The following is a 56,453-nucleotide window of genomic DNA, read 5'->3' as shown; positions in this document are numbered from 1 at the left end:
TCAGTGTGGGAGACCTCTACCGGGAGATGGCGCAGCAGCGGCAGATGACCGCTCTGCAGCTCAATCTGCACGCCGAGCTCGACCAGGCCGTCGACGGCTACGTCGACCAGCTCCAGCGGGACATCGCCGCCTCCGGTGAGCGTCTCATCATGGATTCCCGGCTGGCCTGGCACTTCTTCACCGACGCGCTCAAGGTTCACATGATCACCGAGCCGGGTGAGGCGGCCCGCCGGGTGCTCGCCCGGCCGTCCGGGCCGGCGGAGAGCTACGCCTCCCTGGAGGAGGCCAAGGCCAAGCTCCGGGAGCGCAGCGCGAGCGAGCGCAGCCGGTTCATCGTCCGTTACGGGGTGGACAAGGCCCGACTGCGCAACTACGACCTGATCTGCGACACCACCCGTGCCTCGGCGGCCGACGTGATCGAGCACATCATCGCCGCGTACGAGGGGACGCTCGGCGCTGAGGTGCTGCGCGACGGGCCGCCGCTGCTGCTGCTGGACCCGGCCCGCGTCTACCCGACCGAGGACATCGCCACCCTGCGGGGTCTGTGGGACACCGACTTCGTCGGCGACGTGGCCGAGGCCGGTGACGAGGCGCTCGAACCGCTGAAGATCGGGTTCACCGGCGAGTACTTCTTCGTCGTCGACGGTCACCGCCGGCTCAGCGCCGCCCTGCAGAACGGGTTCTCCCTGGTCCCCGCCCAACTGGTCGCCGAGGTCGACGAGCCGGTCGTGGGTGGGATGACGGCGATCGACTACTTCGCCGCCCAGGTGCGCCCCGGCCTGGTCTACGACTGGGAGGCGGCTCACAAGATCCAGCTTCCGCTGCCCGAGCCCGCGCTGCTGCGCGGTGACGCGGTGCTCGCCGGGGACCCGGCCGCCGGCGCCTGAGCCCAGCGTTGGGCCGGGCCGGCACGCGGGGTGCGCGCCGGCCCGGCCACCTGTGCGATGGGTGTGTCGAGGGGATGCCTCAGCCGAGGACCACGCCGGAGGCGCCGACGCCGGCCATGCCCGAGAAGATGTCCTCGTAGTAGAACCGCCAGGCGCAGACCCGGCCGGTGGGGACGTAGCCGGTGCAGGGCACCGAGGTGTTGGTGTCGTCGATGGCGGTGTTGGTCCCGGTCGCCCAGACCTGGAGGGTGTTCGCCGCGTTCACGATCTCCACCGGGCCGCCGCTGTCACCCTGACCGACGGCGTTGGTGCCGGTGGTGTTCTCGGCCTGGACCTGGCCGCAGACCGTGCCGAAGTTGCGCACGTTGATGCACAGGTTACGGGCCCTCACCTGGATCGAGCAGCGGGTGCCGGAGTACGCGCCGGAGGTGCACACCCAGTTGCCGACCTGGCTGGCCGACGCGCCGATCACCTGGTTGTTGAACTCACTGACCACCTGTCCGGCCGCGTCGGTGCTGTTGTTGAAGACCCGGCCGCCCCCGCTACCGTTGAGCAGCAGGGTGTCGCTGCTGACGTTACGGGCGCTGACGGTGCCGATCGTCTGCCCGGTCGGGTCGGTCGCGAGGACGTTGAGGTTGGCGCAGTGCGCGGCGGAGAGCACCCGCGTCACCCCGCCCTGCCACACGCCGAAGCCGGTCGAGCAGCCACCGCCGGTGGCGGTGTTGCGCCACGCGGCGCCACCCCACCACGGCGGGCTGTCGTCCCACCGGGTGGCCGGCGCCGCGGCGACCCCGGTCTGCACGGTCACCGGGACGCCGGCCAGAGCCGTCGCGCCGAGCAGCCCGTCCTGGGTGCCGACGAGCAGGCCGGCGCCGTCGGCGCGCGGCCCGACCGTGGTGATCTGGTTGCCGGCCTTGGCCCGCAGCCGGTCGGCCGCGGCGAAGAGTTCCCGCTGCGAGTACGGGGCGGACAGCACCTTGGTCGCGACGGTGGCCCGGGCGGTGGCCACCAGGTTGGCCGGCGGCTCTCCCTTCCAGTAGACCTGGAGCGCTCGGGTGGTGGGGTCGGCGATGACACCGGCGAAGCCGGAGTTCGCGCTGCGCTCGGCGGCGTTCGTGATCCGCGCGGCGGCGGTGTTCATGCGCTGCTGCAGCCGGAGCAGCTCCGACCAGGAGGCGAAGCCGCCGGGCACCGGTGTGCTGTCGACGAACGAACCGGTGGTGGCGGCCTTGCCTCCGGGTGCGGCGGTGGCCGGTGCGGCGGTCACGCCCGCGGCGAGCAGCGTGAGGCCGAACGCGGCGACGGCGGCGCGACGCAGCAGCGACGGGGACCGCCGGACGGTCAGATGTGGACGGATCATCAGTACCTCTTCCCCCAGGGTTTGTGGAGCGGGTCGAACCCGCACCAGGACGGTGGCACGGGACGTCGGCTCCGCGCGGCGCATCCTGGACGGCGCTGGACACCGCCGGACAGCGCCGGACGGTCCACCGTCCGGGATGGAACTGTCAGACATCGGCGCTCACCTATCGAATGGCGCTGGGGCGGAATTAGCCTGCCCGTGCGCATCCGGGGGGGCCGGGTGACCGGGGGGTGGGGGCCGGATGTCCGACCAACGGGTACCTCTCGTGCGACCGGCGGCACCGGGATCGTTCGAGGTGGCCCGCGGCGCCGCTGAGGCGCAGACGCTGCAGGAGCTGGCCGGGTTGCTACGCCAGCTACGCCGCCGCGAATCCCGTCAGCAGGGCGAGACGCCGCTGACGTACCGGCAGTTGGCCGCGAAGACCGGCTGGTCGCGCGGGATCATCGGGGAGTACTTCGCCGGCAACATCCTGCCTCCGCCGGAGCGGTTCGACGCGCTCATCAGACTGCTCGGTGCGACCCCCACCGAGCAGGGGGTGCTGGCCACGGCACGGGACCGAATCGAGGAGCGCCGTCGAAGCCCGAACCGGGACCACGCGACCACCGGACGGGTGAGCGCCGGGGCCGGCCGGGCCAGGGCCGGCGGCCCGCGCCCCGGTACGCCGTCGGCCCGGTTCCCGGTGCCCCGCCAGCTACCCCCGGCGCTTCCGGGTTTCGTCGGGCGTGCCGCCCAGCTCGCCGAGCTCGACGCCGCCTGCGCCAGCCCCGGCGGGTCGGGGGACGGCGGCATGGCGCCGGTCACCACCATGACGTTGTCCGGCACGGCCGGGGTCGGCAAGACGACGCTCGCGGTGTACTGGGCGCACCGGGTGGCCGACCGTTTCCCGGACGGCCAGCTCTACGTCGACCTGCGCGGGTTCGACTCCTCTGGAACGGTGGTGACCGCCGTCGAGGCGGTCCGGGGCTTCCTGGAGGCCCTTGAGGTGCCGCCCGAACGAATCCCCACCCACCTGCCCGCGCAGGTGGGCCTCTATCGCAGCCTGCTCGCCGGCCGCCGGATGCTGGTGCTGCTCGACAACGCCCGCGACGTCGACCAGGTCCGACCCCTGCTGGTCGGCAACCCGAGCTGCCTGGTCCTGGTCACCAGCCGCAACCGGCTCGCCGGTCTGATCGCCGCCGACGGCGCCCGGCCGATCGGTGTCGGCCTGCTCAGCACCGTCGAGGCCTGGCAACTGTTGGCCCGGCGGCTCGGCGAGGACCGGTTGGCGGCCGAACCGCAGGCGGTGGACGAGATCATCGAGCGGTGTGCGCGGCTGCCGCTGGCGCTTGCGGTGCTCGCCGCCAGAGGCGCGGCGAATCCCGCCTTCGGCCTGTCCACCCTCGCCCACGAGCTGCGCGAGGCGCCGCACCCGCTGGACTCGTTCGACGGTGGCGACGCCGGCACCGACGTGCAGGCGGTCTTCTCCTGGTCGTACCGGAGCCTGACACCCGCGGCGGCGCGCCTGTTCCGGCTGTTCGGCTGCCATCCGGGGCCGGAGATCGGGGTCGCCGCGGCGGCCAGCCTGGCCGGGCTGCCCCGCGACCAGGTGCCTCGACTGCTGGCGGAGCTCGCCCACGCCCACCTGGTCACCGAGCAGGCCCCCGGCCGGTTCGGCGCGCACGACCTCCTCCGGGCGTACGCGGCGGAGCTGGCCGAACGTCTCGAGCCGGCGGAAGCCCGGCGGGCCGCGATCCGGCGTGGGCTGGACCACTACCTGCACACCGCCCACGCGGCCGCGCTGCTGCTGCAACCGGGCCGGGACCCGGTCACCCTGGCCGCCGCCCCACCGGGCGTGCTACCCGAGGAGATCACCAACCACGGTCAGGCGCTGGCCTGGTTCACCATCGAGTACCCGGTGCTGCTGGCGGCGGTCGCACACGCCAGACGTGCCGGGTTCGACGGCCACGCCTGGCAGTTGGCCTGGACACTCGTGGACTTCCTGCAACGTCGGGGGCGGTGGACGGACCTGGCCGTCGCCCAGCGGGCCGCCCTGGCCGGGGCGCGGCGGGCGGGCGACCGGCTCGGGCAGGCGAACGCCCACCGCGACCTGGCCCGGGTGCTCTCCCGGCTGGGGCAGGTGGACGAGGCAGCCCGGAACTACCGCCAGGCCCTGGTGCTCTTCGAGGCGATGGGTGACCACACCGGGCAGGCGCGTACCCACCGGGCGTTCGGCGCGATGCTCGACGGGCTCGGCCGTTACGCCGAGGCGCTGGACCACGGACAGCGGGCGCTGGTGCTGTACCGGGCCGCCCGCCATTCGGCCGGGGAGGCCAGCGCCCGCAACGCGGTGGGGTGGGCACACGCCCAGCTCGGCCAGTACGGGCCCGCGCTCGCGCACTGCGAGCAGGCGCTGACGCTGCTGCGCCCGACCGGCGACCGGCACGGTGAGGCGAACACCTGGGACAGCCTCGGCTTCATCCACGCCCGGCTGGGTGACCACCGCGCGGCGATCCGCTGTTACCAGCGGGCGCTCGGGTTGTACCGGCGGATCAGCGACCGCTACGACGAGGCGGACACCCTGTCCCGGCTCGGCGAGAGCCGACACGCGGCGGGTGACACGGCCGGTGCCGTACGCACCTGGCGGCGGGCCCTGGGCATCCTCGACGACCTCGGCCACCCCGACGTCGAGCGGGTACGTGACCTGCTGGCCCGCGCGACGGCCAGGCGCTCGGCGCCGGGCTGACCCTCGCCCACGAGCTGGTCGGACGTCGGCGAGGTGCCGCCGCCGGGCGCGCTCGGCCGGCACCCGGCCGCCGGCCGGTGACGCTCGGCACACCGGCGGTGGCCGATCGAGGTACGCCGGCCGGTGTGCGGCCGGGCACTCCGTAGACTGGTACGGCACCGCCCGTCCACCTGTCGAAGGAGCCATCCCGCGTGACCGTTCAGCCCATCCGTCTTTTTGGGGATCCGGTGCTGCGCACGCCGGCCGATCCGGTGGTCGACTTCGACGCCGAGCTGCGTCGGCTGGTCGCCGACCTGACCGACACCATGCGTGAGCAGAACGGCGCCGGTCTGGCCGCGCCGCAGCTCGGCGTGAGTCTGCGGGTGTTCACCTTCGACGTCGACGACGTGCTCGGGCACCTGATCAATCCGGTGCTCGAGTTTCCCGACGAGGAGGAGCAGGACGGCCCGGAGGGCTGCCTGTCGATCCCCGGGCTCTACTTCGACACCAAGCGTCGGCAGAATGTCGTCGCCAAGGGCTTCAGCTCCTTCGGAGACCCGGTGCAGATCGTCGGCACCGGCCTGATGGCGCGTTGCGTCCAGCACGAGACCGACCACCTCGACGGGGTGCTCTTCCTGGACCGACTGGACCAGGAGGGGCGCAAGGAAGCCATGAAGGCGATCCGTCAGGCCGACTGGTACGACGCGGCGGCCCCACCCACGGTCAAGCTGAGCCCGCACCTCAGCGACCCGTTCGGTCTGGGCCGGTGACCCCGATGCGTGTGATCTTCGCCGGTACGCCGGCCGTCGCCGTGCCCGCCCTGGCCGCCGTCGCCGCCTCCCGGCACGACCTGCTCGCCGTGGTCACCCGGCCGGACGCGCCCGCCGGGCGTGGGCGTGGCCTGTCCCGTTCCCCGGTGGGTGAGTGGGCCGACGCGCAGGGCGTCGAGGTGCTCACGCCGGCCCGCCCCCGCGACCCCGAGTTCCTCGACCGGCTGCGCGAGCTCGCACCGGACTGCGTGCCGGTGGTCGCCTACGGCGCGCTGGTGCCGCCGGCCGCCCTGGAGATCCCCCGGCACGGCTGGATCAACCTGCACTTCTCGTTGCTGCCCGCGTGGCGTGGCGCCGCTCCCGTGCAGCACGCCGTGCTGCACGGTGACGAGCTGACCGGGGCCAGCGTCTTCCAACTGGAGGAGGGCCTGGACACCGGCCCGGTCTACGGCACCCTGACCGACGAGATCCGGGCCGCCGACACCTCCGGTGACCTGCTGGAACGGCTCGCCGACTCCGGTGCCGGGCTGCTGGTGGCGGTGCTCGACGCGATCGCCGACGGCACCGCCCGCGCCGAGCCGCAGCCGGCCGACGGGGTGTCGCTGGCACCGAAGTTGACAGTGGACGACGCCCGGGTGCGCTGGGGTGACCCGGCGTTCGCCGTGGACCGCCGGATCCGGGCCTGCACCCCGGCCCCGGGCGGCTGGACCACGTTCCGCGGCGAGCGGGTGAAGCTCGGCCCGGTCGTGCCGGTGCCCGACGGCCCCGACCTGAAGCCGGGGGAGCTGCTTGTGGAGAAGGCCCGGGTGCTGGCCGGCACGGCTACCGTGCCGGTGCGCCTCGGTGAGGTCCGCGCCGCGGGCAAGCGGGCCATGGGCGCGACCGACTGGGCGCGCGGCGTCCGGGTCGGCGCAGGAGAGGACTTCGCGTGACAGCCCCGGAGGGCACCCGACCCACCCGCTCCGGCCCGCCCCCGGGTCGCGGCGGGGACCGCCGGCCGGTCCGGCCACCGATGGACCGCCCGCGCCGCGCGGCGTACGAGGCGGTGGCCGCGGTGCACCGCGACGACGCGTTCGCCAACCTGGTGCTGCCCATCATCCTGCGGGAGGAGGGGCTGTTCGGCCGGGACGCGGCCTTCGCCACCGAGCTGACCTACGGCACCCTGCGCAACCTGGGCACGTTGGACGCGATCCTGACCGACGCCGCCGGCCGGGACGTGGCCCGGATCGACCCACCGGTCCGCGACGCGCTGCGGCTCGGGGCGTACCAACTCCTGCACACCCGGGTGCCCGCGCACGCCGCGGTCTCGTCGACGGTGGACCTGGTCCGTTCGGTCGCGCCGGGCGCGACGGGCTTCGCCAACGCGGTGCTGCGCGAGGTGTCCAGCCGGGACGCGGACGCCTGGGTGGCGAAACTCGCCCCACCGATGGAGACCGACCCGGTCGGGCACCTGGCGTTGGCGTACAGCCACCCGCAGTGGATCGTGCGGGCCTTCTCCGAGGCGCTCGGCGGCGATCTCGGTGAGACGGCCCGGCTCCTGATCGAGGACAATGAGCGCCCCCCGGTGCACCTGTGTGCCCGGCCCGGCCTGATCGACCCGATCGAGCTGGCCGACCAGGTCGGCGGGGCGCCCGGCGCCTTCTCGCCGTACACCGTCTATCTGCCCGGCGGCGCGCCGGGCGACATCCCGGCGGTGGTCGACGGCCGTGCCCACATCCAGGACGAGGGCTCCCAGCTCGTCGCGGCGGCACTCGCCGACGCGCCGCTGGACGGCCCGGACGGGCGGTGGCTGGACCTGTGCGCCGGCCCGGGCGGCAAGGCCGGCCTGCTCGGCGCGCTGGCCGCGCAGCGGGGCGCGCGGGTGACAGCGGTGGAGGTGGCCGAGCACCGCGCCCGGCTGGTCTCCCTGGCGACCCGCGACCTGCCGGTGACCGTCCTGGCTATGGACGGCCGTGACGTCGGCGGCGACCCGAAGCTGCCGGAGCAGCACTTCGACCGGGTGCTGGTGGACGCCCCCTGCACGGGGCTGGGCTCGCTGCGGCGTCGGCCGGAGTCGCGGTGGCGTCGCCAACCGTCCGACCTGCCGCCGCTGACCCGGCTGCAACGGGAGTTGCTGGGTGCGGCGTTGCGGGCGGTCCGCCCGGGTGGTCTGGTCGCCTACGTGACCTGTTCGCCGCACACGGTCGAGACGCACGTGACGGTGACCGAGGCGGCCCGCCGCAGTGGCGTCGCTGTGGACTTCGTCGACGCCCGCCCGCTGCTGCCGGCAGGCATGCCCGGTCTGGGGGACGGGCCGACGGTGCAACTCTGGCCGCACCGGCACGGTACCGACGCGATGTTCCTCGCCGTCCTGCGCCGAGGCTGACGGGTCCACGTCCGGCCGGTCACCCGATCGGCCGGACCTGGGACGCTCAGGTGACCGGGAGTCCCTTGGTGCCGGCGTTGCGCATCGAGCGGGTCAGGTTCCGGTCGGAGATCCAGAGGAAGCACTGCACGCCGCGGTTGCCGTTCTTCCACTCCTCCTCGTACGGCTGGTAGTAGATCGTGCCGGCGCGGAAGTCGAGCTGGGAGTTGTCCGGCACCTTGGCGTACCTGGCGATCATCGTCTGGCAGGCCCGGTGGGTCTTCTTCACGGTGCGGGAAAACTCGGCGTAGCTGATCTCCGGGGCCTGCCAGACCCCGACGAACTCGGCGTGGTGCTTGGCGGTGCAGGAGACCGGCAGCATCTCGTCGATGTCGTCCTTGACCACCTTCGGGTTGAAACAGCGGTACGCCAGGGGTGCCGCGCCGGACAGGGCACCACGGAGGCTGCCGGTGCGCGGGCCGACAGTGGTGTCGTCGATGCTGGCGATCTCGCTGACGTCGCAGCGGTACCAGCGGGCACCACCCGCCCAGGCCTGCGGCGACGGCAGCACCACGGTCAGGCCGAGCCGCCCGGAACGCCAGTCGGCGCCCACCGCCTTGTTGACCGCCGTGTCGCACCCGGCCTGCGCGGCCCGCATGCCCACCGACCCGGGCTGCGGGGGTGTGCCCGGTTCGGCGTTCGGGCCGGTGAGCGTGCCGACGTGCATGGTCTCGACGAGGTGCGACTCGGTGCACGCCGTCGGGTTGTAGCCGGTCAGGAAGCCGACCTGCTGCGAGGTCAGGTGGCAGACGTCGGCGGCGGGCACGAACTGCTGCGCCGCGACGGGCGCTGGCCAGTCGTCGACGAGGTCACGGTCGACCCCGGCGGGTGCGCTGCACCCGGCCAGCATCAGGGCCAGGGCCGCACCCCCGGCGTACGCCGCCCACCACCGTCGCATCCCTGACCTCCCGCCACTGTGGCCTCCAGCCGGACCCAGCCCGTCGGTAGCGCCACGGCGCAGCAGCATACGGCACCGGTGCTCAGCTGGCGGGCAGTCCCTCGGGGCCGGCGCCGCGCATCGAACGGGTGAGTTTGCGGTCGTCGCTCCACAGGAAACAGCGCACCCCACGGTCGCCCTCCTCCCACTCCCGTTGCGAGGGCGGGTAGTAGATGGACCCGGCCCGGTACGGCAGGTCCTTGTTGTTCGGCACGGCCGCGTACTCGGCGATCAATCCCATGCAGCGTTGGTGTGACTGCGCGGCGGAGCGGGTGAACTCCGCCCAACTGGCGTCGCGTTCCTGGTAGACGCCCACGAACTCGGCGCGGTGCGGCTCGGTGCAGAGCACCGGTGCCATGTAGTTGAGGTTGTCGCCGATCAGCTTGGGGTCGAAGCAGCGGTGGGTCAGCGGGCTGTCGCCGATCAACGCGCCGCGCAGGCTCCCGGTGCGGTTCACCGGGCGGGTGTTGTCGATGCTGCCGGTCTCGCTGAGGTCGCAGCGGAACCAGCGTGCGCCGCCGGCCCAGGCCGGTGCCGAGGGCAGCGCCAGGGACAGCGTCAGCCGGGCCGTGTGCCAGTCGCCGCCGAGCACCTCCCGGGCCCGCTGGTCGCACTCGGCGCGGGCCGTGCGCAGCGCCGACGATCCGGGCGCCGGCCGGGTCTCGGTAAGCGCCTCGGGCCCGACGAAGGTGCCGACGTGGATGGCCTCGGCCAGGTGGTTGCGCGCGCAGTCCACGGTCTCGTAGGTGCTGGCCTGCACCACAGCGGTGATCCGGGGCAGGCAGGTGTCGGTGGCGGGGGTGAACGGCGTCGGGTCCCGCAGCGCCGGCCAGTCGTCGGTGAGATCACCGTCCGCGCCCCGCGCCGGCGTGCAGCCGGCCAGCAGCATCGTCGTGACGCCGGCCAGCACCAGCGCTGGGAGCCACCGTCGCATCGTCCGCCCTTCCGGGAGCTGGCGGCCGGTCATCGCGCCCCGCGGCGAAACCCCGGCGGGTGGGCGCCCTTCGGCACCGTCCCGATTGGAGTGTCGTCGCGTTTCCGTCGATCGGCCAGCCACTCATGTCTGTTCGTCCGGATTCGGCAGTCCGGAGCGCCTAATTCTGCACCACTGGTCACTGTCGCATCACAACGCGTCGGAGTTGGTGCCGCGATGCGGGTGACGGGTGACCGCGTTCGTACACTGGCCCCGTGACCGTACCGCCGCCGATCGTCGCGCCGAGCATCCTGGCCGCCGATTTTGCCCGCCTCGCCGAAGAGGTCCGTGCCGTCGAGGACGCCGCGGACTGGTTGCACGTCGACGTGATGGACAACCATTTCGTGCCGAACCTGACCATCGGGTTGCCGGTGGTGCAGAGCCTGCGGGCGGTCACCGCGATGCCGTTCGACGTGCACCTGATGATCGAGGATCCGCGCCGGTGGGCCCCCGGTTACGCCGACGCGGGGGCGTACAACGTCACCTTCCACGCGGAGGCGGCCGACGACCCGGTGGCGCTGGCCAAGGACCTGCGCTCGGCGGGCGCGAAGGCCGGCCTGGCCATCGACCGGGACACCCCGATCGAGCCGTACCTGGATCTGCTGCCCAGCTTCGACACCCTGCTGATCATGACGATCAAGGCGGGCTTCGGCGGGCAGCGGTTCATCCCGCAACTGCTGGACAAGGTCCGCACCGCCCGCCGACACGTCGACGCCGGCCACCTGGAGCTGCGCATCGAGGTGGACGGGGGGATCGCCGCCGACACCATCGAGCAGGCGGCCGCCGCCGGGGCCGACGCGTTCGTGGCCGGCACCGCCGTGTACGGCGCCGCCGACCCGGCGGAGGCGGTGCGGCACCTGCGGGCACTCGCGGAACGCGCGGCTCCCGGGGCCTGAGGTGGAGCCCGAGGTCGACCGCAAGGACATCATCCTCGTCGTCGACGACGACGAGGACATCGCTCGTTTCGTCGAGTTCAACCTGCGGTTGCACGGCTTCGAGGTGATCCACGCCAGCGACGGCCAGGAGGCACTGGAGGTCATCGAGCGCCAACGACCGGACCTGGCGGTGGTCGACCTCATGATGCCCCGCATCGACGGGCTGGAGCTGACCCGGCGGCTGCGCGCCGACCCGATGACCTCCGCCCTGCCGGTGATCATGCTGACGGCCAAGGGAATGACAGTCGACAAGGTGCACGGGCTCAGCGCCGGCGCCGACGACTACCTGGTCAAGCCGTTCGACACCGCCGAGCTGGTGGCCCGGGTCTCGTCCACCCTGCGCCGCAACAAGGAGTTCCGGGAGGTGTCCCCGCTGACCGGGCTGCCCGGCAACAGCCGGATCCGCCGGGAGATCAGCGACCGGGTCCGGCACGGCGTGGACTACGCGGTCGGCTACATCGACATCGACCGCTTCAAGAGCGTCAACGACAGGTACGGCTTCGTCCGCGGCGACGATTTCATCTCCGCGCTGGCCCGCAGCCTGCACCGGGCCGTGGTGGCGGTGGGGCTGCCACCGGCCTTCCTCGGTCACGTGGGCGGCGACGACTTCGTCATCGTCTGCGCCCCGGACCAGGTCCGGCCACTGACGTCCCGTGCGGTCGTCGACTTCGAGAAGTCGGCCGACACGCTCTACGACGCCACCGACCGCGAGCGCGGTTTCGTCGAGCTGAAGGACCGGCGCGGCACCATCCGCCGCGCCGCCCTGGTCACGCTCTCCATCGGGGTGTCCCTCTCCGACGCCGGCAAGCGGTTCACCGACCCCCTCGAAGCGATCGCGGTGGCCTCGGAGATGAAGACGGTCGCCAAGAGCCAACCGGGGTCGTACGTCGCGGTGGACCGGCGCCGTGGTGTCACGTGAGCATGACGCCCCTGTGAAGTAGCTCGCGTGGGTGGCGACGCACCCCCGTCGGCGTGTAAGACTGCCCTGTACCCACCACGCGCTGGCGGGACTCGGTGAAATTCCGAACCGGCGGTGATCCACGGCTTCAACCGTGGTCAGCCCGCGACCCGGACGGCTCTGCCGCCCGGTGGACCTGGTGAAAATCCGGGGCCGACGGTTGGGAGCGGTTCGTCCGCTCCCAGAAAGTCCGGATGGGAGACAGCGCGCGGGACGGACGGGTCCGAGCCGGCCGCTGGCTTCAGCGTGCCGTGCCGACCCTCCGGGGGCGGCTGTGCCGTTCCCGGAATCCGCCACCGCCTGCCCGCGGCCCCATGGCCGCAGCCTCCCTGACCGCCAGCGCGCGGACCGGCGAGTGAGAAGGCAGGGCAGGGCGATGGCCAGCGTCTCCGTCGACGAGGCGATGCGGCGTGCGATCGAGTTGGCGGCACGCGGGCTCGGCACCACCAGTCCCAACCCGGTGGTCGGCTGCGTGCTGCTCGACGAGGACGGCCAGGTCGTGGGCGAGGGCTTCCACGCGTACGCCGGCGGACCGCACGCCGAGATCGTCGCGCTGGCCCAGGCCGGGCGACGCGCCAAGGGCGGCACCGCGGTCGTCACTCTGGAACCGTGCGACCACACCGGCCGCACCGGCCCCTGCAGTTCCGCGCTCGTCCAGGCCGGGGTCTCCCGGGTGGTCATCGCCGTGCCCGACCCCAACCCGGTCGCGTCCGGGGGCGCCGCCACCCTGCGCGCCGCCGGGGTCCGGGTCGATCTCGGGGTACGCGGCGAGGAGGCCGAGGCCGGCAACGTCGCCTGGCTGACCTCGATGCGCCGCGGCTGGCCGTACGTCATCTGGAAGTACGCCGCCACGCTCGACGGGCGCTCCGCCGCGGCGGACGGCACCAGCATGTGGATCACCTCGGAGGCGGCCCGGATCGACGTGCACGCGCTGCGCGGCACCGTCGACGCGGTGCTCGCCGGGGTGGGCACCGTGCTCGCCGACGACCCCCGGTTGACCGCCCGCAACCTGCGCGACGGCAGCCTGGCCATCCGGCAGCCGCTGCGGGTGGTGGTGGACAGCTCGGGGCGTACCCCGGTTGACGCCCGGGTCCGCGACGGCGCCGCGCGGACGTGGATCGCGACCGCCGACGAGGTCGGGGCCGGCCCGGACGGCCGGGTCGACCTGTCGGCGCTGCTCGCGGCGCTGCACCAGCGCGGGATCCGCGCGGTGCTGCTGGAGGGCGGCCCCCGACTGGCCGGCGCGTTCCTGCGGGCCGGCCTGGTCGACAAGATCGTCTCCTACGTCGCGCCCCGGCTGCTCGGCGCCGGCCCGACCGCCCTTGTCGACGCGGGAGTGACCACCATCGCCGAGGCCATCGATCTGGAGTTCGTCGACGTTACGCAGATCGGTCCGGATCTCCGGATCACCGCTTTGCCCCGCAAAAGGGAGGGCTGACATGTTCACCGGCATTATCGAGGAGTTGGGCGAGATCGTCCGGGTCACGGCGACGGCGGGCGATTCGGCGCTTGTCGCCGTACGCGGTCCGCTCGTCACGTCCGACGCCCGCCACGGCGACTCCATCGCGGTCAACGGCGTCTGCCTGACCGTCGTGGACGTCACCGACGGGGTCTTCACCGCCGACGTGATGGGGGAGACGCTGCGCCGCTCCGCGCTGGGCGCGCTGAGCGTCGGCGACCCGGTCAACCTGGAGCGGGCCGCCGCCCTCGGCAGCCGACTCGGCGGGCACCTCGTGCAGGGCCACGTCGACGGCGTCGGTGAGCTGATCTCCCGGGAGCCGGCCGAGCAGTGGGAGACCGTCCGGTTCCGGCTGCCCGCCGCGCTGTCCCGGTACGTGGTGGAGAAGGGCTCGATCACCATCGACGGCGTCTCGCTGACCGTGGCCGCCGTCGGCGCGGACGAGTTCGCCGTCGGGTTGATCCCGACCACGCTCAAGCTGACCACGCTCGGCGCCAAGGGTGTCGGCGACCCGGTCAACCTGGAGGTCGACGTGCTGGCCAAGTACGTCGAGCGGCTGCTCGGCAACCGGCTCACCGACGCCCCCGGGGCGGCCGTGGACCCGAGCGAGGTGGCCTGATGGGTCCGCTCGGTTGGTTGCTGGACGCCCAGGTGGAGGTGGCCGGCTCGCCGGTGCTGGCCCGGGAGATCGTCGGCAACGCCTTCGGACTGGTCTCCGCGCTGCTCGGGCTGCGCCGGCTGGTCTGGGCGTGGCCGGTCGGGATGGTCGGCAACGCGCTGCTGCTCACCGTCTTCCTCGGCGGGGTGTTCGCCACCCCGCAGGAGCACGACCTGTACGGGCAGGCCGGCCGGCAGGTGTTCTTCTTCGCGGTGAGCGTCTACGGCTGGTGGCGCTGGCAGCGCAACCGTCGCGCCGACGCCGGTCAGGCGGCGGTCGTCCCGCGCTGGGCCACCGGGCGGGAGCGGCTGATGCTGCTGCTGACCGCGGTGGTCGGCACCGCCGCGGCGTACCCGGTGCTCAAGGCGCTGGGCTCGTGGGGTCCGCTGCCCGACGCCTGGATCCTCACCGGCAGCCTGCTGGCCACCTACGGCATGGCCCGTGGCTGGGTGGAGTTCTGGCTGCTCTGGATCGCGGTGGACGCGGTCGGCGTGCCGCTGCTGCTGCGCGGCGGCTTCTATCCGTCGGCGGCCATGTACCTGGTCTACGGCGCCATCTGCGCCTGGGGCTTCGCCGCCTGGTGGCGCACCTCGCGCGCCACCCGGCCGACGCCCGTCCGCACGCCCATCTACACGGAGGCAGTAGCGTGACCAGCTTCGGGGATATCGAGCAGGCGATCGCGGAGATCGCCGCCGGCCGGCCGGTCGTCGTGGTCGACGACGCCGATCGGGAGAACGAGGGCGACCTGATCTTCGCGGCCGAGCTGGCCACGCCGGAGCTGATGGCGTTCATGGTGCGCTACACGTCCGGGTACGTCTGCGTGGCGTTGACCGAGCGCGAGGCCGACCGCCTCGACCTGCCGCCGATGCACCACACCAACCAGGACCGGCGCGGCACCGCGTACACGGTGACCGTGGACGCCCGGGAGGGGATCAGCACCGGCATCTCGGCGGCCGACCGCGCGCACACCAGCCGGCTGCTCGCCGGCGCGGCGACCGACCCGACCGACCTGGCCCGGCCCGGTCACGTGGTGCCGCTGCGCGCCCGCGAGGGCGGGGTGTTGCGCCGACCCGGGCACACCGAGGCGGGGATCGACCTGACCCGGCTGGCCGGGCTGCGCCCGGCGGGCGTGCTCTGCGAGCTGATCAACGACGACGGCACCATGATGCGGGTGCCGGACCTGGAGAAGTTCTGCGCCGAGCACGGCCTCACGCTGATCACCATCGCCGACCTGATCGCCTACCGGCGGCGTACCGAGAAGCAGGTCGAACTGGTCGCGGACGCCCGGATGCCCACCCGGCACGGGGTGTTCCGGGCGCTGGGCTACCGCGCCGCGCACGACCCGGCCGAACACGTCGCCATGGTGCTGGGTGACCTCGGCGACGGCCAGGACGTGCTGGTCCGGGTGCACTCGGAGTGCCTGACCGGGGACGTGTTCGGCTCGCTGCGCTGCGACTGCGGGCCGCAGTTGGACGCCGCGCTGGCCCGCGTCGCCCGCGAGGGCCGGGGCGTGGTGCTCTACGTGCGCGGCCACGAGGGGCGCGGCATCGGGCTGCTGCACAAGCTGCAGGCGTACCAGTTGCAGGACGCCGGCCGCGACACCGTCGACGCCAACCTCGACCTGGGCCTGCCGGCCGACGCCCGTGACTACGGCACCGGCGCGCAGATCCTCTACGACCTGGGCGTGCGCTCGATGCGCCTGCTCACCAACAACCCGGCCAAGCGGGCCGGGCTGGAGGGGTACGGGTTGACCATCACCGGCCGGGAGGGGCTGCCGGCCGGCGCGCACCCGGAGAACCTGCGCTACCTGCGCACCAAGCGGGACCGGATGGGTCACCTGCTGGACGAGTTGGACGAGGTGTCCGAGGCGCCGCTGGGGCGCCCGGTCGCCAACGACGAGATCGGAGCATGACGATGGCGGGTTTCGGTGAGCCGGGAGTCGACGCGGTGGACGCCGCGGGGTTGACCGTCGGGATCGTGGCCGCGCGGTGGCATGGTGACCTGACCGACCACATGCTGGAGCGGGCCGTGGCCGCCGCCGAGGCGTGCGGGGCCCGTTCCGTCGTCGCCCGGGTGGCCGGCTCGGTCGAGTTGCCGGTGGTGGCCCAGGCCCTCGCGCGCCGCTGTGACGTGGTTGTCGCTCTCGGCGTGGTGGTCCGCGGTTCCACCGCGCACTTCGACTACGTCTGCCGCTCGGTGACCGACGGGTTGACCCGGGTGGCGCTTGACGAGGGCAAGCCGGTGGCGCACGGGGTGCTGACCGTGGAGACCATCGAGCAGGCCCGCGACCGGGCCGGTCTGCCCGGCTCGGCCGAGGACAAGGGCTGGGCCGCCACCGTGGCCGCGCTCGACGCCGCGCTGGCCGTACGCACGGTGGCGGCGGGCAACGCCCAGCGGGTCGGCTTCGGCGGCTGACGCGGCTTCACCGGCGGCCGGGTCTCAGAGGCGGCCAGCCTCGATGATCCGGCGCAGGAACTGCCGGGTCCGGGGCTGGCTCGGCTCGCCGAGCACCTGCTCCGGCGGGCCGCTCTCGACCACCCGCCCGGCGTCGAGGAAGCAGACCTGGTCGGCGACCTCACGGGCGAAGCCCATCTCGTGGGTGGCGAGCACCATGGTCATGCCGTCGGCCTTCAGGTCCCGGATCATCGCCAGCACCTCGCCGACGAGTTCCGGGTCCAACGCGGAGGTGATCTCGTCGAGCAGCATCAGTCGAGGTGAGTTCGCCAGTGCCCGGACGATCGCCACCCGCTGCTGCTGCCCGCCGGAGAGCCGGTCCGGGTAGGCGTCCGCCCGGGCACCGAGACCCACCCGGTCGAGCAACTCCCGGGCCTGCGCCTCCGCCTCCGCCCGGGCCCGCCGGTGTACGCGCCGCGGCGCCAGGGTGATGTTGTCCAACACGCTCAGGTGCGGGAAGAGGTTGTACGCCTGGAACACCATCCCGATCCGCCGGCGGACCCGGTCCGGGTCCACCCGGGGATCGGAGATGTCCTCCCCGTCCAGCTCGATGGTGCCGTCGTCGAGGTCGTCCAGGAGGTTCACACAGCGCAGCAGGGTGGACTTACCCGAACCGGAGGCCCCGATCAGCGCGACCACCTGATGCTCGGCGACCGTCAGGTCGAGGTGGTCGAGCACGACCCGGCCCGCGAACTCCTTGCGCAGGCCCCGGCAGCGCAGCACAGCCATGGTCAGCCTCCCGACTGTCGGCGGGCCGCGCGCAGCGTCACCCAGTCGGTGACCGCGATCAGTGGGATCGCGAGCAGCACGAAGAGCACCCCCGCCACCACGTACGGCGTGTAGTTGAAGGTCTGGGCGGTGGCGATCTGGGCGGCGCGGACCGCGTCGATCGGCCCGGCGAGCGAGACCAGCCCGACGTCCTTCTGCAACGCCACCACGTCGTTGAGCAGCGGTGGCGCCACCCGGCGGACGGCCTGCGGCAGGACCACGTGCCGCATCGTCTGCCGGTAGGTCAGGCCCAGCGAACGGGCCGCCGCGAGCTGGCTGGGATGCACCGACTCGATGCCGGCCCGGAACACCTCAGCGAGGTAACCGCCGTAGGTGAGGACCAACGCGATCCCACCCAGCACCAGCACCGGCGGCATGCCCTGCAGGCGCAGCCCCGGCACGCCGAGGGTGAGCAGGTACAGCACGATGATCAGCGGTAGGCCGCGGAAGGTGTAGGTGTAGCCGGCGGCCAGCGCCCGGACCGGGAAGAAGACCGGCCCGCGCAGCGTCCGCAGCACGGCGATCACCAGCCCGAGCAGCAGCGCGCCGACCGCACAGCAGACCAGCAGTCGGACGTTGAGCCAGAGCCCGCTCAACACCGCCGGCAGCGCGTCGCGGGCGATCGTCGGGTCCAGGAACGACTGCCGGACCCGGTCCCAGCCGGGCGCGCCCGTCACCGCGACGACAAGCAGCGTGCCGAGCACCGCCGTGGAGCAGGCCGCGACAAGCACGCTGTAGACGGTCTGCCGCCTCCGGTACGCCGACCGCCGCCGCTGCGCCTCGGAGGGAACGTGATCGAGCGGGGTCACCGCAGCTCGGCCGCTCCCGCCACCTGCGCGAGCCACTTCTGCTCCAGCTGCTTCAGCGTGCCCGCCTCGCTGAGCTGACCGACGGCGCCGGTGACGCAGGAGGTCAGCGGCGAGTTCTTGTCCAGCAGCAACCCGAAGGCCTCGGGCGTGCCGACCTGCGGCACCTGCCCGACGATCGTCGCGTCGGTGATCTCCGCGCCGGTGATGTAGAAGGCGGTCGGCAGGTCCACCACCAGACCGTCGACCTGCCCGTTCTGCAGGGCCTTCTTGGCGTCGTCGTTGCTGTTGTAGACCTGAGGCTTCCTGGTCGGCTTGAGCACGTCGGTGATCGCCTGGTAGCTGGTGGTGCCGACCTGGGCGCCGAGCCGGGCGTCACGGAGTTCCGCCAACGACTTCCGGCCGGCGATCTTGGAGGACTTCAACGCGATCACGGTCTGCCGGACCAGGTAGTACGGTGCGGAGAAGTCGACAGCCCGCTTGCGCTCCTCGGTGATGGAGAACTGGTTGATGTCGAAGTCGAAGTCCTTCGGTCCGGGTGCGATGGCGGTGTCGAACTTGACCCGGGTCCAGGTGACATCCGCGTGGGCGTAGCCGAGCTTCTCGGCCACCGCGTACGCGACGGCGGATTCGAAGCCCTCGCCGTTGTCCGGCTTGTCCTTGGCGAACCACGGCTCGTAAGCGGGTTGGTCGGTGGCGATGGTGAGCTTGCCCGGCGTACGCGTGGGCAGGCTGTCCTTGGCGCAGGACGCGATGACAGTGGGGGTCGGTTTCTCGACCTGTGGCGCGCATCCGGCGGTGGCTACGACGACGGCACCGGCGAGGGTGAGCGCGAGGAGACGTGAGCTGCTGGCCATGGCCGACAGCGTAGAGGTATCGATCGGTCTGCTTGGGGCTTTATCCCACCATGTTGATAGGGAATTGTCCGCTTGCTGGATTTCGGCGGACCCGGACGCGGGGTGTCGTCCCGGCGGCTGGAAGAATCGTCGACCGTGAAGACGTTCGAGGAGTTGTTCGCCGAGCTGCAGGCCAAGGCCGCCGCCGGCACCCCGGGCTCGGGCACCGTCGCCGCCCTGGAGAAGGGCGTGCACTTCATCGGCAAGAAGGTCGTCGAGGAGGCGGCCGAGTCGTGGATGGCCGCCGAGCACGAGGGGCCGGAGCGCACCGCCGAGGAGATCTCCCAGTTGCTCTACCAGGTCCAGGTGCTCATGCTCGCCAGCGGTCTCGACCTCAAGGACGTCTACCGACATCTGTGAGTGCCCCTCACCCCGTTGATCGCCATCCGGATCGAAGGAGCACTCCCGTCATGCTGCGTGTCGCCATTCCCAACAAGGGCACCCTGGCCGAGCCGGCCGCCCAGATGCTGCGCGAGGCGGGCTACCGCCAGCGCACCGACCCCAAGGACCTCGTCTGCCGCGACGAGGCCAACGACGTCGAATTCTTCTACCTGCGCCCCAAGGACATCGCCACCTACGTCGGGTCCGGTGACCTCGACCTCGGGATCACCGGCCGGGACCTGCTGATCGACTCGGCCGCGCCGGCGGAGGAGGTCGTCGACCTCGCCTTCGGTCAGGCCACCTTCCGCTTCGCCGCCCGCCCCGACGACATCGCCTCCGTGCGGGACCTGGGCGGGCACCGGATCGCCACCGCGTACCCCGGGCTGGTCGAGCGGCACCTCGGCGAGGTGGGCGTCAAGGCCGACGTGATCCGCCTCGACGGCGCGGTGGAGAACGCCGTACGCCTCGGCGTCGCCGACGTGATCGCGGACGTCGTGGAGACCGGCGCCACCCTGCGTCAGGCGGGCCTCGTGGTGTTCGGCGAGCCGCTGCTGCGCTCGTCGGCGGTGCTGGTCCGCCGGGCCGCCGCGCCGGCCCACCCGCAAGCCGCGCAGTTGCTGCGCCGCCTGCACGGTGTGCTGGTCGCCCGCCGCTACGTGATGCTCGCCTACGACGTGCCGGCCGGTCTGCTGGAACGGGCCAGCGGGCTCACCCCCGGCATCGAGTCACCCACGGTGTCGCCGCTGCACCGCGAGGGGTGGGTGGCGGTGCAGGCGATGGTGCTCCGTGACGACGTCCACCGCATCATGGACGAGCTGTACGAGCTGGGCGCCCGCGCCATCCTCGTCACCAACATCCACGCCTGCCGGCTCTGATCGCGCCGGTCCGCGAAGCACCCCGGCGGTTGATCCACTCGGGTTCGCTGAAACGGGGGTGTCCGCACGCCAGGGACACCCCCGTTTCGCTGATGTCGAGTGGATCTGTCGCGTCGGCGCGGGGTGGCGCGAGGCGTCCGACGGCCGCGCCCGGAGACCGCGGCCAGAGCCTGGGCCGGGACCTGGGCCGGACCGGGGGTTCGGGGGGCGGGCTCGGGGTGGTGGCTCGGCGGGTGGTGCGTCTGATGGACGAGCGCGGGTGGCAGACTGGTGGGGTGAGTGAAACCGAGCTGGTCAGACTGAAGCCCCGCCGCATCCGCGTGGTCTGCTGGTCGGCGGCGGTTGCCCTGGTAGTGGTGTTCGGCCTTGTCGCCACGTCGCTGAGTGGGCCGACCGGCGACGGCTACGGCAGCTTCCAGCGCGGCGACCAGATCGCCATGATCGGCCTGGGCATCTTCGGGGCGCTGGGCTTCCTGTTGTTCACCCGACCCCGGGTGGAGGCGGACGCTCGTGGCATTCGGGTCCGCAACGTCATCAGCTCCTACGAGCTGCCCTGGGAGGTTGTCCGGGGAGTCCGTTTCGACAGGGGCGCGCCGTGGGCCAGCCTGGAGCTGCATGACGATGATCTCCTGCCGCTGGTCGCGCTGCAGGCCGCCGACAAGGAGCTTGCCGTCGACGGGGTCCGCGCGCTGCGGCGACTGCACGAGGCGCACCAGGCCCGTCTCGCCGAGCGCGCCAGCGGTCGCTGACCGCTTACCCGACGACCCAGCGGTCCAAGATCCGAGCAACATCACCGAAACTGCTGCTTCACGCCCGTCGGAGGCAGCACTATCGGTGAAGCTGCTCGGATCTTGATCAACCAAGGCGCGGGCGGCGGCGCGGGGCGCGGTCGAGCGCCGGCGGCGCGGTGGCGGTGGCGGCTCGGTGGTGGCGCGCGGTCGGCGCGGCGGCGGCGGGCAGCGCCGTTCGGGTGGCGGTTGGCGGGTGAGTAGGCCCAGCGTGGCTCGGGTGTGCCCGGTTTGGGGGCGGCCGGGGCGCGGGTGTAGTGTTATCGAGTCGACCGGGCTGTCTCCGCATGCGAGCAGGCAGCCTTGAAAGCGGAGCGCCTGCTCCCACCCGAGTCGCCGCTACGGTGGCCGGGTCCGGTCACCGGTTCCGGGCACGTCCCGGCACCGGACGTGTGATCCTGTGATCACGCCGACCGGTCGAGCGGGCCCTGGCATGCGCCGGGGCCTTCTGCTTTCCAGGTCGGTTCCCACCTGGGAGCCGCCGGGGTCGGTACCTGAGCAGAAACGACTCGAGGAGGCCCCATCAGCGTCGAACCACGCGTGAACGAGCAGATCCGGGCACGTGAGGTCCGACTGGTCGGCCCCGAGGGTGAGCAGGTGGGCATCGTCCCGCTGGAGCGCGCCCTTCAGCTGGCCGCGGACGTCGATCTGGACCTGGTCGAGGTTGCGCCGATGGCGCGCCCGCCGGTGTGCAAGCTCATGGACTTCGGCAAGTTCAAGTATGAGAGCGCACTGAAGGCGCGCGAAGCGCGGCGTAACCAGCAGCAGACCGTCATCAAGGAAATGAAGCTTCGGCCGAAGATCGACCCGCACGACTACGAGACCAAGAAGGGTCACGTGGTGCGGTTCCTCAAGGCGGGCGACAAGGTCAAGGTGACGATCATGTTCCGCGGTCGCGAGCAGAGCCGCCCGGAGCTGGGCTACCGGCTCCTGCGTCGGCTCGAATCCGAGATCACGGACCTGGGATACGTCGAGGCCGCTCCCAAGCAGGACGGCCGAAACATGATCATGGTTCTCGCTCCGCACCGGGCCGTCAAGGCCTCCGCGGTGGCCGCCACGGCGTCCCGCGGTGCACCTCGGGACCGGGCAGCGGACGAGTCCGCCGCTCCGGAAGCCGATGAGACCGCAGCGGTCGGCGAGACCGCAGCAGCCGGTAACACCGGCCTCGCCGCCGACACCAGCGGCGAGTAACAGGGGAGAAGACGTTCCACATGCCGAAGATGAAGAGCCACACGGGTATGGGCAAGCGGGTCAAGGTGACCGGCCGTGGCAAGATCGTGGCCGAGCAGGCCGGCAAGCGCCACCTGTTGGAGGGCAAGTCTTCCACCCGTACCCGCCGGTTGACCGGCACGGTCGAGGTGGCCAAGGCCGACGTCAAGCGCATCAAGAAGCTGCTCGGCCGCTGACGCGCGCCACCTTTACGTTTTAAGGAGTTGAGATGGCACGCGTCAAGCGGGCTGTGAACGCCCAGAAGAAGCGTCGTACCCTGCTGGAGACCGCGAGCGGTTACCGCGGTCAGCGCTCCCGGCTGTACCGCAAGGCCAAGGAGCAGGTGCTGCACTCGATGCAGTACGCCTACCGGGACCGTCGCGACCGCAAGGGCGACTTCCGGCAGCTGTGGATCCAGCGGATCAACGCGGGCGCCCGGGCGAACGGGATGACCTACAACCGCCTGATCCAGGGCCTGCGTCTGGCTGGCATCGAGGTCGACCGCAAGATCCTGGCCGACATGGCTGTCAACGACGCCGCTTCCTTCGCGGCGATCGTCGAGCTGGCCCGGGCCGCGGTCACGGCCGAGGGCACCGGCGGCGCGGCGGCTCAGGCCGCCTGATCCCCACGCACCAGAGCGAGGCGTCTCCCGCGTCGGCACCGCCGTCCGGGAGGCGCCTCGATCGTGTCGGAGGAACAAACACCATGGCCTTCACCCCGCGTACCCCCAGGGTTGTCGCCGCCCGGCGGTTGCAGCGCCGGCGCGACCGCGACGCCGCCGGCCGGTTCCTGGCCGAGGGACCGCAGGCGGTCCGCGAGGCCCTGGCGCGGCCGGGGGTGGTCACCGAGTTGTTCGGTACGCCCGCCGCGCTCGACCGGCACCCGGAGTTGGCCGCCACGGCGGCCCGCGCCGACGTGCCGGTCTCCGAGGTGACCGACGACGCCCTCGCCGCGCTCACCGAGACCGTCGCCCCGCAGGGGCTGGTCGCCGTCTGCCGGCACCTGGACGTGTCGCTGGAGCAGGCCCTCGCGAAGGCCCCCCGGTTGGTGGCGGTGCTCGCCGAGATCCGTGATCCGGGCAACGCCGGCACGGTGCTGCGCACCGCCGACGCGGCCGGTGCGGGCGCTGTGGTCTTCGCCGGCGACGCCGTCGACCCCTACAACGGCAAGTGTGTGCGGGCGTCCGCCGGCAGCCTCTTCCACCTGGACGTGGTGCGCGCCGCCGACCCGGCCGCAGTGGTCGACGCGCTGCGCGCCGCCGGGCTGTCGATCTTCGCCACCACGGGGTACGGCGACAGCGACCTGGACGACCTGACCGACTACGGCCGGCTCGTCGGGCCCACCGCATGGCTGTTCGGCTCGGAGGCGCACGGCCTGCCCGAGGAGTTGACAGCCGCCGCCGACGCCCGGGTGCGGGTGCCGTTGTACGGGCGCGCGGAGAGCCTCAACCTGGCTGCCGCAGCGGCGGTATGCCTGTACGCTTCAGCGAGAGCACAGCGCTGAGGGTGATCACGCCCGGCGCACTGACAGCAGGGGAGCGTCCGTCCATGAACGCGCCACGGCGTTCGTTTAGCCAGCCCGCCGGTGTCGGCGGGCGGCGGGCCTGACCTGCTTCCTGCACAACTCCTACCGGCGGGCTGCGGCACAGCCGCGCGTCCGTAGACTCGCCTAGCCGCCCCGCTGAGGGCTGGCGCCGCCGTGAGGGAGTGCCCGTACGCCATGAGCTACCGCAACGATCCGTACGACCCGAAGCAGGTCGCCCTGCTCGACCCCGCCGCCCTGGACGAGGCTGTCGCGGACGCCACGAAGGCGTTCACGGCCGCCGCCGACCCGGACGCGTTGACCGCGCTGCGCTCGGTGCACCTCGGTGACCGGTCACCGGTCTCCCTCGCGCGCCGGGAGATCGGCGCGCTGCCGCCGGCCGCGAAGTCCGACGCCGGCAAGCGGGTCAACGAGGCCCGCCGGGCGATCGAGACCGCGTACACCGACCGCGCCGAGGTGCTGGAGCGTGAGCAGGCCCAGCGGGTGCTGGTCGAGGAGCGGGTGGACGTCACCCTGCCCTTCGACAGGCGTCCCCGGGGCGCCCGACACCCGCTGAGCACCCTGATGGAGTCGATCAGCGACCTGTTCGTCGGGATGGGCTACGAGGTGGCCGAGGGGCCCGAGGTCGACCTGGAGTGGGTCAACTTCGACGCGTTGAACATCCCCGCCGACCACCCGGCGCGCGGGTTGATGGACACGTTCCACATCGCACCGGAGGGCTCCGGCCTGGTGCTGCGGACGCACACCTCCACGGTGCAGACCCGCACGATGCTCAGTCGGAAGCCGCCGATCTACGTGATCGTGCCCGGTCGCGTCTACCGCACCGACGAGATCGACGCCACGCACAGCCCGGTGTTCCACCAGGCCGAGGGCCTGGTGGTCGACAAGGGCATCACGATGGCGCACCTGCGGGGCACGCTCGACCACTTCGCCCGGGCGATGTTCGGCCCGGAGGCGAAGACCCGGTGGCGGCCGCACTACTTCCCGTTCACCGAGCCGTCGGCGGAGTTCGACGTGTGGTTCCCGGAGCACCGCGACGGCCCGCAGTGGGTCGAGTGGGGTGGCTGCGGCATGGTCAACCCGCGGGTGCTGCGCGCCTGCGGCGTCGACCCGGAGGTCTACTCCGGCTTCGCGTTCGGGATGGGCATCGACCGGACCCTGATGGTCCGGCACGGGGTCAGCGACATCCGCCATCTCTTCGAGGGCGACGTGCGGTTCAGCCGCGCGCTCGGGACCGAGGCGTAGGCGATGCGGGTACGAGACATGGGAACGGTGGTCTGACGTCATGCGAGTTTCAGTCAGTTGGCTTCGGGAGTACGTCGACCTCCCCGCCGACCTGCCCACCGGTGACCTGGAGCAGGCCCTGGTCGACCTCGGCATCGAGGTCGAGTCCGCAGTGGACCTGGCCGAGACCGTCACCGGTCAGCTCGTCGTCGGTGAGGTGCGCGAGATCGAGGAGCTCACCGGCTTCAAGAAGCCGATCCGGTTCTGCCGGGTCGACGTGGGTGCCGCCAACGGCACCGGCGAGCCGCAGGAGATCGTCTGCGGGGCGCGCAACTTCGCCGTCGGTGACCGGGTGGTGGTGATCCTGCCCGGCGGTGTGCTGCCCGGCGGCTTCGCCATCGGCGCCCGCAAGACGTACGGGCACAACTCGGCGGGCATGATCTGCTCGGCGAAGGAGCTAGGCCTGGGCGACGACCACTCCGGCATCATCGTGCTGCCGCCGGACGTGACGGCAAAGCCCGGCGACGACGCGCGCCCGGTGGTCGGCCTCGACGACGTCGTGCTCGACCTGGAGATCACCCCCGACCGGGGGTACGCGCTGAGCCTGCGCGGTCTGGCCCGGGAGCTGTCGCACGCGTTCGACGTGCCGCTGCGCGACCCGGCCCTGATGCCCGCGCCGACCGGCACCGAGGCGCCGGCGTACCCGGTGGAGGTCCGCGACACCGTCGGCTGCGACAGGTTCTCCGCCCGGCTGGTCCGGGGCGTCGACCCGAGCGCGCCCACCCCGTCGTGGATGCGGCAGCGACTGGTCACCGCCGGCATCCGCAGCATCTCGCTGCCGGTGGACATCACCAACTACGTGATGCTGGAACTGGGTCAGCCGATGCACGCCTTCGACGCCGACCGGATCGTCGGGCCGCTCGTGGTCCGCCGCGCCGAGGCGGGGGAAAAGCTGACCACCCTCGACGGCGTCAACCGGGTGCTCACCGCCGACGACATGGTGATCTGCGACGACACTGGTCCGATCTCGCTCGCGGCGGTGATGGGCGGCGAGACCAGCGAGGTCGTCGCCGACACCACGAACGTGCTCTTCGAGGCGGCGCACTGGGACGCCGCGATGGTCGGGCGTACGGCCCGCCGGCACAAGTTGTTCAGCGAGGCCGCGAAGCGCTGGGAGCGGGGCGTCGACCCGGCCGTGGCGCTTGTCGCGCTGGAGCATGCCGTGCGGCTGCTCACCGAGCACGGCGGCGGCACCCCCGGCGCTGAGGTCCTGGACATCGACCACGTCCGGCCGCGTACCCCGATCACCCTGCCGGCGGACCTGCCGACCCGGCGGGTCGGCGTCGAGTACCCGCCGGCGCGGGTGGTCGCCCTGCTGGAGCGGGTCGGCTGCACCGTCGCGCAGGGCGCGGACCGGTTGTCCGAGGACCCGGGCGCGGTCGGCGTGGCCGGCGGCGCCGGGACGGTGCTGAGCGTCACCCCGCCGACCTGGCGGCCCGACCTGACCGACCCGGCCGACCTGGTCGAGGAGGTGGTCCGCCTCGACGGGTACGACCGGGTGCCGTCGGTGCTGCCGACCGCGCCTCCCGGCCGCGGCCTGACCCCGCGCCAGCGTCGCCGCCGGGCGGTCGCCGGGTCGCTTGCCGAGCGGGGGTACGTGGAGGTGCTCGCGCACCCGTTCGTGTCGCCGGAGCTGGCCGACCAGCTCGGCCTGGCGGCCGACGACCCGCGTCGGCCCGCGGTGCGGCTGGCCAACCCGTTGTCCGAGGAGGAGCCGCTGCTGCGCACCACGCTGCTCGGCCCGCTGCTCGGCATCCTCAAGCGCAACCTCGGTCGGGGTCACCGCGACCTCGCCCTCTACGAGATCGGCGCGGTCTTCCACCCGCGCGTCGGCGCCGGCAGCCCGCCGGCGATGGGCGTCGACCGGCGTCCCACCGACGCGGAGTTCGCGGCCGCCGACGCGGTGGTGCCGGCGCAGCCCGTGCACGTCGCGGTGGTGCTCGCCGGCGACCTCGACCCGGCCGGCTGGTGGGGTCCGGGTCGACCGGCCGGCTGGGCGGACGCGATCGAGGCGGCCCGTGACGTGCTCGACGCCGCTGGGATCCCCGACGAGCGGGTCGAGGTGCGGGCGGCCGAGTACGCGCCGTGGCACCCGGGCCGCTGCGCCGAGCTGCGGGTCGACGGCGCGGTCGTCGGGCACGCCGGTGAGCTGCACCCGGTGGTGGTCGCGGCGCTGGAGCTGCCCCGGCGCACCTGCGCGATGGAGCTGGACCTCGACGTGCTGCCGCCGACCCCGGTGACGCCCGCGCCGACGGTGTCCGGCTTCCCGCCGGCGCTCATCGACGTGGCCCTGGTGGTGGACGACTCGGTGCCGGCCGAGCAGGTGCGCCGTGCGCTGGAGGCGGGCGCTGGTGAGCTGCTGGAGGACGTACGGCTGTTCGACGTGTACTCCGGCGCGCAGCTCGGCGACGGTCGCCGGTCGTTGGCGTACAAGCTGACCTTCCGGGCACCGGACCGGACGCTGACCGTGGAGGAGGCGGTCGCGGCACGGGACGCGGCGGTCGCCGTCGCGGCGGAACGCCTCGGCGCGACTCTGCGCGGCGCCTGACGGAGTCGACGGGCCTCCTCCTGCGGACGGGCAGGAGGAGGCCCGTCAGTCTTCGCTGGATTCCAGGTTGCCGAGCTTTCGCAGACCTGCCAGATCGCGGACAGTGATCCGGCGGTAATCGGTGTCGACAAGTCCGTCGGTCCGTAGCTCCCGCAGAGCCTTCTGGATGGAGGTCTCGGAGGCGCCGCAGATGGTGGCCAGGTCGGGCTGCGTGAGTCGGACGTCGATGATGACCCCGTCAGGCCCTTGTCGACCGTGGGTCCGGCACAGTTCCGCGACCACTCGTGCGACACGCAGTTTCACCGGGTACGAGGTGAAGTCGATCCGCCGTCGATTGGACCAGCGCAGCCGGTCGGACACCATCGCGGCGAGTTCGAGGGCTGCGTCCGGATGTTCCTTCAGGAACCGCTTGAACCGGTCCGGCTGGATCACGCTGTACCTTGCGGGCCCGCAGGTTGTGACGGTCGCGGAGCGGGGTGCGTTGTTCAGCGCGGACATCTCGCCCACGAGATCACCACCGACCCGGAGCGACAGCAGAGCGGACCGACCGTCCGGTAGAGACGCCGTCACCTTTGTCAGGCCCTCTTCGAGGAGCACCAGATGGGACTCCCGCGTGCCCTCATGGATCACAATTTGCCCGGCGGGAACCTGACGACGAACGCCGAGCGCCAGGAGCGTCATGCGAACTGACGGCGCGAGCCGTTGCAGGAACGTGCCGTAGGGCCACTCGCCGCCAGACAGCTCGCGTGATTGTCGCATCTGCGGCCTCAGCCTCCTCCACTGGCAGCCGCCGAAGCGTAGCCGTTCCTGTGCGCAGCGCGATGCCCCTGTGACGGCGACAATTTCGACCAACAGGCGGACGGCCATCAACACCAGCACAGCCATCGGTGACCATTCGAGGGCCAGCAGCAGCTCAAACAGATTCGTCCTCATGCGACAAGGACATCGTCCGGGCGCGTAGCTGACTCCCGAACAGAACGGGATGACCGTTTCTCGACAGCCCGAGTGGATGCCGTACTTCTACGGGATCCCGAACAGTCCCCGGCTGTTCGATGGCTCCTGCGGTGCTCGCTCGTTGGGCGAGCCGGGTGACGAAGGGCGGGAGCTTGATGCAACATCCCGAGCGGCGACTGTTGATCTCTGTGGATATGGAACGGTACAGCCGACGCAGCAACCTGCAGCAGTATGAGGCGCAACGGCATTTCCGAGAGCTGCTGCACGAGGCCGCTGGCGCTGTCGGCCTGGACCGCGTGGCCTGGACTACTCAGCAGGCGGGCGACGGCGAGCTGGCAATCGTGCCCCGCGAGGTGTCCGAGGCCCGTGTCATCGGTAAGTTCGTGCCAGAGCTGAACCGGCGGCTGCGCAGCCACAACAGCAGCCGCCTCCCCGTTGCCCGGATCCGACTCCGGGTGGCCGTGCACCAGGGTTTGGTGCACCTGGACGGTGCGAACGGCTTCCCCGGCAACGCCGTCGTTTTCGTCTGTCGCCTGTGCGAGGCCGATCCGGTCAAGAAGGCCTTGGCCGCCTTTCCCGAGGCCGGGGTGGCGCTCGTCGTCTCGACCGAGATCTTCCGGGACGTGGTCAGCGAGTATCCGGAAGAGATGCGGCCCGAGCGTTTCGTGCGGATCGAGGTGGCCCATCCGGACAAGGAATTCCGCGAGTACGCCTGGCTCTGTGTGGTGGACGAGGATCTCAGCGGCACCCCGATCCCGGGCGTCGTGCCGACCGTTGGGGAGGGCCCTGCCCAGGCTGTCGAGAAGCCGACGGACAACGCGGAGGTTAAGCCAGCCAACAGCGGAACCGATCACGGTGGGATTCGTACCGGCGACATCCGCGTCAAGGGGCAGAACGCGATCGGCCAGGGTGCGACGGCGATCGGCTCGGTCGGTCGCGACGCGAACGTCGGCACGAGGCGAGGCAATCCCCAATGATCGATCAGCGCCTCCCTGCCTCCGCTGGCACTGAGCGGAAGCTGGAGAACCTTCTGCACGACGTGTCGGATGAGCGCTCTGTCGATGGCCCGCTCGGCGACGCCAGCGATGGTGTGCTCGGCGGATCGCGGGACGGATCGACAGTCACGGGTTCCGTCGATGGCGAGGGTGAGCCGGGCTCGGCGGAGGAGCCGCCCGATGAGCCACTGGAGGAGGAGGCGGATGAACCCGAAGACCTTCTCGACCCTGCGGACGTGCTGCGTCGGCTGGCTGGCCTGCTGGGTGGCTCGGGCGGCATCGATGTCGGCGATGTTCAGGTTCAGGGGCAAAACGCTACCGGTCATGGCGCCGTTGCGATCGGGACGGTCAACCTCACCACTGCGCGATCCGACGGCGCAGGGCGCGTATGGTTCGAAACACTTGTCGAGGCCAGCGTGCGCGAGATTGCCAGCGGATACGCGTACACGCCCAGTGACCAGCGCCTCGACCATCATCTCCAGCATCACCATCTGGTCTGCCTCTCCGGTTCGGTCGGGAGTGGACGGTTTACTTCGGCCACCCTGGCGGTCGCCCGCAGACACGGATTCGACCGGGTCTGTGTGCTCGGCGGCGTCGATCAGTTGTCCGATCTGCTCGGCGCGGGGGCGTCGTTGCCCGCAGGGCACGGCTACGTGGTCCGACTGAGCGAGGTGCTTCTCCGCGCGGTCGACGGATTCACACTGGTGGCGCTGGCCGCCAGGGCCGCGACCTCGGGCACGACGGTGGTCCTGGTCGGTGACTTCTCCCAGCGGAAGCACGACTTCGTCGGCCACGTCGTGGATCATCGCCCGGCCCCGGCAGCCGAGGTGTTCCGGACGCAACTTCGCCATCAGCTCAGAGGGCAGTGTGTCGGCTGGTGCACGGACACCTGCGACGGACGCTGCCTGGAGCGGTATGTGGATCTGGACTGCGTCGGACACCCACTGTTGTCGGCCTACCTGGCCGGAGAGCCTCGACCCAGCGAGGTCCTGAAGGTCGTTGCGACGATCGCTCCCACCGTTCCCAAGGCTGGTGCCCTGGCCGAGCGGCTGGAGCAGTTTCTGCCGCTTCAACTTCGGGAGCGGGCCGTCGAGATCCTCGACATGCGACGCGGCGGCGAGGAGATCGACGGGTTCACCAACGAGGAGGCGCGAGCGTTCCGACTCTCCTGCGCCGTGCTTGCCGGACAACCCGTTGCCGAGATACACGAGGCAGCTCAACGTCTGGCCCGACGGGACTTCCACGAGGTGGCGCCGACAGGTGCACCCCTCCGCGGGTCGGTGATCGACGCGCTGTTGGGGCCGACGCTGAGCCAAGCCGTCGCACGGGTGCCCGACGCGCGTGTGCCGGGCGGGTGCCGGATCGACTTCCCGGCGGGTACCGAGTCAATCCGGTCGGCACTGCTGGAAGTCGCGTGGACTGAGTGGTGGTCGCCCGGACAGCTCCTCGACTGGCTCGCAGACCTGATCCGAGGGGGCCTTCCGCCGGTCCGGCAGGCCGCCGCCGGGGGCATCGGATGGTCGGCGACGCGCGATGTGCAGGCGGCCCTCGACACGGTGGGGGAACTGGCCCGGGAACGGCGGGCTGGGGTCCGACAAGCGGCAGCGATCGTGCTGGTCGCCATGGCCATGCAGCCGATGTTGCGTCATCGGGTTCGCGCCGAGCTCGATCAGTGGGCCGCCGGGCCGGCAGCGCATCTACAGGACACCGTGGCGCGCGCGTACAGCCTCGGGTTGGCCCGGCTCTGGCCGGACGCGGCGTTGGCGCAGTTGCGCCAGGTGGCGCAGGCCCGAATGCAGCGACGGAACAACTCCGTCGTCCGAGGGCTGGTCGAGGTATATCAAAACGGTCATGCTGCGAGCGTCGTGCCGGCTCTGGTGGACTGGACGGCGTCCGTCGACCCCGAGGTGCAACTCCACGCCGCGCGGACCCTGCGGGTGCTCGCTGACCGCTGGGCGGAGCCGCCCAGAGAGCACTGGCCGGAACTGCTGCACCTGGTCGATCACGGAACGATTCGTCTGGTCGACCTGGCCGTGCTCTGGGCGACCGCCCTCAGCCTGCCGTGGACGGCGTACCGCTCGTGGCGGACCCTCGGATTCTGGCTGGACCGGGCGGATCGGCAGCCAGCCGTCGCCGGCCACTGCCTGGAGCTCGTGCGTCACGTGATCGCTGGACAGCCTGCACTGCGTCATCGCCTGGACCATCAGCTCCACCACGTATGGCGTCCCGTGATGCCCCACAACTACCTGCTCGACGACGTACAACGCCTGATCGATGAGGAGACGCGATGACCATGGGTCCCGCCGGTGGCCCCGGCGCGAAACCATTCGTACCCACGCAGATGGAACGCCGTCGTTGGTGGCATGCACTCTTTCCGCCGGCTGAGCTCCCCCTCCCTCCCGCCCCGCCACCGCCGATCGTCCCCGCCACGGTGACGTTCCGTCAGGATGCCCCGGTGCCGATTCTGGTGCCGGCGAAGGGAGACGCGTTCGACTTCCGCCTGCACGCCGTTTTCAACTGGACCGCGCAGAACATGACCTACGAGGAGCTTCGGCTCCGCGCCGAGCGCTACCTGGGCTGGGCCGCCGGGATTGTCCGGGAACGGGCAGTTGACTTGGCACGCGAACACGAACCTCACCGCTCGCATGATCTTGAGCGCGCGCTGAACGGCCGTCTCGGTGGTCAGCGCTGGCCACGCGAGGGAACGCTGCCGTACTTCAGTGTGCTCATTCGCGTCAGCCCGGACGAGCGGGTACGGGAACGCCTCCGACCGTACTGGGAGGATCGGATCAGACTTGAGTGCGAGCACGAGTTGCAGAAGATCAGGGCGACCCAGGCAGACGAGCTGACTCGTCGCTGGTGTGCGGTGCTGCAGGGGCTTGAGGACGATCCGGTGACCTCGCATGCGGCGCGGTTGACTGGTGAGCAGTTCGCCGAGGTGTTCCGCCGCTACGTGGAGGAACGTCGAGAAAGCGTTCCCGACCTCGTCAAACTGCTCCGTGAAGCGGTGCGTGGACATGGCGATCTCGGTATGGGGCCGAGTGAATACACGGAAGCATGGGATGCCGCCCTGAGGACGTATGAGCGTCAGTACGGGTTGTCCGAGCGGGTGAACTGACACGGGTGTCCTCTGCTGGGATCGTCTGGCAGAGGGCACCCAGGGTTTGACCGATGCGGTCCATATGTTCATTAGCATGCACTGCCCTGCATGAACTTGCACTCGTGAGTCGTCCTTGTTAATCTTCGCTGCATAGTCATGCGGAGGTGAGTATGGGGATCCGAGTAGCGGTCGCCGGTGCGAGCGGTTACGCCGGCGGCGAGCTGTTGCGCCTGATCGCCGGGCACCCGGAGTTCGATCTGGTCGCCGCCACCGCGCACAGCCAGGCCGGGCACCGTGTCGACGTGGTGCACCCGCAGCTCACTGGGCTGGACCTGGTGCTCGGCGCGACCGACCCGACCACCCTGGCCGACGCGGACCTGGTCTTCCTGGCCCTGCCCCACGGCGAGTCCGCGGCCCTCGCGGCCCAGCTTCCGGACGAGGTGCGGATCGTCGACCTGGGCGCGGACCACCGCCTCGCCGACCCGTACGCCTGGGCGCAGTACTACGGCGGCACGCACGCCGGGCAGTGGACCTACGGCCTGCCCGAACTGCCCGGCCAGCGGGAGCTGATTGCCGGCTCCACCCGGGTGGCGAACACCGGCTGCTACGCCGCGGCGATCACCCTGGCGCTCGCGCCGCTGATCGCCGACGGCGCGGCCAGCCCCGCCGACGTGGTGGTGGTCGCCGCCTCCGGCACCTCCGGCGCCGGCCGGGCGGCCAAGCCGCACCTACTGGCCAGCGAGGTGCTGGGCGACCTGTCGCCGTACCGGGTGGGCACCCACCAGCACGTCCCGGAGATCAAGCAGGCCACCGGCGCGACCGGCCTGTCGTTCACCCCGGTCCTGGCGCCGATGCCGCGCGGCATCCTGGCGACCGTCACGGCGGTGCCGGCCCGCGGGGTCGACCCGCAGGAGGTGCTGGGGCGCGCGTACGCCGACGCGCCGTTCGTGCACGTGCTGCCGGAGGGCCGCTGGCCGCACACCGCCGCCACTCTCGGCTCGAACTCCTGCCACCTACAGGCCACCGTGGACGTCGACTCGGGTCGGCTGATCGTGCTCAGCGCCCTGGACAACCTGGGTAAGGGCGCGGCCGGCCAGGCCGTGCAGAACGCCAATCTGATGCTCGGCCTGCCGGAGACGACGGGCCTGTCGATCTGGGGGGTCAGCCCGTGACCGTCACCACCCCGCGGGGGTTCCGGGCGGCCGGGGTGGCCGCCGGGCTCAAGACCAACGGTGGCGCGGACATCGCCCTGGTGGTCAACGACGGCCCGGACGCCGGTGTGGCCGGGGTGTTCACCACCAACCGGGTCAAGGCCGCGCCGGTGCTCTGGACGCAGCAGGTCGTGCAGGGTGGTGTGGTTCGCGCCGTGGTGCTCAACTCCGGTGGCGCCAACGCCTGCACCGGGCCGGCCGGCTTCCAGGACACCCATGCCACCGCCGAGCACACCGCCGCCGCGCTCACCTCGGTGAGTCCACGGCTGATCCTCGGTGCCGGTGAGGTCGCGGTCTGCTCCACCGGGTTGATCGGTGAGCGGCTGCCGATGCCGAAGCTGCTGCCGGGCGTCCGCTCGGCGATCCGCGGGCTGTCCCGGGCCGGCGGCCAGGCCGCCGCCGAGGCGATCATGACCACGGACACCCGGCCGAAGACCACTGTGGCTCCGGGGGGCGGCTGGTCGGTCGGCGGCATGGCCAAGGGCGCCGGGATGCTCGCGCCGGGCATGGCCACGATGCTCTGCGTGCTGACCACCGACGCGGTGGCCGGGCCGGCGGCGCTTGACGAGGCGTTGCGCGCGGCGACCCGGGTCACCTTCGACCGGGTCGACTCCGATGGCTGCATGTCCACGAACGACACGGTGTTGCTGCTGTCCAGTGGTGCGAGTGGCATCGAGCCGACCCCGGCCGAGCTGGTCGCCGCCGTGACCCAGGCCTGTCACGATCTGGCCCAGCAGTTGGTGGCCGACGCCGAGGGCGCCACCAAGCAGATCGCCATCGACGTGGTGGGCGCCGCCGACGAGGACGACGCGGTCGAGGTCGGTCGTTCGGTGGCCCGCAACAACCTGGTGAAGACCGCGCTGTTCGGCAACGACCCGAACTGGGGTCGGATCCTCGCCGCGGTCGGCACCACCGCCGCCGCCTTCGACCCGGACCAGGTGGACGTGGCGGTCAACGGGGTGTGGGTGTGCCGGGGTGGCGCCGCCGCCGAGGACCGCTCGAAGGTCGACCTGACCGGGCGGGACGTGACCATCCGGATCGACCTGCACGCGGGCTCGTCCGCCGCGACGATCTGGACCAACGACCTGTCCCACGCGTACGTGCACGAGAACTCGGCGTACTCCTCATGAGTCTCAGCACCGACCTGGCCCGCGCCCAGGTCAAGGCGGAGACGCTGATCGAGGCGCTGCCCTGGCTGGCGCGCTTCTCCGGCTCCACGGTCGTGGTCAAGTACGGCGGCAACGCGATGACCGACAGCGAGTTGCAGCGGGCGTTCGCCGCCGACATGGTGTTCCTGCGCTACGCCGGTCTCAAGCCCGTCGTGGTGCACGGTGGCGGTCCGCAGATCTCCGCCATGCTGGGCCGGCTCGGCATCGCCAGCGAGTTCCGGGGTGGTCTGCGGGTGACCACCGCCGAGGCGATGGACGTGGTCCGGATGGTGCTGGTCGGGCAGGTGGGCCGCGAGCTGGTCGGGCTGATCAACTCGCACGGCCCGTACGCGGTAGGCCTCTCCGGCGAGGACGCGCGGCTGTTCACCGCGGTGCGCCGCCCGGCGTACGTGGACGGGTTGCCGGTCGACGTCGGCCAGGTTGGTGACGTCGAGTCGGTCGACGTGTCGGCGGTGACGGACCTGATCGACGCCGGTCGGATTCCGGTGATCTCCACTGTGGCGCCGGACGCGGACGGGGTGCTGCACAACCTCAACGCGGACACCGCCGCCGCCGCGCTGGCCATCGCGTTGCGGGCCCGCAAGCTCGTCGTGCTCACCGATGTGGCCGGCCTGTACGCGGACTGGCCGGACACCACAAGCCTGGTCTCCGAGATCGTCGCGGACGACCTGGCCAAGCTGCTGCCCAGGCTGGAGTCGGGCATGGTGCCGAAGATGGAGGCCTGTCTGCGGGCGGTGCGTGGGGGAGTGCCCGCCGCGCACGTCGTCGACGGTCGGGTGGCGCACTCCACGTTGTTAGAGGTGTTCACCTCGGAAGGGTTCGGGACGATGGTGGTGCCGGGAGACGGGACGGTCGGGTCATGAGCACGTTGGTGCAGCGCTGGGCGCAGTGCATGATGGGCAACTACAGCACGCCGCCGCTGGCGCTGGTTCGCGGCGCCGGTGCCGTCGTGGTCGACGAGGCCGGCCGGGAATACCTCGACCTGCTCGGTGGCATCGCGGTGAACTCCCTCGGGCACGCCCACCCGGCCGTGGTGGCGGCGGTGTCGAAGCAGGTCGCGACCCTCGGGCACGTCTCCAACCTCTACGCCGCGGAGCCGCCGATCGCCCTGGCGGAGCTGCTGCTGGCGCTCGCCGGCCGGCCCGGCCGGGTCTTCCTGTCCAACTCGGGTGCGGAGGCGAACGAGGCGGCGTTCAAGCTGTCGCGGCAGACCGGGCGCACCCACGTGGTCTCCACCCGGGGCGGCTTCCATGGCCGCACGATGGGTGCCCTCGCCCTGACCGGCCAGCCGGCCAAGGCCGATCCGTTCCGGCCGCTGCCTGGCGAGGTGACCCACATCGACTACGGCGACGTGGCCGCTCTCGAGGCGGCCGTCAGCGACGCCACCGCCATGGTGATCCTGGAGCCGATCCAGGGCGAGAACGGCGTCATCGTCCCGCCGGCCGGCTACCTCGCCGCAGCGCGCCGGATCACCGCCCGGCACGGGGCGCTGCTGGTGCTCGACGAGGTGCAGACCGGCATCGGGCGTACCGGGCACTGGTTCGCGCACCAGGCCGAGGGCGTGGAGCCGGACGTGGTCACGCTGGCCAAGGGGCTCGGTGGCGGGCTGCCCATCGGGGCGACGCTGGCCTTCGGCCGGGCCGCCGACCTGCTCACCCCCGGCTCGCACGGCACCACCTTCGGCGGCAACCCGGTGAGCTGCGCGGCCGCGCTCGCCGTGGTGGCGACCATCGCCAACGAGGGCCTGCTCGACAACGTCAAGCGGGTGGGGGAGCGGCTGCGTCGCGGCATCGAGGCGCTGGGTCACCCGCTGATCGACGGCGTACGCGGCAGCGGCCTGCTGCTCGGCGTGACGCTCACCGCGCCGGTGGCGTCGGTGCTCGCCGAGGCGCTACGGGAGGCCGGCTTCCTGGTCAACCCGGTGCAGCCGGGCGCGCTGCGGTTGGCTCCGCCACTGATCCTCACCGCCGCCCAGGCGGACGCCTTCCTCGCCGCCCTGCCCGCCGCCCTGGACGCGACCTCCCCGGCGGCAGCCGGTACGGAGTTCACGTCACCCACGACCACCACCATCCCCACGGGGACGACCGCATGACCCGGCACTTCCTGCGCGACGACGACCTCTCGCCCGCCGAGCAGTCCACGGTCCTCGACCTGGCCGCGCGGATGAAGGCGGACCGCTTCGGCCACCGGCCGCTGGCGGGCCCCCGTTCGGTGGCGGTGCTCTTCGACAAGCAGAGTCTGCGGACCAGGACCTCGTTCGACGTCGGGATCGCCGAGCTGGGCGGGCACCCGCTGGTCGTGGACACGCAGGTCACCCACTTCGGTCGGGGTGAGTCCCTGGCGGACGCCGGGCGGGTGCTGTCCCGCTACGTCGCGACCATCGTGCTGCGCACCCACGGTGACGAGCGGATCGCCGAGATCGCGGCGGGCGCCACCGTGCCGGTGGTCAACGCGCTCACCGACGGTTTCCACCCGTGTCAGCTGCTGGCCGACCTGCTGACCGTCCGGGAGCGGTGCGGCGGCACGGCCGGCCGCACCCTGGCCTACGTGGGTGACAGCGCGAACAACATGGCGCAGTCGTACCTGCTGGCCGGGGCGCTGGCCGGCATGCACGTGCGGATCGCCGGGCCGGCTGGTTTCGCGCCCGATCCGGCCATCGTGGACCGGGCGGCCCGGATCGCCGCCGAGACCGGCGGGTCGGTGCGGGTGCTGACCGACCCGGTCCAGGCGGTACGCGACGCCGATGTGCTGGCCACCGACACCTGGACGTCGATGGGGCAGGAGTCCGACGGGCTGGACCGGATCACCCCGTTCCTGCCGTACCAGGTCAACAAGGAGCTGCTCGGTCAGGCCGCACCGGACGCGATCGTGCTGCACTGCCTGCCGGCGCACCGTGGTGAGGAGATCACCGACGAGGTGCTCGACGGGCCGCAGAGCGCGGTCTTCGACCAGGCGGAGAACCGGCTGCACGCGCAGAAGGCGTTGCTGACGTTCCTGCTGGGCGCGACGGCGGAGCGACGATGACCGGGCCGCTGACGCGCGCGGCCCGGCATGCCCGGATCGTGGAGCTGATCCGCGACAAGGCGATCCGGTCGCAGACCGAGCTGGCCGACCTGCTCGCCGCCGACGGTGTCGTCGTCACCCAGGCCACCCTCTCGCGGGACCTGGAGGAGTTGGGCGCGGTCAAGGTGCGCGGCGGTGACGGGCCCGCCGTCTACCTGATCCCCGAGGACGGCCAGCGACCGCTGCGCGACGCCGAGGCCGCGCCGGCGCGGCTGGTGCGGTTGCTGCGCGAGCTGCTCAACGGGGTCGACTCCAGCGGCAACATCGCCGTGCTGCGGACCCCGCCGGGCGCAGCCCAGTACCTGGCCAGCGCGCTGGACCGGGCGGGCCTGCCCGAGATCGTCGGCACCACCGCCGGCGACGACACCATCCTCGTGGTGGCCCGCGCGGCCGACGGCGGGGCCGCGCTCGGTGAGAAGCTCGCCGGTTGGGCCCGCCGGGAGGACAACCCCGAAGGGAGCGTTACGCCATGACCGAACGGGTCGTCCTCGCCTACTCCGGGGGATTGGACACCTCCGTCGCCATTCCGTACCTGGCCGAGCAGACCGGGGCCGAGGTGATCGCGGTGGCGGTCGACGTCGGGCAGGGCGGCGAGGACCTCGACGCCATCCGGCAGCGCGCCCTGGACTGCGGCGCCGTCGAGTCCGAGGTGGTCGACGCGCGCGACGAGTTCGCCGCCGACTACTGCCTGCCGGCGATCCGGGCCAACGCCCTCTACATGGACCGTTACCCGCTGGTGTCGGCGCTGTCCCGCCCCCTGATCGTCAAGCACCTGGTGGCGGCGGCGCGCACGCACGGCGGCACGATCGTGTCGCACGGCTGCACCGGCAAGGGCAACGACCAGGTCCGGTTCGAGGTGGGGCTGAACGCCCTCGCCCCCGACCTGAAGATCATCGCGCCGGCCCGGGACTTCGCCTGGACGCGGGACAAGGCGATCGCCTTCGCCGAGGAGAAGGGACTGCCGATCGACGTGTCGGCGAAGTCTCCCTACTCGATCGACCAGAACCTGTGGGGTCGCGCGGTGGAGACCGGCTTCCTGGAGGACATCTGGAACGCCCCCGTCGAGGGCCTGTACTCGTACACCGCCGACCCGGCGCAGGACCGCGACCCCGACGAGGTCGTGATCACCTTCGACGGCGGCGTGCCGGTGGCGATCGACGGTGAGACGGTCACCCCGTACCAGGCGATCCTGGAGCTGAACCGGCGTGCCGGCGCACAGGGCGTCGGTCGGCTCGACATGGTCGAGGACCGCCTCGTGGGCATCAAGAGCCGCGAGGTCTACGAGGCTCCCGGCGCGATCGCGCTGATCACCGCCCATCAGGAGTTGGAGGCGGTGACGGTGGAACGGGACCTGGCCCGGTTCAAGCGGAGCGTGGACCAGCGCTGGGGCGAGCTGGTGTACGACGGCCTGTGGTTCTCGCCGTTGAAGGACGCGCTCGACGCGTTCATCGACGACGCGCAGCGGCAGGTGAGCGGCGAGGTGCGGATGACCCTGCACGGCGGTCGGGCCACCGTCACCGGCCGGCGTTCCGAGGCGAGCCTCTACGACTTCCAGATGGCCACCTACGACACCGGTGACACCTTCGACCAGTCGCTGGCGAAGGGCTTTGTACAGCTCTGGGGCCTTCCGAGCCGGATGGCCGCCGCGCGGGACGCCCGGGTCGGCGGTGCCGGACAGTGACCGACACAATGGGCGACGTGGACGACAAGAGCCTGACCGAGAACAGCGCAGCCACCAACCGGACGAGCCTGTGGGGTGGCCGCTTCGCGGGCGGCCCCGCCGAGGCACTGGCCCGACTGTCGGTGAGCGTGCAGTTCGACTGGCGCCTGGCCCCGTACGACATCGCCGGTTCTCGGGCGCACGCCCGGGTCCTGGCCGGCGCCGGCCTGCTCGACCCCGAGGAGTTGGGTCGGATCCTCGCGGCCCTGGACGACCTGGAGGCCGCGTGCGCCTCGGGGTCCTTCCGCCCCACGGTCGACGACGAGGACGTGCACACCGCGCTTGAGCGCGGTCTGCTGGAGCGCCTCGGCAGCCTCGGTGGCAAGCTGCGCGCGGGCCGGTCCCGCAACGACCAGGTCGCCACGGACCTGCGGCTCTACCTGCGGGACCACGCCCGGGGCGTGGCCAGCCGGCTCGTCGAGCTGGCCGAGGCGTTGGTGGAGCAGGCCGAGCGGCACGTCGACACGGCCGCACCCGGCATGACGCATCTCCAGCACGCCCAGCCGGTCACGTTCGGGCACTGGCTGCTCGCCCACGTGCAGCCGCTGCTGCGGGACCTGGAGCGGTTGCGCGACTGGGACCACCGGGCGGCGGTCAGTCCGCTCGGCGCGGGCGCGCTTGCCGGTTCCGGGCTTCCGCTGGATCCGGTGGCCGTGGCGAAGGAGTTGGGCTTCCGGACGTCGTTCGCCAACTCGATGGACGCCGTCGCCGACCGGGACTTCGTCGCCGAGTTCCTGTTCATCACCGCCATGATCGGGGTGCACCTGTCCCGCCTCGGCGAGGAGGTCGTGCTCTGGACCTCGCACGAGTTCGGGTGGGTGGAGCTGGACGACTCGTTCGCGACCGGTTCGTCGATCATGCCGCAGAAGAAGAACGCGGACATCGCCGAACTGGCCCGTGGCAAGTCCGGCCGGTTGGTCGGCGGCCTGGTGACGGTGCTCACCATGCTCAAGGGCCTGCCGATGACCTACGACCGGGACATGCAGGAGGACAAGGAGCCGGCGTTCGACGCCGTCGACACCCTGGAGCTGCTGCTCCCGGCCCTGGCGGGGATGATCTCCACGATGACGGTCCGGGTGGACCGCCTCGTCGCCGCCGCGCCTGTCGGTTTCTCCCTGGCCACCGAGGTCGCCGACTGGCTGGTCCGGCGTCACGTGCCGTTCCGGGACGCGCACGAGATCACCGGTCGGCTGGTGGCGCTCTGCGCGGCTCGGGAGTGCGAGTTGGAGGACGTCTCCGACGACGACCTGACCACGATCAGCGAGCACCTGGACCCGTCGGTGCGCGACGTGCTCTCCGTCCGGTCGGCCCTCGCGGCCCGGACCACCCCCGGCTCGACCGGCCCCGGCCCGGTGGCCGACCAGCTCGCCATCGCGGCGGACCGGCTCGCCACCTGGCGGGAGTGGGCCGCCGAGCGGGTCGTCCCGCGGTAGACCTCACCGTGGCGTGGCGTCGGCGCGTGCCGCCGGCGCCACCGTCGGTTCAGGCCGTCGGGCGCTCTCGCTTCGGGAGCTTCGCCACCACCATGTCGTACGACGCGTCGACCGCCTCGGTCAGCTCCTCGTCGTCGATCCCGCCGTCCAGGCGCAGCGTGTTCCACCCGGACCGGCCGATGTAGGCCATCACCTGTGCGTCGTCGGGGTGCCGGTGCAGCCACTCGTCGGCGACCTCCCGGGTCTGCCCGCACTTGATGCCGACCGTCGGCTTCCCCGCGCCGCTGCCGAGGAACGCGAAGATCCGGCTGCCCACCTTCACCACCTCGTCGCCCTCCCACGGCCGGTCCAGCCACGCTCCCGGCTTGGCCAGGCAGTACGTCAGCATCTCCGCGCGCTCCATGGGTGCCTCCTCGTCGTGCGCACAGTGTGCCCGCCGCGGGGCCGTTCGACGCGCGCCATGCCGATCCGACAGTCGGCCCGGGGCGCAGGTTCAGGCGCTCTGCTCGGCCGAGCGGGCGGCGACCCGCTCGTAGCGCTGCCGGGCCGCCTGCGCGCTGCCCAGGCCCAGCCCGTACGCGATCGCCTGCCAGGTCAGCCCGCGGTCGCGGGCCAGCGTCAACAGCCCGGCCTCCAGGGCGTCCAGCTCGGCGCGGACGTGGGGCAGCAGGGTCAGCGCGGCGGTGAGGTCGGCGCCGTCGATCGGCTCCTCCGCCGGCTCCCGCTCGGCTCCGCCGGCGGCCAGCGCGGTGACCAGGGCCACCGCCTCCCACGGGTCCAGCACGTACGGGTGGGCCCAGCGGCCACGCTGCGCGCCGGTGCCGGCGTGCCGGCGGCTGATGCGCTCCAGTGCCTCGTGGGTGCGGTGGGCGCGGGCGTGGGCCGGGTGCGGCGCGGTGAACGGGTTGTCCGTCGTCATGTCCCGAGCACACACTATCAACACAGCATTGTCAACAGAATGTTGAAGTCAGGGCTGGATCATGTGTGGTGATCGCCGCTCGGCTGGGTACCGTCGAGCCATGGACCTGTTGCCCGGTGACCCCGCCACCGACGCCGGCCTGGCGGGGCTTGCCGACCTGCTCGCCGGTCCGCTGCTGCCGGCCGCGCGCGGGCTGCTCGGCTGCGAGCTGCACGCGGGCGGCGTTACCGTCCGGATCACCGAGGTCGAGGCGTACGCCGGCATGGCCGGGGACCAGGCCTCGCACGCCCACCGGGGGCGCACCCCGCGCAACGCGGTGATGTTCGGGCCGGCCGGGCATGCGTATGTCTACTTCACCTACGGGATGCACTGGTGCATGAACGTGGTCACCGGCGTCGAGGGGGAGGCTTCCGCCGTCCTGCTGCGCGCCGGGGAGGTCGTCGACGGGCTGGCCGTGGCTCGGGACCGCCGGCCGGCCGTGCGCCGGGACGTGGACCTGGCCCGTGGACCGGCCCGGCTCTGCGCCACGCTCGGCATCGACCGCTCCGCGTACGGCGCGTACCTGCTGGGTGACGGGCCGGTCCGGTTGCGCCCGCCGACGCGGCCGGCGCCGCCGGAGACGGTGGTCGCCGGCCCGCGGGTCGGCGTGACCGGCGCGCACGACCTGCCGTGGCGGTTCTGGCTCGACGGCGACCCGACGGTCAGCGCGTACCGCCGACACGTGCCCCGCACCCGGCGCTGATCCTCCCGGTGTGTGTCACGCGAACGTGTCGGGGGGTGTGTCCATAATCACCGCACCTGCTCACCGACGGTTCGGAGGACATCATGACGACGCTGCTCGCGATCGGCACGGCCAAGGGGTTGTTTCTCGCCACCAGCGCCGACGACCGGCGTAGCTGGGAGATCACCGGGCCGCACTTCCCGATGACCGGGGTGTACGCGGTCGCCGTCGACACCCGGCGGTCCACCCCGCGGTTGCTCGCCGGGATGACCAGCTCGCACTTCGGGCCCAGCGTCGCCACAAGCGACGACCTCGGCGCTTCCTGGGACGAGCCCGACCAGCCGCCTGTCGCGTTTCCGGCCGACACCGGCGTCTCCCTCGGGCGGGTCTGGCAGTTGATGCCGGCCGGTCCCGACCAGCCGGACGTGGTCTGGGCCGGCACTGAGCCGTCCGCGCTGTTCCGGTCCACCGACGGGGGCCGCAGTTTCGAGCTGGTCCGCTCCCTCTGGGACCATCCGCACCGCCCGCAGTGGGAGGCCGGTTTCGGCGGCCAGGCCGTGCACACCGTGCTGCCGCACCCGCGTGACCCGGCCCGGCTGCTGGTCGCCATGTCCACAGGTGGCGTCTACCGCTCGGAGGACGCCGGGGCGAGCTGGGCGCCGGGCAACACCGGCATCCGCGCCTACTTCATGCCCGACGAGTGGCCGGAGTTCGGCCAGTGCGTGCACAAGGTCGCCCGGGACGCCGGCAACCCCGAGCGGCTCTACGCGCAGAACCACCACGGCGTCTACCGTTCCGACGACGACGGGCGCACCTGGTCCTCGATCGCCGACGGGCTGCCCAGCGACTTCGGCTTCCCGATGGTGGCCCACCCGGGGCGGGGCGGCGTGGTGTGGACCTTCCCGTTGGTGGCTGACAGCGAACGGTTCCCGACCGACCACCGCTGCCGGGTGTTCCGCTCCGCCGACGCCGGCGGCAAGTGGGAGCCGCTGTCGGTGGGGCTGCCCGAGGGGCCGTTCTACCCGGCGGTGCTGCGCGACGCGATGTGCGCCGACGACGCCACCCCCGGTGGGGTCTACTTCGGCACCCGCTCCGGCTCGGTCTACGCCAGCCGCGACGAGGGCGACTCGTGGTCCCTGGTGGCGGCACACCTGCCGGACGTGCTCTGCGTTCGGGCTGCGGCGGTCTGAGCATGGTCACCGTGCTGTTGCCCGGCCCGCTGCGGGGTGAGGCCGGCGGGGCCAGTCGGCTGAGTGTCACCGCCGCCGGGACGCTGCGGGCGGTCCTCGACGAGGTGGCCGTCGCGCATCCGCGGCTGTCCCGGCGCATCCGTGACGAGCGCGGCGAGCTGCGCCGTTACGTGAACGTCTTCGTCGACGGTGAGGATTGCCGGCACTCCGGCGGTCTGGCCACCCCGGTCCGCGACGACGCCGAGGTGCAGGTGTTGCCCTCGGTGGCGGGGGGTTGACCCGACCGTAAGGGCCGTCATCGCCACAGATGTCCGTTGCCTGGAGTGACCCGCGCCACCCCGAGACGTGCCGCCTTCGGAATAGTTGCGTCGTCAAATAAGTTGAGAGCTGCGTCCGGGTACCACGACGGCACCCGGTTGACACGCGAGGAGCTGGTCATGCAGTTCGGAGTCTTCACCGTCGGCGACGTCACTGTCGACCCGACCACCGGGCGGGAGCCGACCGAGCATGAGCGGATCAAGGCCATGGTCGCCATCGCGCTCAAGGCCGAAGAGGTCGGTCTGGACGTCTTCGCCGCGGGCGAGCACCACAACCCGCCGTTCGTGCCCTCGTCACCGACCACCATGCTCGGCCACATCGCGGCGCGTACCGAGCGGCTGCTGCTGTCCACCGCGACCACGCTGATCACCACGAACGACCCGGTGAAGATCGCCGAGGACTACGCGATGCTCCAGCACCTGTCCGACGGCCGGGTGGACCTGATGATGGGCCGCGGCAACACCGGCCCCGTCTACCCGTGGTTCGGCAAGGACATCCGCGCCGGCCTCCCCCTCGCCATCGAGAACTACGACCTGCTGCACCGGCTGTGGCGCGAGGACGTGGTCGACTGGAAGGGCAAGTACCGCACCCCGTTGCAGTCGTTCACCTCGACGCCGCGCCCGCTCGACGGTGTGCCCCCGTTCGTCTGGCACGGCTCGATCCGCAGCCCGGAGATCGCCGAGCAGGCCGCCTACTACGGTGACGGCTTCTTCGCCAACCACATCTTCTGGCCCAAGGAGCACACCCAGCGGATGGTCGCGCTCTACCGCCAGCGCTACGCGCACTACGGCCACGGCAGCGCCGACCAGGCCATCGTCGGCCTCGGCGGGCAGGTGTTCATGCGCCGCAACTCCCAGGACGCGGTCCGCGAGTTCCGGCCGTACTTCGACAACGCCCCGGTCTACGGGCACGGGCCGTCGCTGGAGGAGTTCACCCGGGAGACGCCGCTGACCGTGGGCAGCCCGCAGCAGGTCATCGACCGTACGCTCGGCTTCCGCGAGTACGTCGGCGACTACCAGCGGCAGCTGTTCCTGATGGACCACGCGGGGTTGCCGCTGAAGACCGTGCTGGAGCAGCTCGACCTGCTCGGCGAGGAGGTCGTGCCGGTCCTGCGCAAGGAGTTCGCCGCGTTGCGCCCCGCGCACGTGCCGGACGCGCCGACGCACGCCTCCCTGGTCGCCGCCGCCGGCGGCGGCAAGGACAGCACCGTGCACGCCGTGGACGACGTGACGGGCAAGGCACCGGAGGAGGCGACCCGATGACCCACCGCACCCTGGCCGTGGTCTCGGCGGGGCTGAGTCAGCCCTCGTCGACCCGGCTGCTCGCCGACCAACTCGCCGCGGCCACCCGCGACGAGTTGGTGCGGCGCGGCTCCGAGGTGGAGTTGCACGTCGTCGACCTGCGCGAATATGCCCACGACGTGGTCAACAACATGCTCACCGGGTTTCCGCCGACGGCGCTGCGCGAGGTCATCGACGCGGTGACCGGGGCGGACGGACTCATCGCCGTCACCCCGATCTTCAGCGCCTCGTACAACGGGCTGTTCAAGTCGTTCTTCGACGTGTTGGATTCCGCGTCACTCGTCGACCGGCCGGTGCTCATCGGCGCGACCGGCGGCACCGCTCGCCACTCACTGGCACTGGAGCACGCCGTCCGCCCGATGTTCGCGTACCTGCGGGCGGTGGTGGTGCCGACAGCGGTCTTCGCCGCTCCGGAGGACTGGTCCGACGGCACCGCCGACGGCGCGTTGCGCGGCCGGATCCTGCGCGCCGCCGGTGAACTGGCCGACCAGATCGAGCGTCGGCCGCCGACCGGCGGCCCCGCCGACCCGTTCGCCCTCACCACCGACTTCCTGCACCTGCTCGACGGAGGCGACGGCGCGCCGGTCAGGTGACCGGGTGGGCGACCAGCACCGGGCAGTGCGCGTGCTGGATCGCCGCCTGGCTGACCGAGCCGAGCAGCAGACCAGCGAACCCGGCCCGACCCCGGGTGCCCACGACCAGCAGCGACGCCATGCCGCTGGCCTCGATGAGGCCCTGGGCCGGGCCGGCCGCCCGGACCGGATGCTCCCGCACCACCAGGTCGGGGTGCTCGGCGCGGACGGCGGTGGACGCCTCGGCCAGCAGCCGCACCGCCTCGGCCTGGTACGCGGCCCGCGACTCCTCGATCTCCTCCGGCACCGCCCGGCCCTCGTCCGCCGGGCCGACGTGCACAAGCACCAGCGGCACGTCCCGCAGGGCTGCCTCGTCGGCGCCGTAGCCGGTGGCGAGCCGGGACGACTCGGACCCGTCGACGCCGACGAGCACCGGCGCGTCCACCGGGATCTGCTGCTCGTCGGGGCGGACCACCAGCACCGGGCAGTGCGCGTGCGCGGCCACCTGCGTGCCGACCGAGCCGAGCAGCAGCCCGGCGAAGCCGCCCAGCCCTCGACTGCCCACCACGACAAGCTCCGCCCGGCGGGACTCCTCGACCAGCGTGATGCCGGGGCCGCCGGCGACCTGGCGCACCTCGACGACCAGGCCGGGCCACCTGTCGGCCAGGTCGGCCGCCGTGCGTTCCAACATCCGCTGCGCCTCCTCGGAGGGCACCGGCACCCCGATGTCGTACGGGTTGACCGGCACGCCGTAGCCGAGGGGGTGCAGGTAGCCGTGCAGCAGGAGCAGCGGCCGGGACCGGAGCACGGCGGCGCGGGCCGCGTGCTCCGCGGCGACGAGGCTGGACGACGATCCGTCCACGCCCACCACGACGGGTCGATCCATCGGCACTCCCTTCCTCGGTGCGCTGTCCCAGTCATCTTGCTGCCTTCGGGCGGCCGGCCCGAGGCGGAACGCCCGACGGCGGCGAACGGATCTCGCCCGCGGGGCCGCCGGGCCCACCCCGTCACACCCGCTGCGTACTCTCGCCGGATGACGTCTGATCTGCGGCTGCGCCCGGTCCTGGAGGACGACCTCGTCGAGTTCTTCCTGCACCAGCAGGATCCGGAGGCCAACCGGATGGCGGCGTTCGTCGCCAAGGACCCGTCCGACCATCGGGAGTTCGCCCGGCACTGGGCCCGGGTGCTCACCGACCCGGCGAACCTGGTCCGCACCATCGAGGTCGACGGCGAGGTGGTCGGCTATGTGAGCGCCTTCCCCGCCGAGGGCAAGACCGAGGTCAGCTACTGGATCGACCCGGCACGCTGGGGCCGCGGGCACGCCACGGCGGCGCTTGCCGCGCTGCTGCGCGAGCTGCCCCGACCGGTGCACGCCCGCGCCGTCAAGGACAACGCCGCGTCCCTCGCGGTGCTGCGCAAGTGCGGGTTCGTGGTGGTCGGCGAGGACTCGGGGTACGCCAACGGCCGCGGCGAAGACGTCGAGGAGTGGCTGCTGGAGCTGCCCGCCGATGCCCCTGACCTGGGCGGGCACTAGTCTCGCGGGGTGAACTGGTTGGATCTGGTCGGCTGGGCCGGCTCCGCGGTGCTGGTGTGGTCCCTGTTGCAGTCGCGCGTCCTGCGGCTGCGCGCGCTCAACCTCGTCGGCAGCGTCGTGCTGATCGGCTACAACGCCGCCATCGAGGTCTGGCCCATGGTCGGGCTCAACGTCGTGCTCGCGGCGATCAACATCTGGTACCTGCGCGGGATGCTCGCCACCCGGCACGACGAGCAGACCTACCAGGTGGTGGAGGTCGGCGTCGGCGACCAGTTCCTCGCGCACACGCTGCGGGTGCACGCCGCGGACATCGCCCGGTTCAACCCCGACTTCCACTGGGACCCGGACGCGTCCGGGCGATCCGCCTTCCTGGTGGTCACGGCCGACGAGGTGGTGGGCGTGGTGCTGTCGCACGCCGAGGCGCGCGACGTCGCCCAGATCGACCTGGACTACGTGACCCCCAGGTTCCGCGACTTCACCCCTGGCGAGTTCGTCTACCGACGCAGCCACCTGTTCACCGAACGAGGCTTCCGCCGGGTGGTCAGCCCGCCGCGGATGGTCGCCCCCTACTACCACCGGCTCGGCTTCCGCCCGGAGGGCGACTCGTACGTCCTCGATCTGCCGGCGACCCCGGCCGGCGACCCGGCGTAGCGTCACCGGCGGCCGATCCGGCGTAGCCTCACCCGGTCAGGATTCGGCGGGCGCCGGACGGGGCAAACACACGCCTACGCCGGGCGGGCTCGCCGACCGGCGGGTGCCGGGCGTGCTGGCCGGTGCCACCACCGCAGAGGGAGCGAACCGGGCGTGCAGAGCTACGGGAGCCAACTGGCCCTGGTCGGAATCCTGGTCGTGATCAACGCGCTCTTCGCCGGCAGCGAGATGGCGCTGGTGTCGCTGCGGGACAGCCAGATCCAGCGGTTGGAGCGCACCAGCCGGGCCGGGCGCGTGCTGGCCCGACTCGCCAAGGACCCGAACCGCTTCCTGGCCACCATCCAGATCGGCATCACCCTCGCCGGCTTCCTGGCCTCCGCCGCCGCGGCGGTCTCGCTGGCCAAGCCGCTCGTCCCGCTGCTCGGGGTGTTCGGCGGCGCGGCCGAGACGGTGGCCATCGTCGTGGTCACCCTCGCGCTGACCTTCGTCACCCTGGTCTTCGGCGAGCTGGCCCCCAAGCGGATCGCCATGCAGTCCGCCGAGCGGTGGGCGCTGCTGGTGGCCCGCCCCCTCGATCTGCTCGCCAGCTTCACCCGGCCGGCGGTCTGGGCGCTCGGCGCCACCAGCGACGTGGTGGTCCGCCTGGTCGGGCTCAACCCGAAACACCAGCCGGAGGAGATCGGCCCGGACGAGCTGCGCGACATCGTCGCCGGCAACCACGGCTTCACCAAGGAGCAGCGCACCATCATCGCCGGCGCCGTGGAGATCGCCGACCGGCGGCTGCGGGCTGTCCTCGTACCCCGGTTGCAGGTCTTCACGCTCGACAGCGGGACCACCGCGGAGGCCGCGCGGCTCGTGCTGGCCGCCACCGGGCACTCCCGGGCGCCGGTCGTGCGCCACGGCGGCCTGGACGACACGGCCGGCGTGATCCACCTGCGCGACCTGGTGGGGGTGCCCGACGACCGCCCGGTCGACGAGATCGCGCGCCCCCCGATGCTGCTGCCCGACTCGCTGCCGGTGGTGGACGCGCTGCGCCAGTTCAAGGCCGAGCGGCAGCACATCGCACTCGTCGTGGACGAGCGCGGCGCCGTCGACGGCATCGTCACGCTGGAAGACATCCTGGAGGAGATCGTCGGTGAGATCTACGACGAGACCGACCGGGACGTGGGTTCGGTGCGCCGCGACCCCGACGGCGCGCTGCTGCTGCCCGGCACCTTCCCGGTGCACGACCTGCCGGACATCGGCGTCGAGCTGCCGTCGCGCCCGGACGGCGACTACACCACTGTCGCCGGGCTGGTGCTGGCCCGACTCGGGCACATCCCCACGGTGGCCGGCGAGGACGTGACCCTGGACGGCTGGGTGCTGATGGTGGCCGGCATCGACCACCGGGCGATCACCGAGGTACGGGTCAGTCGCGTACCCGATGACACCGACTCCGACGCGGATCTGACCTCGGAGCCGGTGCTGGACGAGGCCCGGAGCTGAACCGTCCGGGTGCCGCCGCTCAGTCGCGCGACAGGTTCTGCAGCCGGACCTGACCGCGGGCGACCAGCCGCTCGTCGGCATCGGTGATCTCCACCTGCCAGAGCTGCTGGCTACGACCCCGGTGCACCGGCGTGCCGACCGCGGTCAGCTCCCCGTCCCGGACGGCCCGCAGGAAATCGGTCTGGTTCGACACGCCGACCACCGTGCCCCGGTCGCCCAGCCAGAGAGAGCCACCCACGCTGGCCGCGGTCTCCACGACCGAGCAGTACACCCCGCCGTGCTGGATGCCGAACGGCTGGTGCAGCTCCGGGCGGACCTGCCAGCGGATGACCACCCGGTCGGCGGTCGCCTCCTCGAACGTCAGGCCGAGCAGGGCGACGAAACCACCAGTCAGATCCGGCATCTCCACGGCAAACCCCTCCTCGATCAACGGGGCGCAAGCCTAACCGGGGCGGGTTGCGGCAAACCCGGTACGGGTTGGTGCCGGCGATGGGGGAGAATCGGTGACCGTGACCGACAGCAGCCCCCCGCCGTCCGGGCGGGACTCCCTGACCGACGACCTGCTCTGGCGTGGCCTCATCCAGGACTCGACCGGCCTCGACGAGCTGCGCGAGCTGCTCGACGGTGGGACGGCAGCCACCTATTACGTGGGTTTCGACCCCACCGCCCCGAGCCTGCACGTCGGCAACCTCATGCAGGTCCTCATGGCCCGCCGGCTGCAACTCGCCGGCCACCGCCCGTTGCTGCTGGTCGGTGGGGCCACCGGGCAGATCGGTGACCCGAAGGAGAGCGCCGAACGGACGCTCAACCCACTCGACGTGATCGCCGGTTGGGTCGAGCGGATCCGCGAGCAGCTCGCGCCCTTCGTGTCGTACACCGGCGACAACGCGGCGCAGTTGGTGAACAACCTGGACTGGACCGGCGAGATGTCGATCGTCGAGTTCCTCCGCGACGTGGGCAAACACTTCCCGGTGAACAAGATGCTGGCGCGGGAGGTGGTGCGGGCCCGCCTGGAGACCGGCATCAGCTACACCGAGTTCAGCTACCAACTGCTCCAGGCCAACGACTTCTTCGAGCTGCACCGCCGGCACGGCTGTCAACTCCAGTTCGGCGGCTCCGACCAGTGGGGCAACATCACCGCCGGCGTCGACTACGTCCGCCGGCGGGGCGCGGGGCCGGTGCAGGCGTTCACCACGCCCCTGGTGACCAAGGCCGACGGTACGAAGTTCGGCAAGAGCGAGGGCGGCGCCGTCTGGCTCGACCCGACGATGACCAGCCCGTACGCGTTCTACCAGTTCTGGCTCAACGTCGACGACCGGGAGGTGGACCGCTACCTGCGCTACTTCAGCTTCCGTACCCGCGACGAGTTGGAGGAGCTGGCGAAGGCGACGGCCGAGCGGCCGGCGGCCCGCCTGGCGCAGCGCGCGCTCGCCGAGGAGCTGACCACCCTGGTGCACGGCCCGGACGAGGCTCGACAGGCGATCGCCGCCAGTCAGGCCCTCTTCGGGCGCGGGTCGCTTGACGACCTGGCCCCGGAGACGCTGCGCGCGGCGCTGACCGAGGCCGGGCTGGTGCGTCTCACCGGCGAGTTGCCGGATGTGGCGGGGTTGTTGCGGGACTCCGGGCTCGTCAGTGGCCTCAAGGAGGCTCGCCGGGTGATCGCCGAGGGTGGCGCCTACGTCAACAACAACCGGGTGACCGAGGTGGACGCCGCGGTGTCGCCGGCCGACCTGCTGCACGGGCGATACCTGGTACTGCGTCGCGGCAAGCGTTCGTTCGCGGGCGTTGAACTGGGCGAATAGTCGACTGTCGACGATGTGACGGGGGACGCGTCCGGCGGATTTGACGATCATCGGGCCGGACGCGTAACTTTCTCTCTGTCAGCGCGGAACGGACGAAACAGGCGAAAGTCTGAGGCGGCCGGAGCGCGGGAATGACCGCCGGGTCGGAGGAGTTGTACTCCTCGGGACCGGTACCGGGTGGTGCCCCCAAGGTTCGCCGCGAGGCGGATTTGGTGCGGCGGAACCGACCGGGTAAGGTTAACAACCGGCAGGGCACCGGGCGAGCTTGCGGGAAACCGCAGCGGCCGGCCTGCAAAATCCGTGACGAGAGCGGCGCAAGCCGGTCGAGACATGGTGCCCGCATTACCGGATGAAGCACGACGAACCGCGAAACACCGGTTTGACACGGCGGAAACGAGCGGGTAACGTAGTAAAAGTGCCTGGCGCTGGAAAGCGCTAAGGGACGCGAACGAAAAGCCCCGGTTGGGGTTCCACTGAGGTGGGGCTTCTGGTCGGTGTGTGGTTGTTCTTTGAGAACTCAACAGGGTGCTTGTAAAGCCAGTGCCAATTATGATTTATACCCCGGACTGGTCAGGCTTTTGTCTGGCTGGTTGGGATTCCTTTGGCAACATTTGTTTGTTGTCAGGATGCTGTTCAACATAGTTTTTTGTTGGAGAGTTTGATCCTGGCTCAGGACGAACGCTGGCGGCGTGCTTAACACATGCAAGTCGAGCGGAAAGGCCCTTCGGGGTACTCGAGCGGCGAACGGGTGAGTAACACGTGAGCAACCTGCCCCAAGCTTTGGGATAACCCCGGGAAACCGGGGCTAATACCGAATAGGACTTCCGGCCGCATGGCTGGGGGTGGAAAGTTTTTCGGCTTGGGATGGGCTCGCGGCCTATCAGCTTGTTGGTGGGGTGATGGCCTACCAAGGCGACGACGGGTAGCCGGCCTGAGAGGGCGACCGGCCACACTGGGACTGAGACACGGCCCAGACTCCTACGGGAGGCAGCAGTGGGGAATATTGCACAATGGGCGGAAGCCTGATGCAGCGACGCCGCGTGAGGGATGACGGCCTTCGGGTTGTAAACCTCTTTCAGCAGGGACGAAGCGAGAGTGACGGTACCTGCAGAAGAAGCACCGGCCAACTACGTGCCAGCAGCCGCGGTAAGACGTAGGGTGCGAGCGTTGTCCGGATTTATTGGGCGTAAAGAGCTCGTAGGCGGCTTGTCGCGTCGACCGTGAAAACTTGGGGCTCAACCCCAAGCCTGCGGTCGATACGGGCAGGCTAGAGTTCGGTAGGGGAGACTGGAATTCCTGGTGTAGCGGTGAAATGCGCAGATATCAGGAGGAACACCGGTGGCGAAGGCGGGTCTCTGGGCCGATACTGACGCTGAGGAGCGAAAGCGTGGGGAGCGAACAGGATTAGATACCCTGGTAGTCCACGCTGTAAACGTTGGGCGCTAGGTGTGGGGGGCCTCTCCGGTTTCCTGTGCCGCAGCTAACGCATTAAGCGCCCCGCCTGGGGAGTACGGCCGCAAGGCTAAAACTCAAAGGAATTGACGGGGGCCCGCACAAGCGGCGGAGCATGCGGATTAATTCGATGCAACGCGAAGAACCTTACCTGGGTTTGACATGGCCGCAAAACCTCCAGAGATGGGGGGTCCTTCGGGGGCGGTCACAGGTGGTGCATGGCTGTCGTCAGCTCGTGTCGTGAGATGTTGGGTTAAGTCCCGCAACGAGCGCAACCCTCGTTCGATGTTGCCAGCGCGTTATGGCGGGGACTCATCGAAGACTGCCGGGGTCAACTCGGAGGAAGGTGGGGATGACGTCAAGTCATCATGCCCCTTATGTCCAGGGCTTCACGCATGCTACAATGGCCGGTACAATGGGCTGCGATACCGTGAGGTGGAGCGAATCCCAAAAAGCCGGTCTCAGTTCGGATCGGGGTCTGCAACTCGACCCCGTGAAGTCGGAGTCGCTAGTAATCGCAGATCAGCAACGCTGCGGTGAATACGTTCCCGGGCCTTGTACACACCGCCCGTCACGTCACGAAAGTCGGCAACACCCGAAGCCGGTGGCCCAACCCTTGTGGAGGGAGCCGTCGAAGGTGGGGCTGGCGATTGGGACGAAGTCGTAACAAGGTAGCCGTACCGGAAGGTGCGGCTGGATCACCTCCTTTCTAAGGAGCACCTTCACCCGAAAGGGTGCAAGGAGCCCGCGACCTACGAATGTTGGGTCGGGGTGCTCAGATGGCGGAGACACTGGCAAGTTTTCCCTCGGCAACGGCCGGGTTCCTTCTAGTACAGCCGCTTTTGGGTGGTGGGAACGAAGTCCCTGGTGCGGCTGAGGAAGAATGTAAGCACCCTGTTGGGTCCTGAAAGAACAACCATCGTGTTGTTGTTTCAGAGCCTTGAGTGTGGCGTGAGCGTCGCACGAGGTTGCCAGGCATGGCCTGGCCTCACATACCGCCAACTGTTGTTGGGTTTGGTGTGGGGCGGATCGGGTTGTGGGTTGGTCGTTTGTTGAGAATTGCACAGTGGACGCGAGCATCTTTGTGGTCAAGTTGTCAAGGGCGAACGGTGAATGCCTTGGCACCAGGAGCCGATGAAGGACGTGGGAGGCCGCGATAGGCCTGGGGGAGCTGTCAACCAAGCTGTGATCCCAGGGTGTCCGAATGGGGAAACCTGGCACCAGTCATGTGGTGTCACCCACACCTGAACACATAGGGTGTGTGGAGGGAACGCGGGGAAGTGAAACATCTCAGTACCCGCAGGAAGAGAAAACAATTTAGTGATTCCGTGAGTAGTGGCGAGCGAAAGCGGATCGAGGCTAAACCGGCTGCGTGTGATACCTGTCAGGGGTTGCGTGGTCGGGGTTGTGGGACCCCGCTGAGTGTACTGACATGCACTCGAGGAGTTACAAAGTCAGTGGCTAGTCGAACAGTCTGGAATGGCTGACCGTAGACGGTGAGAGTCCGGTAGGTGAAAGTTGCTGACCTTCTGTGGGTGTTCCCGAGTAGCGGCGGACCCCTGAAATCTGCCGTGAATCTGCCAGGACCACCTGGTAAGCCTAAATACTTCCTGGTGACCGATAGCGGACAAGTACCGTGAGGGAATGGTGAAAAGTACCCCGGGAGGGGAGTGAAATAGTACCTGAAACCGTTCGCCTACAATCCGTCGGAGCCTTGCGGGGTGACGGCGTGCCTTTTGAAGAATGAGCCTGCGAGTTAGTGGCATGTGGCGAGGTTAACCCGTGTGGGGGAGCCGTAGCGAAAGCGAGTCTGAATAGGGCGATTCAGTCGCGTGTCCTAGACCCGAAGCGGAGTGATCTAGCCATGGGCAGGCTGAAGCGCGGGTAAGACCGCGTGGAGGGCCGAACCCACCAATGTTGAAAAATTGGGGGATGACCTGTGGTTAGGGGTGAAAGGCCAATCAAACTCCGTGATAGCTGGTTCTCCCCGAAATGCATTTAGGTGCAGCGTCGCGTGTTTCTTGCCGGAGGTAGAGCACTGGATGGTCTAGGGGGCCCACAAGCTTACCGAAATCAGCCAAACTCCGAATGCCGGTAAGTGAGAGCGCGGCAGTGAGACTGCGGGGGATAAGCTTCGTAGTCGAGAGGGAAACAGCCCAGATCACCAGCTAAGGCCCCTAAGCGTGTGCTAAGTGGAAAAGGATGTGGGGTCGCATAGACAACCAGGAGGTTGGCTTAGAAGCAGCCACCCTTTAAAGAGTGCGTAATAGCTCACTGGTCAAGTGGTTCCGCGCCGACAATGTAGCGGGGCTCAAGCACACCGCCGAAGCTGTGGCATTCACATTTTATCCTCGCTTGGACTTGATTCCTTGTGCAGGTGTGTGGATGGGTAGGGGAGCGTCGTGCCGCGAGTGAAGCAGCGGGGTGACCCAGTTGTGGACGCGGCACGAGTGAGAATGCAGGCATGAGTAGCGAAAGAAGGGTGAGAAACCCTTCCGCCGGATGACCAAGGGTTCCAGGGCCAGGCTAATCCGCCCTGGGTGAGTCGGGACCTAAGGCGAGGCCGAGAGGCGTAGTCGATGGACAACGGGTTGATATTCCCGTACCCGCGAAAGAGCGTCCCTGACGAACCTCGTTGTGCTAACCACCCGAACTTGGTGAGGTCTTCGGACTGAGCTGAGGGAGCGTGGGAACCTGATGGGTAGTAGTCAAGCGATGGGGTGACGCAGGAAGGTAGCTGAGCCCGGCCGGTGGTTGTGCCGGGGTAAGCGTGTAGGCCGTGTTGTAGGCAAATCCGCAACACATGAAGGCTGAGACGTGATGCCGAGCCGATTCAGGTGAAGTCAGTGATCCTATGCTGCCGAGAAAAGCCTCTAGCGAGTTCTTAGCGGCCCGTACCCCAAACCGACACAGGTGGTCAGGTAGAGAATACCGAGGCGATCGGGCGAACTGTGGTTAAGGAACTCGGCAAATTGCCCCCGTAACTTAGGGAGAAGGGGGGCCGGAGACGTGAAGCCCCGCGCGGGTGGAGCGTTGTATGGCCGCAGAGAGCAGGGGGAAGCGACTGTTTACTAAAAACACAGGTCCATGCGAAGAAGTAATTCGATGTATATGGACTGACGCCTGCCCGGTGCTGGAACGTTAAGGGGACCTGTTAGCTCTTCGGGGCGAAGCGGAGAACTTAAGCGCCAGTAAACGGCGGTGGTAACTATAACCATCCTAAGGTAGCGAAATTCCTTGTCGGGTAAGTTCCGACCTGCACGAATGGCG

General features: G+C 70.9%; 52 protein-coding genes, 2 rRNA genes and 1 riboswitch (1 of these 55 running past the window's edge). Of the genes, 43 read left to right on the top strand and 11 right to left on the bottom strand.

Annotated features, from left to right (window positions below):
• On the top strand, positions 1-887 hold the 3' portion of the coding sequence (locus tag AB0F61_RS22425) for an AAA family ATPase (protein ID WP_357812650.1). It extends 97 nt beyond the left edge of the window; the window shows 887 of its 984 coding nt (coding positions 98-984); its start codon lies beyond the left edge, outside the window; it ends in the stop codon at positions 885-887.
• Between the two features lie 79 nt (positions 888-966).
• Here AB0F61_RS22425 and AB0F61_RS22420 read toward each other — a convergent pair whose 3' ends face one another.
• Complete coding sequence (locus AB0F61_RS22420) at positions 967-2,247, bottom strand: hypothetical protein (RefSeq protein ID WP_357812648.1); 1,281 nt, start codon at positions 2,245-2,247, stop codon at positions 967-969.
• A 241-nt stretch (positions 2,248-2,488) separates the two neighbouring features.
• Here AB0F61_RS22420 and AB0F61_RS22415 point away from each other — a divergent pair, with 241 nt between their 5' ends.
• The 4 genes from AB0F61_RS22415 to AB0F61_RS22400 all read left to right on the top strand — a co-directional run bounded on the left by AB0F61_RS22415 (position 2,489) and on the right by AB0F61_RS22400 (position 8,083).
• The gene (locus AB0F61_RS22415) at positions 2,489-4,969 is read left to right on the top strand and encodes a tetratricopeptide repeat protein (RefSeq protein ID WP_357812646.1); all 2,481 of its coding nucleotides are present in this window, start codon (positions 2,489-2,491) and stop codon (positions 4,967-4,969) included.
• 191 nt (positions 4,970-5,160) lie between these two features.
• On the top strand, positions 5,161-5,718 hold the full coding sequence (gene def, locus AB0F61_RS22410) for a peptide deformylase (RefSeq protein ID WP_357812644.1): 558 nt from the start codon (positions 5,161-5,163) through the stop codon (positions 5,716-5,718).
• Between the two features lie 5 nt (positions 5,719-5,723).
• The gene (gene fmt / locus AB0F61_RS22405) at positions 5,724-6,650 is read left to right on the top strand and encodes a methionyl-tRNA formyltransferase (protein ID WP_357812642.1); all 927 of its coding nucleotides are present in this window, start codon (positions 5,724-5,726) and stop codon (positions 6,648-6,650) included.
• Positions 6,605-8,083 carry a transcription antitermination factor NusB gene (locus AB0F61_RS22400; RefSeq protein WP_357812731.1) on the top strand — a complete coding sequence of 493 codons (1,479 nt, stop codon included), beginning with the start codon at positions 6,605-6,607 and terminating at the stop codon, positions 8,081-8,083. The genes fmt and AB0F61_RS22400 overlap by 46 nt, the downstream gene beginning before the upstream one ends.
• Before the next feature lie 46 nt (positions 8,084-8,129).
• Here the strand turns inward: AB0F61_RS22400 and AB0F61_RS22395 are convergent, their stop codons facing one another.
• Positions 8,130-9,020 carry a septum formation family protein gene (locus AB0F61_RS22395; RefSeq protein WP_357812640.1) on the bottom strand — a complete coding sequence of 297 codons (891 nt, stop codon included), beginning with the start codon at positions 9,018-9,020 and terminating at the stop codon, positions 8,130-8,132.
• An 82-nt stretch (positions 9,021-9,102) separates the two neighbouring features.
• Complete coding sequence (locus tag AB0F61_RS22390; protein ID WP_357812638.1) at positions 9,103-9,993, bottom strand: septum formation family protein; 891 nt, start codon at positions 9,991-9,993, stop codon at positions 9,103-9,105.
• A 254-nt stretch (positions 9,994-10,247) separates the two neighbouring features.
• Between AB0F61_RS22390 and rpe the strand changes: the two genes are divergently transcribed.
• The 7 genes from rpe to ribH all read left to right on the top strand — a co-directional run bounded on the left by rpe (position 10,248) and on the right by ribH (position 16,457).
• Positions 10,248-10,928 carry a ribulose-phosphate 3-epimerase gene (gene rpe, locus AB0F61_RS22385; RefSeq protein WP_357812636.1) on the top strand — a complete coding sequence of 227 codons (681 nt, stop codon included), beginning with the start codon at positions 10,248-10,250 and terminating at the stop codon, positions 10,926-10,928.
• Position 10,929: 1 nt separating this feature from the next.
• Positions 10,930-11,886, top strand: a complete 957-nt coding sequence (locus AB0F61_RS22380) for a response regulator (RefSeq protein ID WP_357812633.1) — start codon at positions 10,930-10,932, stop codon at positions 11,884-11,886.
• A 77-nt stretch (positions 11,887-11,963) separates the two neighbouring features.
• Positions 11,964-12,135, top strand: a riboswitch (FMN riboswitch).
• Positions 12,136-12,301: 166 nt separating this feature from the next.
• Positions 12,302-13,363: a bifunctional diaminohydroxyphosphoribosylaminopyrimidine deaminase/5-amino-6-(5-phosphoribosylamino)uracil reductase RibD gene (gene ribD / locus AB0F61_RS22375; protein ID WP_357812631.1), complete on the top strand. Its 1,062-nt coding sequence runs from the start codon at positions 12,302-12,304 to the stop codon at positions 13,361-13,363.
• 1 nt (position 13,364) lies between these two features.
• Entirely contained in the window at positions 13,365-14,003 is a 639-nt protein-coding gene (locus tag AB0F61_RS22370; protein WP_357812629.1) for a riboflavin synthase, read from the top strand.
• On the top strand, positions 14,003-14,692 hold the full coding sequence (pnuC, locus tag AB0F61_RS22365) for a nicotinamide riboside transporter PnuC (RefSeq protein ID WP_357812627.1): 690 nt from the start codon (positions 14,003-14,005) through the stop codon (positions 14,690-14,692). The genes AB0F61_RS22370 and pnuC overlap by 1 nt, the downstream gene beginning before the upstream one ends.
• Entirely contained in the window at positions 14,689-15,954 is a 1,266-nt protein-coding gene (locus tag AB0F61_RS22360; RefSeq protein WP_357812625.1) for a bifunctional 3,4-dihydroxy-2-butanone-4-phosphate synthase/GTP cyclohydrolase II, read from the top strand. Before pnuC ends, AB0F61_RS22360 begins: the two co-directional genes overlap by 4 nt.
• A gap of 2 nt (positions 15,955-15,956) precedes the next feature.
• A complete protein-coding gene (gene ribH, locus AB0F61_RS22355; RefSeq protein ID WP_238648758.1) occupies positions 15,957-16,457 on the top strand; it encodes a 6,7-dimethyl-8-ribityllumazine synthase in 501 nt (166 codons plus the stop codon).
• A gap of 24 nt (positions 16,458-16,481) precedes the next feature.
• Here the strand turns inward: ribH and AB0F61_RS22350 are convergent, their stop codons facing one another.
• Genes AB0F61_RS22350 through AB0F61_RS22340 form a run of 3 tightly spaced genes read right to left on the bottom strand, consistent with a single transcriptional unit; the run spans position 16,482 to position 18,927 of the window.
• Positions 16,482-17,225 (bottom strand): amino acid ABC transporter ATP-binding protein, encoded by a 744-nt coding sequence (locus tag AB0F61_RS22350; protein WP_357812623.1) that lies wholly within the window; start codon positions 17,223-17,225, stop codon positions 16,482-16,484.
• A gap of 2 nt (positions 17,226-17,227) precedes the next feature.
• Entirely contained in the window at positions 17,228-18,073 is an 846-nt protein-coding gene (locus AB0F61_RS22345) for an amino acid ABC transporter permease (protein WP_357812621.1), read from the bottom strand.
• A complete protein-coding gene (locus tag AB0F61_RS22340; RefSeq protein WP_357812619.1) occupies positions 18,070-18,927 on the bottom strand; it encodes an ABC transporter substrate-binding protein in 858 nt (285 codons plus the stop codon). The genes AB0F61_RS22345 and AB0F61_RS22340 overlap by 4 nt, the downstream gene beginning before the upstream one ends.
• A 117-nt stretch (positions 18,928-19,044) precedes the next feature.
• On the opposite strand from AB0F61_RS22340, the gene AB0F61_RS22335 reads away from it, so the two are divergent.
• The 9 genes from AB0F61_RS22335 (at position 19,045) to pheT (ending at position 27,593) form a co-directional block, all read left to right on the top strand.
• Entirely contained in the window at positions 19,045-19,326 is a 282-nt protein-coding gene (locus AB0F61_RS22335; RefSeq protein ID WP_355030129.1) for a phosphoribosyl-ATP diphosphatase, read from the top strand.
• A 50-nt stretch (positions 19,327-19,376) separates the two neighbouring features.
• Positions 19,377-20,222, top strand: coding sequence for an ATP phosphoribosyltransferase (gene hisG, locus AB0F61_RS22330; protein ID WP_357812617.1), 846 nt, complete (start codon positions 19,377-19,379; stop codon positions 20,220-20,222).
• A gap of 275 nt (positions 20,223-20,497) precedes the next feature.
• A complete protein-coding gene (locus AB0F61_RS22325) occupies positions 20,498-20,971 on the top strand; it encodes a PH domain-containing protein (RefSeq protein WP_357812615.1) in 474 nt (157 codons plus the stop codon).
• Between the two features lie 579 nt (positions 20,972-21,550).
• Positions 21,551-22,201, top strand: coding sequence for a translation initiation factor IF-3 (gene infC, locus AB0F61_RS22320; RefSeq protein ID WP_357254880.1), 651 nt, complete (start codon positions 21,551-21,553; stop codon positions 22,199-22,201).
• Between the two features lie 20 nt (positions 22,202-22,221).
• Positions 22,222-22,416, top strand: coding sequence for a 50S ribosomal protein L35 (gene rpmI / locus AB0F61_RS22315; RefSeq protein WP_110566082.1), 195 nt, complete (start codon positions 22,222-22,224; stop codon positions 22,414-22,416).
• 32 nt (positions 22,417-22,448) lie between these two features.
• Positions 22,449-22,841, top strand: coding sequence for a 50S ribosomal protein L20 (gene rplT / locus AB0F61_RS22310; RefSeq protein ID WP_007458417.1), 393 nt, complete (start codon positions 22,449-22,451; stop codon positions 22,839-22,841).
• A gap of 83 nt (positions 22,842-22,924) precedes the next feature.
• Positions 22,925-23,722: an RNA methyltransferase gene (locus tag AB0F61_RS22305; RefSeq protein ID WP_357812612.1), complete on the top strand. Its 798-nt coding sequence runs from the start codon at positions 22,925-22,927 to the stop codon at positions 23,720-23,722.
• A gap of 216 nt (positions 23,723-23,938) precedes the next feature.
• Positions 23,939-25,006 carry a phenylalanine--tRNA ligase subunit alpha gene (pheS, locus tag AB0F61_RS22300; protein WP_357812610.1) on the top strand — a complete coding sequence of 356 codons (1,068 nt, stop codon included), beginning with the start codon at positions 23,939-23,941 and terminating at the stop codon, positions 25,004-25,006.
• 40 nt (positions 25,007-25,046) lie between these two features.
• Positions 25,047-27,593: a phenylalanine--tRNA ligase subunit beta gene (gene pheT / locus AB0F61_RS22295; RefSeq protein WP_357812608.1), complete on the top strand. Its 2,547-nt coding sequence runs from the start codon at positions 25,047-25,049 to the stop codon at positions 27,591-27,593.
• A gap of 45 nt (positions 27,594-27,638) precedes the next feature.
• Here pheT and AB0F61_RS22290 read toward each other — a convergent pair whose 3' ends face one another.
• Complete coding sequence (locus AB0F61_RS22290) at positions 27,639-28,526, bottom strand: Crp/Fnr family transcriptional regulator (RefSeq protein WP_357812606.1); 888 nt, start codon at positions 28,524-28,526, stop codon at positions 27,639-27,641.
• 176 nt (positions 28,527-28,702) lie between these two features.
• On the opposite strand from AB0F61_RS22290, the gene AB0F61_RS22285 reads away from it, so the two are divergent.
• The 11 genes from AB0F61_RS22285 (at position 28,703) to argH (ending at position 41,238) form a co-directional block, all read left to right on the top strand.
• Positions 28,703-29,524, top strand: a complete 822-nt coding sequence (locus AB0F61_RS22285; RefSeq protein WP_357812604.1) for a hypothetical protein — start codon at positions 28,703-28,705, stop codon at positions 29,522-29,524.
• Positions 29,521-31,833, top strand: coding sequence for a hypothetical protein (locus AB0F61_RS22280; protein WP_357812602.1), 2,313 nt, complete (start codon positions 29,521-29,523; stop codon positions 31,831-31,833). Before AB0F61_RS22285 ends, AB0F61_RS22280 begins: the two co-directional genes overlap by 4 nt.
• Positions 31,834-31,997: 164 nt before the next feature.
• Positions 31,998-32,660, top strand: a complete 663-nt coding sequence (locus AB0F61_RS22275; protein ID WP_357812600.1) for a hypothetical protein — start codon at positions 31,998-32,000, stop codon at positions 32,658-32,660.
• Between the two features lie 152 nt (positions 32,661-32,812).
• Positions 32,813-33,814, top strand: a complete 1,002-nt coding sequence (gene argC / locus AB0F61_RS22270) for an N-acetyl-gamma-glutamyl-phosphate reductase (protein WP_357812598.1) — start codon at positions 32,813-32,815, stop codon at positions 33,812-33,814.
• Positions 33,811-34,983, top strand: a complete 1,173-nt coding sequence (gene argJ, locus AB0F61_RS22265; protein ID WP_357812596.1) for a bifunctional glutamate N-acetyltransferase/amino-acid acetyltransferase ArgJ — start codon at positions 33,811-33,813, stop codon at positions 34,981-34,983. The genes argC and argJ overlap by 4 nt, the downstream gene beginning before the upstream one ends.
• The gene (gene argB / locus AB0F61_RS22260) at positions 34,980-35,885 is read left to right on the top strand and encodes an acetylglutamate kinase (RefSeq protein ID WP_357812594.1); all 906 of its coding nucleotides are present in this window, start codon (positions 34,980-34,982) and stop codon (positions 35,883-35,885) included. Before argJ ends, argB begins: the two co-directional genes overlap by 4 nt.
• Positions 35,882-37,114: an acetylornithine transaminase gene (locus tag AB0F61_RS22255; RefSeq protein WP_357812592.1), complete on the top strand. Its 1,233-nt coding sequence runs from the start codon at positions 35,882-35,884 to the stop codon at positions 37,112-37,114. Before argB ends, AB0F61_RS22255 begins: the two co-directional genes overlap by 4 nt.
• Entirely contained in the window at positions 37,111-38,046 is a 936-nt protein-coding gene (gene argF, locus AB0F61_RS22250; RefSeq protein WP_357812590.1) for an ornithine carbamoyltransferase, read from the top strand. Before AB0F61_RS22255 ends, argF begins: the two co-directional genes overlap by 4 nt.
• A complete protein-coding gene (locus AB0F61_RS22245; protein WP_357812588.1) occupies positions 38,043-38,558 on the top strand; it encodes an arginine repressor in 516 nt (171 codons plus the stop codon). Before argF ends, AB0F61_RS22245 begins: the two co-directional genes overlap by 4 nt.
• A complete protein-coding gene (locus tag AB0F61_RS22240) occupies positions 38,555-39,766 on the top strand; it encodes an argininosuccinate synthase (protein WP_357812586.1) in 1,212 nt (403 codons plus the stop codon). The genes AB0F61_RS22245 and AB0F61_RS22240 overlap by 4 nt, the downstream gene beginning before the upstream one ends.
• Before the next feature lie 8 nt (positions 39,767-39,774).
• Positions 39,775-41,238 (top strand): argininosuccinate lyase, encoded by a 1,464-nt coding sequence (argH, locus tag AB0F61_RS22235; protein WP_357812728.1) that lies wholly within the window; start codon positions 39,775-39,777, stop codon positions 41,236-41,238.
• 49 nt (positions 41,239-41,287) lie between these two features.
• Here the strand turns inward: argH and AB0F61_RS22230 are convergent, their stop codons facing one another.
• Both AB0F61_RS22230 and AB0F61_RS22225 read right to left on the bottom strand, forming a co-directional pair.
• The gene (locus tag AB0F61_RS22230) at positions 41,288-41,641 is read right to left on the bottom strand and encodes an MmcQ/YjbR family DNA-binding protein (RefSeq protein ID WP_357812584.1); all 354 of its coding nucleotides are present in this window, start codon (positions 41,639-41,641) and stop codon (positions 41,288-41,290) included.
• 90 nt (positions 41,642-41,731) lie between these two features.
• Positions 41,732-42,157 (bottom strand): DNA-binding protein, encoded by a 426-nt coding sequence (locus tag AB0F61_RS22225; protein WP_357812582.1) that lies wholly within the window; start codon positions 42,155-42,157, stop codon positions 41,732-41,734.
• A 100-nt stretch (positions 42,158-42,257) separates the two neighbouring features.
• Here AB0F61_RS22225 and AB0F61_RS22220 point away from each other — a divergent pair, with 100 nt between their 5' ends.
• From AB0F61_RS22220 to AB0F61_RS22200, 5 genes are all read left to right on the top strand, one after another.
• Complete coding sequence (locus tag AB0F61_RS22220) at positions 42,258-42,899, top strand: DNA-3-methyladenine glycosylase (protein ID WP_357812580.1); 642 nt, start codon at positions 42,258-42,260, stop codon at positions 42,897-42,899.
• Between the two features lie 83 nt (positions 42,900-42,982).
• Positions 42,983-44,068 carry an exo-alpha-sialidase gene (locus tag AB0F61_RS22215; protein ID WP_357812578.1) on the top strand — a complete coding sequence of 362 codons (1,086 nt, stop codon included), beginning with the start codon at positions 42,983-42,985 and terminating at the stop codon, positions 44,066-44,068.
• A gap of 2 nt (positions 44,069-44,070) precedes the next feature.
• Complete coding sequence (locus AB0F61_RS22210; protein ID WP_357812576.1) at positions 44,071-44,346, top strand: ubiquitin-like small modifier protein 1; 276 nt, start codon at positions 44,071-44,073, stop codon at positions 44,344-44,346.
• Between the two features lie 159 nt (positions 44,347-44,505).
• Positions 44,506-45,648 (top strand): LLM class flavin-dependent oxidoreductase, encoded by a 1,143-nt coding sequence (locus tag AB0F61_RS22205; protein WP_357812573.1) that lies wholly within the window; start codon positions 44,506-44,508, stop codon positions 45,646-45,648.
• Positions 45,645-46,280, top strand: coding sequence for an FMN reductase (locus AB0F61_RS22200; protein ID WP_357812571.1), 636 nt, complete (start codon positions 45,645-45,647; stop codon positions 46,278-46,280). The genes AB0F61_RS22205 and AB0F61_RS22200 overlap by 4 nt, the downstream gene beginning before the upstream one ends.
• On the opposite strand, the gene AB0F61_RS22195 is transcribed toward AB0F61_RS22200, so the two are convergent.
• Entirely contained in the window at positions 46,273-47,151 is an 879-nt protein-coding gene (locus AB0F61_RS22195; RefSeq protein ID WP_357812569.1) for a universal stress protein, read from the bottom strand. The genes AB0F61_RS22200 and AB0F61_RS22195 overlap by 8 nt on opposite strands.
• A 141-nt stretch (positions 47,152-47,292) precedes the next feature.
• On the opposite strand from AB0F61_RS22195, the gene AB0F61_RS22190 reads away from it, so the two are divergent.
• The 3 genes from AB0F61_RS22190 (at position 47,293) to AB0F61_RS22180 (ending at position 49,929) form a co-directional block, all read left to right on the top strand.
• Complete coding sequence (locus tag AB0F61_RS22190) at positions 47,293-47,793, top strand: GNAT family N-acetyltransferase (RefSeq protein ID WP_357812567.1); 501 nt, start codon at positions 47,293-47,295, stop codon at positions 47,791-47,793.
• A 9-nt stretch (positions 47,794-47,802) separates the two neighbouring features.
• Entirely contained in the window at positions 47,803-48,444 is a 642-nt protein-coding gene (locus AB0F61_RS22185; protein ID WP_357812565.1) for a hypothetical protein, read from the top strand.
• Positions 48,445-48,597: 153 nt separating this feature from the next.
• Positions 48,598-49,929 carry a hemolysin family protein gene (locus AB0F61_RS22180; RefSeq protein ID WP_357812563.1) on the top strand — a complete coding sequence of 444 codons (1,332 nt, stop codon included), beginning with the start codon at positions 48,598-48,600 and terminating at the stop codon, positions 49,927-49,929.
• A gap of 19 nt (positions 49,930-49,948) precedes the next feature.
• Here AB0F61_RS22180 and AB0F61_RS22175 read toward each other — a convergent pair whose 3' ends face one another.
• Positions 49,949-50,356 carry a PaaI family thioesterase gene (locus AB0F61_RS22175; protein ID WP_357812726.1) on the bottom strand — a complete coding sequence of 136 codons (408 nt, stop codon included), beginning with the start codon at positions 50,354-50,356 and terminating at the stop codon, positions 49,949-49,951.
• 82 nt (positions 50,357-50,438) lie between these two features.
• Between AB0F61_RS22175 and tyrS the strand changes: the two genes are divergently transcribed.
• The 3 genes from tyrS to AB0F61_RS22160 all read left to right on the top strand — a co-directional run.
• On the top strand, positions 50,439-51,731 hold the full coding sequence (tyrS, locus tag AB0F61_RS22170) for a tyrosine--tRNA ligase (RefSeq protein ID WP_357812724.1): 1,293 nt from the start codon (positions 50,439-50,441) through the stop codon (positions 51,729-51,731).
• 646 nt (positions 51,732-52,377) lie between these two features.
• A 16S ribosomal RNA gene (locus tag AB0F61_RS22165) occupies positions 52,378-53,892 on the top strand.
• 377 nt (positions 53,893-54,269) lie between these two features.
• Positions 54,270-56,453 (top strand): 23S ribosomal RNA (locus AB0F61_RS22160); the annotation flags it as partial.

Source organism: Micromonospora sp. NPDC023888 (genome assembly GCF_040639415.1).
GTDB lineage: Bacteria > Actinomycetota > Actinomycetes > Mycobacteriales > Micromonosporaceae > Micromonospora.
Note: the sequence above shows the minus strand (reverse complement) of the source record. Positions and strands in the feature narration are given on the sequence as shown.

What these genes read in the sequence shown, in the direction of transcription:
- AB0F61_RS22205 (WP_357812573.1), top strand. Translation starts at nt 44,506, where the DNA reads ATGCAGTTCGGAGTCTTCACCGTCGGCGACGTCACTGTCGACCCGACC.
- AB0F61_RS22200 (WP_357812571.1), top strand. Translation starts at nt 45,645, where the DNA reads ATGACCCACCGCACCCTGGCCGTGGTCTCGGCGGGGCTGAGTCAGCCC.
- AB0F61_RS22210 (WP_357812576.1), top strand. Translation starts at nt 44,071, where the DNA reads ATGGTCACCGTGCTGTTGCCCGGCCCGCTGCGGGGTGAGGCCGGCGGG.
- AB0F61_RS22255 (WP_357812592.1), top strand. Translation starts at nt 35,882, where the DNA reads ATGAGCACGTTGGTGCAGCGCTGGGCGCAGTGCATGATGGGCAACTAC.
- AB0F61_RS22190 (WP_357812567.1), top strand. Translation starts at nt 47,293, where the DNA reads ATGACGTCTGATCTGCGGCTGCGCCCGGTCCTGGAGGACGACCTCGTC.
- AB0F61_RS22240 (WP_357812586.1), top strand. Translation starts at nt 38,555, where the DNA reads ATGACCGAACGGGTCGTCCTCGCCTACTCCGGGGGATTGGACACCTCC.
- hisG (WP_357812617.1), top strand. Translation starts at nt 19,377, where the DNA reads ATGCTGCGTGTCGCCATTCCCAACAAGGGCACCCTGGCCGAGCCGGCC.
- AB0F61_RS22215 (WP_357812578.1), top strand. Translation starts at nt 42,983, where the DNA reads ATGACGACGCTGCTCGCGATCGGCACGGCCAAGGGGTTGTTTCTCGCC.
- AB0F61_RS22290 (WP_357812606.1), bottom strand. Translation starts at nt 28,526, where the DNA reads ATGAGGACGAATCTGTTTGAGCTGCTGCTGGCCCTCGAATGGTCACCG.
- AB0F61_RS22305 (WP_357812612.1), top strand. Translation starts at nt 22,925, where the DNA reads ATGGCCTTCACCCCGCGTACCCCCAGGGTTGTCGCCGCCCGGCGGTTG.
- AB0F61_RS22280 (WP_357812602.1), top strand. Translation starts at nt 29,521, where the DNA reads ATGATCGATCAGCGCCTCCCTGCCTCCGCTGGCACTGAGCGGAAGCTG.
- ribD (WP_357812631.1), top strand. Translation starts at nt 12,302, where the DNA reads ATGGCCAGCGTCTCCGTCGACGAGGCGATGCGGCGTGCGATCGAGTTG.
- AB0F61_RS22415 (WP_357812646.1), top strand. Translation starts at nt 2,489, where the DNA reads ATGTCCGACCAACGGGTACCTCTCGTGCGACCGGCGGCACCGGGATCG.
- AB0F61_RS22395 (WP_357812640.1), bottom strand. Translation starts at nt 9,020, where the DNA reads ATGCGACGGTGGTGGGCGGCGTACGCCGGGGGTGCGGCCCTGGCCCTG.
- AB0F61_RS22340 (WP_357812619.1), bottom strand. Translation starts at nt 18,927, where the DNA reads ATGGCCAGCAGCTCACGTCTCCTCGCGCTCACCCTCGCCGGTGCCGTC.
- AB0F61_RS22220 (WP_357812580.1), top strand. Translation starts at nt 42,258, where the DNA reads ATGGACCTGTTGCCCGGTGACCCCGCCACCGACGCCGGCCTGGCGGGG.
- argC (WP_357812598.1), top strand. Translation starts at nt 32,813, where the DNA reads ATGGGGATCCGAGTAGCGGTCGCCGGTGCGAGCGGTTACGCCGGCGGC.
- fmt (WP_357812642.1), top strand. Translation starts at nt 5,724, where the DNA reads ATGCGTGTGATCTTCGCCGGTACGCCGGCCGTCGCCGTGCCCGCCCTG.
- ribH (WP_238648758.1), top strand. Translation starts at nt 15,957, where the DNA reads ATGGCGGGTTTCGGTGAGCCGGGAGTCGACGCGGTGGACGCCGCGGGG.
- AB0F61_RS22230 (WP_357812584.1), bottom strand. Translation starts at nt 41,641, where the DNA reads ATGGAGCGCGCGGAGATGCTGACGTACTGCCTGGCCAAGCCGGGAGCG.
- AB0F61_RS22225 (WP_357812582.1), bottom strand. Translation starts at nt 42,157, where the DNA reads ATGACGACGGACAACCCGTTCACCGCGCCGCACCCGGCCCACGCCCGC.
- rplT (WP_007458417.1), top strand. Translation starts at nt 22,449, where the DNA reads ATGGCACGCGTCAAGCGGGCTGTGAACGCCCAGAAGAAGCGTCGTACC.
- rpmI (WP_110566082.1), top strand. Translation starts at nt 22,222, where the DNA reads ATGCCGAAGATGAAGAGCCACACGGGTATGGGCAAGCGGGTCAAGGTG.
- pnuC (WP_357812627.1), top strand. Translation starts at nt 14,003, where the DNA reads ATGGGTCCGCTCGGTTGGTTGCTGGACGCCCAGGTGGAGGTGGCCGGC.
- pheT (WP_357812608.1), top strand. Translation starts at nt 25,047, where the DNA reads ATGCGAGTTTCAGTCAGTTGGCTTCGGGAGTACGTCGACCTCCCCGCC.
- argH (WP_357812728.1), top strand. Translation starts at nt 39,775, where the DNA reads ATGGGCGACGTGGACGACAAGAGCCTGACCGAGAACAGCGCAGCCACC.
- AB0F61_RS22245 (WP_357812588.1), top strand. Translation starts at nt 38,043, where the DNA reads ATGACCGGGCCGCTGACGCGCGCGGCCCGGCATGCCCGGATCGTGGAG.
- AB0F61_RS22420 (WP_357812648.1), bottom strand. Translation starts at nt 2,247, where the DNA reads ATGATCCGTCCACATCTGACCGTCCGGCGGTCCCCGTCGCTGCTGCGT.
- pheS (WP_357812610.1), top strand. Translation starts at nt 23,939, where the DNA reads ATGAGCTACCGCAACGATCCGTACGACCCGAAGCAGGTCGCCCTGCTC.
- AB0F61_RS22390 (WP_357812638.1), bottom strand. Translation starts at nt 9,993, where the DNA reads ATGCGACGGTGGCTCCCAGCGCTGGTGCTGGCCGGCGTCACGACGATG.
- argF (WP_357812590.1), top strand. Translation starts at nt 37,111, where the DNA reads ATGACCCGGCACTTCCTGCGCGACGACGACCTCTCGCCCGCCGAGCAG.
- AB0F61_RS22285 (WP_357812604.1), top strand. Translation starts at nt 28,703, where the DNA reads ATGCAACATCCCGAGCGGCGACTGTTGATCTCTGTGGATATGGAACGG.
- AB0F61_RS22350 (WP_357812623.1), bottom strand. Translation starts at nt 17,225, where the DNA reads ATGGCTGTGCTGCGCTGCCGGGGCCTGCGCAAGGAGTTCGCGGGCCGG.
- argB (WP_357812594.1), top strand. Translation starts at nt 34,980, where the DNA reads ATGAGTCTCAGCACCGACCTGGCCCGCGCCCAGGTCAAGGCGGAGACG.
- AB0F61_RS22370 (WP_357812629.1), top strand. Translation starts at nt 13,365, where the DNA reads ATGTTCACCGGCATTATCGAGGAGTTGGGCGAGATCGTCCGGGTCACG.